We start from the raw sequence: 40707 nt of genomic DNA, 5'->3' as shown, positions 1-40707 counted from the left end.
CCTAGAAAACCTAGAAAACCTAGAAAACCTAGAAAACCTAGAAAACCTAGAAAAACCTCATTCAACCCAAGTGCAAACTCTCAGTGAGAATCAAGCATTACTTGATGAAATCGAACTCACTCCACAAGCATCGCCTATAAGCACAGATTTTATACTCCCTAAACTAGATTTTTTGCAAATGCCTCAAGAAGAGCGTATAGAAATTGATGAAGAAGAAATTGATAGAAAAATCAATGATTTGCTGAGCAAACTTAGAATGTTTAAAATTGAAGGGGATATTGTCCGCACTTATTCTGGTCCTATCGTTACCACTTTTGAATTCCGCCCAAGCCCCAATGTCAAAGTCTCAAGAATCCTCACTCTACAAGATGATTTAGCTATGGTATTGCGTGCAAAAACTATCCGAATCCAAGCCCCCGTCCCGGGCAAAGATGTCGTAGGAATCGAGATTCCAAACAACCAAATACAAACCATTTATTTACGCGAAATATTAGAAAATGAGCTTTTTCAAAATTCCTCTTCCCCGCTTACACTTGCACTTGGGAAAGACATTGTAGGCAATCCTTTTGTTACAGACCTCAAAAAACTCCCTCATTTGCTTATCGCAGGAACAACAGGAAGCGGAAAAAGCGTCGGGATTAATGCCATGATTCTTTCATTGCTTTATAAAAATTCGCCCGATACATTAAAGCTTATTATGATTGACCCAAAAATGCTAGAATTCAGCATTTATAACGATATTCCTCATCTTCTCACGCCCGTTATCACACAGCCCAAACAAGCCATTATAGCCCTAGATAGCACTGTCAAAGAAATGGAGAGACGCTACACGCTTATGAGTGAAGCAAGAATCAAAAACATTGAAGGTTACAACAAAAAAGCAGAAATCGAAGGGTTTGAACCATTTCCTTATATTGTTGTTGTAATTGACGAATTAGCAGATTTAATGATGAGTGGAGGCAAGGAAGCAGAACTCTCTATTGCCCGTTTAGCACAAATGGCAAGAGCGAGCGGAATCCACCTAATAGTTGCCACACAACGCCCAAGTGTTGATGTCGTAACAGGAACCATTAAAGCCAATTTGCCCTCACGCATTAGCTACAAGGTTGGACAAAAAATTGATTCTAAGGTTATTTTGGATATTTTTGGTGCAGAATCTTTACTCGGCAGAGGGGATATGCTATTTACACCACCTGGTGGAGGTATTGTAAGACTCCATGCACCTTGGAGCACTGAAGAAGAGATTGAAAGAATTGTAGAATTTATCAAATCTCAACGCCCCGCACAATATGACGAAAATTTTATGCCAAACAAAGATGAAAATCTCAATTTGCGTTATGAAGGCGAGATAGATGAACTTTATGAAGAAGCAAAACGCATTATGTTAGCAGATGGAAAAACCTCCATTAGCTATATTCAAAGGCGTTTAGGAATCGGATACAATAAAGCCGCAAATATCGTAGAGCAAATGACTGCAAGAGGCTTTTTAAGCGAACAAAACTCCAAAGGTGTGCGAGAAATCATAGGGGAATAATTTTGCTAAATTTGCATATTTAAGCAAAAATTTGATAGAATCCAACATCAACTATTTTTATTTTGGAGTAGATAGAAAAATGAACCCGAGTTTAAAGGTCAATAAAATCAACAATGCTAATGCTAATGCACAAGCAACAATTTCACTTGAAGAATTGGATAAAAAAATCGACAAGGTAACAAAAAACGCTGGAAAAAACTTAAAAATTGATGGTTTTAGAAAAGGTAAAATTCCAACAGCAGTTATCAAAGCACGCTATGGAAAACAACTAGAATCAGACGCACAAAGAGAATGTGTTCAAGATCTCTTACAAGATATTTTAAAGGAACTTCAAGTAGAGCCAAATGCTCTAATTGGAGACCCAAAAATTACGAAGTTTGACAAAAAAGACAATGGAATTGAGATTGAAATAGAATTGAGTTTGACTCCCACAATCCCTCTTGATAAGGTAGAAAGCTGCATTCCAGAAGTAAAAATACCTGAAGTAAGTGAGGAAGAAATCAACAAAAGATTAGAAGAAATTGCAGATGCTAGAGCTCCTCTTGTGGGCATTGAAGATGGAAGAAGGAAGCTAAAAGATGGCGAATATGCCAAAATTAATTTTGAAGGCTTTATTGATGGAGAACCTTTTGAGGGCGGAAAAGCAGAAAATTATCTCTTAAAAATCGGCAGTAAATCTTTCATTGAAGGCTTTGAAGAGCAACTTATTGGCATGAAAAAAGGCGAAGAAAAAGAGATTAATGTAACTTTCCCAGAAAACTATCATGCAAAAAATCTCGCAGGAAAACCCGCTATTTTCAAAGTAAAATTACAAGAAATCCAAACAAAAGGTAAAATTGAGATTGATGACAATTTTGCAAAGACTTTGCTACCAGAAGAAAAAGAAGCTAATGTAGCCCTACTCAAAGAAAAAATCAAAGAACAACTTGCCGCAGAGAAAAAACAAGAACTTTACAATAATGAACTCAAAGGTACTTTGATTGAGAATCTCCATAATACAATTGATTTTGACCTTCCAACCCTAATTGTCGAACAAGAAATGGATTTATTATTGAGAAATGAATTTAGCAAACTTCCAAAAGAAGAACAAGAAAAACTTGCTAAAGACAGCCAAGCCCTCAAAGCAAAACGCGAAGAACAAAGAGAAAATGCACAAAAAAGTGTAAAAGTTACTTTCATTATTGATGCGATTGCAAAGCGAGATAATATTGATATTCACAATAATGAGATTCTAAACACTATCTACTATGAAGCAATGGCAATGCGTCAAGACCCAAAAGCTGTACTTGAATACTACCAAAATAACAATCTAATTCCAGCTATCAAAATGGCAATGCTTGAAGATAGAATATTAACAAATTTACTCAACAAGAAAGCACAATGAGCTATTATGTACCTATCGTCATAGAAAAAACAGGGCGTGGCGAAAGAAGCTATGATATTTATTCTAGACTTCTAAAAGACAGAATCATTATGCTAAGCGGGCAAATTGACGATGGTATCGCCTCTTCAATTGTCGCACAATTACTTTTTTTGGAAGCAGAAGATCCACAAAAAGATATCTATCTCTATATCAATTCGCCCGGTGGAGTTGTTACAAGCGGGCTTAGCATTTATGATACGATGAACTATATCAAACCAGACATTTGCACAATTTGTATCGGACAAGCAGCTAGTATGGGTGCATTTCTACTAAGCTGCGGCACAAAAGGCAAAAGATACTCTTTGCCAAATTCAAGAATTATGATTCATCAACCATTAGGTGGAGCACAGGGACAAGCTACTGATATTGAGATTCAAGCCAAAGAAATCTTGCGTTTAAAAGCAACTTTAAATGAAATATTAGCAGCAAACACCAATCAATCACTAGAAAAAATCTCTAAAGATACTGATAGAGACTTTTTTATGAGTGCGCAAGAAGCCAAAAAATATGGCTTAATTGATAATGTTTTGACAAAAAGCTTAAAATAAGGTTTGGAAATGAAAGATGATTTTGGAGCATTTGCTGAATTACCAAACTTTGAAACCGATGGGATAGAGAAAGAAAAATTACCCAACATTGAAAATATCCCTTCTTTCGCTTCTAGCCCACAACCGCTCGAAAATCAACCATTACAAGAAAACACAACACCCAAAAGCGATTCATTAGAAACCTATGGCGAGCAAATCATACAAACTATGCTTGCCAATAAGATTTTTCCTAGCCCCTATAATTACAAAATTTATTTTGAAAAACTATTAGAAGACAAGCCTCAAGATTTTAAAAATAACGCTATGCGTTTTCTTGAGATTGAATCTACCCCCTCTGAAAAACAAATTTCTCTTGAAAATAAAATCATTAAAGCACAAAGCTGTATGGTAAATACCCTTCAATTAATTAGTGCTGTTTTTAGCAATTTTCAGCTTTTGCAAAATATTCTCAAAAAACACGCTAGAGAAATTGAATCTGTCAATAATGTCAATATGCTACAAAATGTCATAACCATTTTTGAAAAAGAATTAGGGAAAGTGGGCGATCTCTCAAGAAAACAACTACAAGAAATCAAAAGCTCTTATAATAAAACCACTCAAGCCATCGAAAGCATCAATAACGAAATCATTTGTGATAGTAGGTATGGCATTTACAACAAGCATTTTTTGAATGCCAAGCTCCAAAGCGAGTGCGAAGAGATTACTATTGATAAGCACAAATCCTCTCTTATTATGATAAAAGTCGCCAAAAACTTAGCCAAAAAAGTCACCTCTGAAAAAAACGCTACTCTTATCAACAAAACAATCACAAAAATCCTTACAAAAAATTGTAACAAAAGCGATACTTTGGCTTATTGTGGAGAAGGTATTTTTGGGATTTTAATAAGCCATGGGGACAAAAAATTCGCCCAGCGTTTTGCAAACCGCCTTTCTGAAAAAATTTCTACTACCAATGTATTTTTGGGGGAAGAGGAATTATCCCTTAATATATGTAGCGGAATCTGCGAAATTCAAACCAACCAAAATCCAAAAACTATCCTCAAAAATGCTTTAGACGCACTCAAAAAAGCCTCTAATAACAATCTTTCTTTTGCAACCTATGGAGAAAATTGATGCTAGAAGTTATCACCTATCCAAATCCACTATTGCGGCAAATTTCAAAACCAATAGAAAATTTTGATGAATCCCTACATCAGCTTTTAGATGCCATGTATGAAACAATGCTAAACAAAAATGGAGTTGGTATCTCTGCAATTCAAGTGGCAAAACCAATCCGTGCTTTACTTATTTGCCTACCCGATGAAGAGGGCAATCAACACAAAGAAAACTTGCTAGAAATCATTAATCCAGAAATTATAGAAAAAAATGGAGAGATTCTCTTCAATGAAGGCTGTCTCAGCGTCCCTGAATTTTATGAGGAAGTCAAACGCTACTCTTCTTTAAAAATCCATTACCAAAATCGCTATGGCGAGAATCTACAATTAGAAGCCAATGATTATTTAGCAGTTGCCTTGCAACATGAAATCGACCATTTAAATGGCATTCTTTTTATCGACAAGCTTTCTATTATCAAACGCAAGAAATTTGAAAAAGAGCTAAAACAAAAAAGAAAAAGTTAAAAATGGCTTTTCATCTCTTATATTGTGCAGCGCAAGAAGGTTTGGAAGCCAAAGAAGTGGAAGTAGAGGTTAGCTTCACCAAAACACTTCCTTCTTTTCAAATAACAGGATTAGCAGGTAATGCAATCCAAGAATCTCGCCAAAGAGTCCAATCCTCTTTGCTAGCAAATGATTTTAAATTTCCTCCGCTAAAAATTAGCGTCAATCTCTCTCCATCAGATTTACCCAAACAAGGAAGCTTTTATGATTTACCCATTGCACTTTTAATCGCACTTTATGGATATTGCGATTTTAGTGAATTAAACAACCAAACCACACAAAAATACTTTGCTTTTGGGGAACTCGGGCTTGATGGGAGAGTAAAAGACACTCCATCTATCTATCCCTTGCTTTTTTCACTTCTAAGCTATAGCCAAAATGCAGATTCTATTTTCATACTCCCCAAAAGTGCCCAAAAATTCTACTCAAAACTTCCCAACCTCAAAGCCTACTATGTGGAAACACTCAAAGAAGCTATTGAAACACTCAAAAATCCACCGCCTATTGAAATCCTTGAAAGTAATTTACCATTTATGCACAAAAACATAGCGGGAAAAAAATACTATTTTGAAACAAATTTCGCCCTAGATTTCAAAGATATCAAAGGGCAAGAAAGAGCCAAAAGGGCGGCACTCATAGCAGCTTGCGGATTCCATAATATCCTCTTTGAAGGAAGTGCAGGGAGTGGAAAAAGTATGATTTCTTCAAGAATCCCCTATATTTTGCCCCCTTTGAATTTATCTGAAATCCTACAATTAGCCTCAAGCACTCTCAAAATTTCTGCTTTAAGACCTTTTAGGAATCCTCATAATAGTGCCACAAAAGCTGCTATTTTGGGAAGTGCGGTAGGACAAAACATTAAATATGGAGAAATTAGTCTTGCGAATTTGGGGATTTTATTTTTTGATGAGTTGCCACATTTCCCAAAAACAATCTTAGAATCTATGCGTGAGCCACTAGAAAACCACAATTTCACTATCTCCAGACTCCAAACAAAAGTTACTTGTCCTGCAGATTTTATGTTTATTGGTGCGATGAATCCCTGCCCTTGTGGGAATCTCTTAAGCACTTCCAAAGAATGTCGTTGCAACCAAAAAGAAATCAATGCTTACAAAAACAAGATTTCTGAACCCTTTTGGGATAGACTAGATTTATTTGTGCAAATGCAAGAAGGGAGTCAATCCACACACAAAATCACCTCAGAAGAAATGCAACAAAGCATCTTAAAAGCATTTGAATTTCAAAAAAACCGCTCTCAAAAAGTGTTTAATTCAAGGTTGCAAGGCGAAGATTTGGAGCGGTTTTGCACACTCCAAAAAGAAGAAAAACAAATTTTAGATACAGCCATTACGCGTTTTGGAATCTCCGCTAGAGGCGTTGATAAAATCTTGCGAGTTGCAAGAAGCATTGCCGATTTAGAATTAAGTGAGCAAATCCAGAAAAAACACCTAATGGAGGCTTTAAGTTACAGAAAAATTTAAACTGCTACAAAAATACACATACTGACAAATTTGCCCTCACTCTCTTCAATAAATTAAATATTTTTTAACTTTTTTGATACAATTTAGATTATTTCAACTTTTAGGAGAACTTATGTTAAAACTTTTAGCAACATTATTTTTGGCAATATCATTCCTTTTTGGTGCTGTGGATTTAAACAAAGCAAGCAAAGAAGAGTTAATGAGTATCAAAGGCATAGGAGAGGCAAAAGCACAAGCCATCATTGATTATAGAGAAAAAACTCCCCTAAAATCTATTGATGATTTAAAAAACATCAAAGGTTTTGGACCCAAAATTATCGAGAAAATCCGTCCCAATGTAGTAGTAGAAAATCAAGAAATTCAACCCAAGCAATAAACCTCGAAAAGATATTTTTCAAAGTAATTACTAAGTTTGAAAAGAATATAATCAAATCCTTATATTTTACTTAAAAAGTGAGGTTAAATATGGCATTAAAAGTATATTACGATAAAGATTGTGATTTGGGGCTTATCCAAAAGAAAAAGGTAGCTATCATCGGCTTTGGAAGTCAGGGGCACGCACATGCGGAGAATCTAAGAGATTCTGGCGTGGAGGTGGTCATCGGTCTATATAAAGGCGGCAAAAGCTGGGGCAAAGCAGAGGCAAAAAACTTCAAAGTCTTAGAAGTCAGCGAGGCGACAAAATGGGCGGATGTGGTGATGATTCTAATCCCTGATGAGTTGCAAGCTGATGTGTTTGAGAGAGATATTAAAGCACATTTGAGCGAGGATAAAATCATCGCCTTTGGGCATGGCTTTAATATCCACTTTGGGCAAATCAAAGTTCCAAAAGGCGTGGGCGTGATTATGGTCGCACCAAAAGCCCCCGGACACACTGTGCGAAGCGAGTTTGTGAGAGGCGGTGGGATTCCAGATTTAATCGCGGTGGAGCAAGACACAAGCAAGGGCGATGCAAAGGCAATCGCCCTAAGCTATGCCGCAGCAATCGGCGGTGGGCGAAGCGGAATCATCGAGACAACTTTCAAAGATGAGACAGAGACGGATTTATTTGGTGAGCAAGCAGTGCTTTGCGGTGGGGTGAGTAGCCTTGTAAAAGCTGGATTTGAGACGCTAGTAGAGGCAGGATACCCTGAAGAGATGGCGTATTTTGAGTGTTTGCACGAGCTAAAGCTCATCGTTGATTTGATGTATGAGGGAGGCTTGGCGACTATGCGCTATTCTATCTCAAATACCGCAGAATACGGCGATATGGTAAGCGGTCCGCGTGTGATAAATGAGCAATCTAAAAAGGCGATGAAAGAGATTCTCTCTGACATTCAAGAGGGGCGATTTGCAAAAGATTTTATCTTGGAGCGAAAAGCAGGCTATGCACGAATGAATGCCGAACGCAAGAATCTAGCAAATCATAAAATCGAGCAAGTGGGTGAGCGATTGCGTGCGATGATGCCTTGGATTGGTGCTGGCAAGCTTGTAGATAAGGATAAGAATTAATCCTAATCTTCCAAACAGTGTGGATTTATCAAATAATGAATCTACACTACACATAAAAATAGATAAAATACCAAGAAACAATAGCATTAAACATTATGCGCACCAAACTATAACTTTTAGCAACTTAACCTTAGGAAAAGATGTCCAAAAAATCAAAAAATTTAATGAAATTTAAAAAAACAAAATAGTCTAGCAAATGCTAACATTCATCAATTTTTATTCAAATAACCCCTGCTTTCAAAGTTTTTTTGCAAATTAAAATTTATTTTTGTTCTTGATAAATTTTCTTTTCAATCTTGATATAAAACTCCGCAATTTCCCCATACGCCTTGCCCCATGCCTCTAGTACTTCATCACTAGCTCCTAGCACCTCTTTAATCGCCACAAGCAAACACTCTCCCACTAGCGGATAATGCTCAGGTTTGACACTTAGGCGCACATGTGTTTTGCCAATAGATTCTATTGAGGGGCGGATTTTCTCAAGATTATCGATGTTTTTTGCTGCGTTTAAGACTGCCATTGCAAGAGCCTTTGGCTGTGAGCCATCTTTTTGCTTTTGCATATCAAACATACCCTTTACCTGTGGATAACGCGTAAAAAGCTCACGATAAAAAACCTTTGTGATATCCTCACCTTGACTTTTAAGTGCAGGAATTGTGCTTTTTACTAATTCTTTTGTTTGTATATCTAGCATAATAAATCCTTTTGACTTCAAAATATAAAGTGTGCATTTTAGACAAAAATGCATCTAAAAAAATTGACATTTGTTAATCTTTAAATATTTTTATCCATAAATTTTGTTGCAAAACCCACAAAAAACCACTTTGAAAGATTTAAGGTTTTTGGTGTAAAATTGTAAAATTTATTTTTATCTTTAAATCTAGGGCAATTATGATTAAAAAAACACCCCTTATTTTCACCCAGCATATATTTATCTTTCTTTTTTTGCTATTTTTGCCCTTTGTGGCTTTTGGCAGGGAAATAACAACTGCATGGGCGTTAAATGCAGGAAATATCAACCCACACCTTTATTCGCCCAACCAAATGTATGCTCAAATTATGCTCTATCAGCCCCTTATTAGATTTGATGGACAAAAGTTTGTAGGGGAAATTGCAGAATCTTGGGAAATTTCAAAAGATAATAAAACTTATACTTTTTTTATCAAAGAAAATTTGCTTTTTTCTGATGGAAGCCCCTTTGATGCTTATGCTATTGAAGCAAATTTCAAAGCCATTTTAGAAAACAAAACGCGTCATTCTTGGCTTGGAATCACCCAAAAAATTATAAGCGCCAAAGCTTTGGATTCCAAAACTTTTGAACTCAAGCTCACAAGCCCTTATATTGCCACACTCAATGAGTTAAGTCTGCCACGCCCTTTTAGATTTATCGCACCTAGTGCAATGCTAAATGCCTCAACCAAAAATGGCATAAAAGCCCCCATTGGCAGTGGAGCTTGGATTTTAAAAGAAAGTAGGCTTGGCGCTTATGATATTTTTGTGCCAAATCCATATTACCACGGCAACAAACTGCAAATCTCTAAACTTACAATAAAAATCCTACCTGATGCAAATTCCAGAATCTTAGCCTTTGAAAGTGGGGCTTTGGATATTTTAGTGGGGAAAGATTCGATTTCAAGAGAAAACTTCCTGCGTCTAAGCAAAAATGCCAAATACCAAACCATACAATCACAACCACAAGGGACTTTTCATATCATCATCAACGCCTCCAAAGATAGAAAAACAGCAGATATTCATTTACGCAAAGCCATTTTGGCTGCTATTGATAAACAAAGCATTTTAGAAAAAATACTACTCAAAATTGATAAGCCAGCTAATTCCCTCTTTAACCCCTCTTTGGAATTTTGTAACACAACAATGCAAAATGCAACTTTCAATCCACAAAAAGCCAAAGAAAATCTCACCCAAAGCACTTACAATCAAGAATCTTTGCAGTTTGTCTATGTCGCAAATAATCCCATACAAAAAGCCATCGCTGAAGCTATCCAAAATAACTTAGCAAAAAGCGGAATCAAAATAGAGCTTATTGCAAGTGAGCCTATTGGCTTTTTTCAAAAACAAAAAAACGGGGATTTTGATTTGATTTTCAATGAAACTTGGGGGAATCCTTTTGACCCTCATTCTTTCATAGCCTCTATGCTTATCCCTTCACATGCAGATTTTGCAGCACAAAAGGATTTAAATTCCCGCCAAAAAATAGAATCCACAATCCACAAAATCCTCAATCAAACCGATGAAAAAATACTCAAACGCGACTACCAAACCCTACTTAACTTGCTTGATGAAAGTGCCATTTACCTACCTCTTAGCCATAATGTAGTGCTTGGAATCTACAACAAAACCAAAATCAAATCTTACCAAATAGGTGCAATGGAAACTGAATTTTTATTTGAAACAATGGAAGTCAAATAATGTGGCTTTTCATTCTTAAAAGGCTTTTTTTGCTAATCCCTATTTTATTGGTTGTTTCTTTTATTGTCTTTGGAATCTTGCGATTAAGCCCTATTGACCCAGCCTTTGCATATCTCACACAATCTCAAATTCCACCCACACAAGAAGCCCTAGAAGCCACTAGAATCGAGCTTGGATTGAATCTGCCCTTTTTGGAGCAATACTTCATTTGGCTAAAAAATCTTTTTATTTTGGATTTTGGAAATTCTTATGTTACCAAACGACCAGTGTTAGAAGATATTTTATATTATCTACCAACTACACTTAATCTTGCTTTTATTTCTATGCTTGTAGTAATGTTTTTTGGGATTATCCTAGGAATACTTGGTGCTATCAAAAAAGATTCGTGGATTGATAGGGGATTAGGGATTTTTGCTTTCTTTTGTGTTTCTATGCCTAGTTTTTGGTTTGGATTTTTGCTAATTTACATTTTCACTCTAGGTTTTGGGATACTCTCACCCTATGAAGATTTTTCCCCCAAAAGCTACATTTTGCCAGTTATCACATTAAGTCTTATGTCTATTGCTATTAATATGCGACTTGTGAGGGTAAGCTACCTTGAACACCAAAATCAAAGAAATATTTTGTATGCTTATGCAAGAAAACTTCCACAAAATGTTATCCAAAAGCATATCCTAAAAAACTCTTTATTGCCCATTATCACTTCTTTTGGAATGCATTTTGGAGAGATTCTAGGCGGTGCTGTGGTGGTGGAAATACTCTTTGGATTGCCGGGATTTGGAAGGTATGCAGTAAGTGCGATTTATAGTCATGATTACCCCGTGATTCAAGCTTTTATGCTCATTATGGTAGTTGTTTTTGTGCTTCTTAATCTCATTGTGGATATTCTAATGGCTTATCTCAACCCAAAGATCCGCTACAAAGAGAATTAAAATGCGTTTAAAGATTTCTCTATTTTTGGCAATCACACTTATTTTAATTGCCATTTTAGCTCCTATTATTTTCCCTTATGATCCTACTTTGGGGAATTTAGAAGACAAATTTCTCCCCCCCTCACTAGAGCATTGGTTGGGCACAGACCATTTAGGAAGAGATATTTTAAGTCGCTTAGGATATGGTGCTAGAATCTCTATTTTTAGCGTTTTTATTATTTCTTTGCTGATTGCAATAAGTTCCTTTTTTGTAGGGATTGTCGCAGGGTATAAAGGTGGGATTTTGGATAATATTTTAATGCGAATTTGCGATGTTTTCCTGACTTTTCCAACCTTCATTTTAGCGTTATTTTTCATTGCTATTTTTGGCGTTGGGATTACTAATGTGATTTTGGCAATTTTTCTCACTCACTGGGCTTGGTATGCAAGAATGGTTAGAAGCATTGTTTTGGAAGTAAAAACCCAAAAATACATTCAAGCAGCCAAAATGCTTGGGGGAAGCGATTTTAAGATTATGATAAAACATATCCTGCCAGCTGTTTTTGTGCAGATGATTATTCTAATCACCCTTGATTTTGGACATATGCTTTTGCATATCTCTGGCTTATCATTTTTGGGGCTTGGAGTGCAAGCACCTATGCCTGAATGGGGAGTGATGATTCAAGATTTTGCCCCCTATATTATGGAATATCCGCTTTTAATGCTCTACCCGGGGATTTGCATTTTTATCTCTGTTGCTATTTTTAATACCCTAGGGGAATCTTTAAGAGATAAATATTCTTTGGAATCTCTCAAGGAACAAAAATGATAAAAATCAAAAATTTTAGCCTTTTTATCGATGGAAAAAAGATTCTAAACAACCTCAATCTCACCCTAAAAACCAAACAAAAAATCGCTCTTTTAGGACAAAGTGGAAGCGGCAAAAGTCTCCTTGCTAGAGCAATTTTAGGGCTTTTACCCCAAAATGCCACTACAAGCGGCGAGATTCAAAGCAATCAAAAATTTGGAGTGATTTTACAAAATCCTGCAAGTTGTTTTGATGGCATTTTTACCCTCAAAGAACATTTCCTAGAAACGCTCAAAGCACACCATTTAGAATCCCTTTCAAGTGATAAATGGGGCTTAGAAGAAGTGGGCTTAAAAAAAGAGATTTTAGATTCTTATCCTTTTGAACTAAGTGGCGGAATGCTCCAAAGAGCAATGATAGCCCTTAGCATCTGCATCAAGCCTGATTTTATTATCGCTGATGAAATGACTAGCGATTTGGACTGCCTTGGGGTTTGGCAAATTTCAAACCTACTTTTAAATTTACAAAACAAAATGGGCTTTGGAATGCTCTTTATCACTCACGATTTATTTTTAGCCCACAAAATGGCAGAAGAAATCATCATTCTCCACCAGGGAGAAATTATCGAACAAGGCAATAGAGATGAAATTTTCAAAACTCCAAAACACACTAAAACCAAAGAATTGTTATTTGAAAATGAGAGATTGCTAAACACACCATGGGGGGATTTTCGTGGAAACTTTGCTTAAAGTTAGAGACATTACACAAAGCTACAAAAAAGGCAATTTTTTCTCTCAAGCAAAAGAGCATTATGTATTAAAAAATATCCATTTTTCACTCACGCCTAATAGAAATCTAGGAATCTTAGGGCAAAATGGTGCGGGCAAATCTAGCCTTGTGCGAATCTTGCTTGGGCTAGAGAGACCAAAAAGTGGCAAGGTTACTATTTTGGATCATGAGTATTTTCAAGGCAAAGATAAACTAATCCGCCAAAACATACAAGGCATCTTTCAAGATTCTCAAAGCGCACTCAATCCAAGATTAAGCGCTAGGGAATGTATCTTAGAGGGATTAGCAAATTACAATCTCATCACAGATAAAAAGCTCCAAAGTCAAAAATTAGCAAACTTTGTCGGATTAGACCCTCAATCTTTGGACAAAAAAAGTGCATACTTTAGCGGCGGAGAACAACAAAGAATCGCTATTGCAAGAGCCATTGCACTCAAACCAAAAATCCTCATTTTAGATGAAGCGCTCTCCAATCTTGATGTGCATTTGCAAGCCAAAATGATAGACAATCTCAAAGAAATCCAACGCCACTTTGGTATTACCTTCATCGTCATTTCACACGATTTAAGGATTATTTTGCAACTATGCCAAGAAATTATTTTATTGCAAAAAGGGGAAATCATCTTCCAAACCACACAAGAAGAAGGCATAAAAAACGCTATCTTGCGAGATAAAAGCGGTATTTTCAAAGAGTTTTTCCAAGCAAGCTTACAAAATAGTTTTTATGCAAGTTGAAATATGCTATAATAAAGGCTATTTTTGATAAAAGGAATTAAATATGGGATTTTCAAGCTGGAGCCACTGGCTTATTGTTTTATTAATTATTGTTTTGCTCTTTGGGGCTAAAAAAATTCCAGAATTAGCTAAAGGTTTGGGTTCAGGAATCAAAAATTTCAAAAAAGCCATTAAAGAAGATGAAGAAGAAACCACTCTAAATGCCACAGAATCCCAACAAGATAAAATCCAAAAGGATTCTACTACCAAAGAAACTACAACAACCCCTAATGAAACTACAAAAGTTTAACAATGTATCATAAAATTAAAAAAATTGTTGATGAAACACTTGGAATCACAAGTGTTTTGGAACAACCTAGAGACAAGAAGTTTGGGCATTTTGCTCTGCCAACATTTAGCTTTGCAAAAACCCTCAAAAAAAGCCCACAAGAAATTGCACAAAACTTTGCAAAATCTCTTGAATCCTTAGAAGAAATTTCTAGCATAAACATCATTAATGGCTATGTGAATTTCTTTTTGAGTGATAAATTTTTAGAAACATGTACCAAAGATTTTTTAAAACCTTATGCCCCAAAAAAAGAAACCATTCTTTTAGAATATGTCAGTGCCAATCCAACCGGTCCCTTGCATATAGGGCATGCTAGGGGTGCGATTTTTGGAGATAGTTTAAGCAGAATCGGGAAATACCTTGGTTATTCTATCGCCACAGAATACTACATAAACGATGCTGGTGTGCAGATTGAAAATCTAGGGAAATCTATCTATTTTGCTGGGAGGCATTTATTTTTGGGGGAATCTTATGAATTGCCAGAAGGTTGCTACAAAGGCGAATATATCTTAGAATTAGCCAAAGATGCAAAAGAATCTTTTGGAATGGAGATTTTTGAAAATGCGGATTCCATTGCAAAACTTAGCCTTTTTGGCAAAGATAAAATGCTTGATGAAATCAAATCAAATCTCGCTGAAATAGGAATCTTTTTTGATCACTTTGTGAGTGAGAAAGAACTTTATGCACAATGGGATAGCACTTTAGAGCTTCTTAGGGCTAATAATGGAATTTATGAGCAAGAAGGTAAAATTTGGCTAAAATCCACAGAATTTGGCGATGAAAAAGATAGAGTAATCGTTAGAGAAAATGGGGAGCCAACCTATCTTGCGGGTGACATTATCTACCACAAAAACAAAATGGAACGCAACTTCAATCAATATATCAATATTTGGGGAGCAGATCACCACGGATACATTGCGCGCGTCAAAGCAGCCATAGAATTTTTGGGCTATGAGAGTAGCAAACTTGAGATTCTGCTTTCACAAATGGTTGCCTTATTAAAAGGCGGTGAAGCTTATAAAATGAGCAAAAGAGCAGGAAACTTCATCTTGATGAAAGATGTGGTAGAAGATGTGGGTGCGGACGCCTTGCGTCTAATATTTTTGAGCAAAAAAGCAGATACACACTTAGAATTTGATGTGGAAGATTTGAAAAAACAAGATTCATCAAATCCTGTGTATTATATTAATTACGCACATGCAAGAATTCATACGCTTTTTGAAAAATCCCAAAATTCTTTGGACAATTTCACAAAAGATTTTACAAATCTTAGCGAATCTTTGCGTGATTTGTTGGTTTTGGCACTCAATCTCTCAAAAGTATTAGAAGATTCATTTGCACAAAGAAACCCCCAAAAAGTCGTAGAATATCTACGCACTCTAGCAGGAGAATTTCATCATTTTTACAATGAAGAAAAAATCCTCAACACTCCAAATGAAAAGCAAATTTTAAGCGTTTTAAGCATCGTAGCAAAATCCCTCAATGCTGGATTAGCTTTGCTTGGAATACAAGCCAAAAAAAGTATGTAAAGGAAAACAATGAAATTATCTATTATCTTTCCCGGACAAGGTAGCCAAAGTATCGGAATGGGAAAAAACCTCTTTGACAACAGCAAAGAAATTCAAGAGCTTTTTGAAAAAGCAAGTGATATTTTAAAAGAAGATATGCAAAAACTTTGTTTTGAAGAAAACGACAAACTCAATCTCACACGCTATACACAACCTGCAATCTTACTTGTAAGTTACAGCGTTTTTCATCTCATTAAACCCAAAATCTTTGAAAATATCCATATGAGTTTGGGGCATTCTTTGGGAGAATTTAGCGCACTTTGTGCAAGTGGTGCTTTAAGCTTTGAAGAAGCATTAAAACTCGTTAGCAAACGCGGGGAGCTTATGGAAGAATCTTGCAAAAAGCAACAAGCTGGAATGATGGTTGTTTTGGGCTTAGAAGATTCTATTTTAGAAGAATTGTGCGAGAAAAAACGCAATGTAGGCTTAAAAGTTTGGTGTGCTAATTACAATGGTGATGGACAAATGGTTTTAGCAGGCAGTAGAGAAGATTTATCTGCACTAGAGGTGGAACTAAAAGGACTTGGTGCCAAAAGGGCTTTAATGTTGCCAATGTCTGTGGCAAGCCATTGTCCGATTTTGGATAATATGTGCGATGAGTTTAGCACTCTTTTACAAGAAACCTTGCAAGATTCTTTTGCATTCCCCATTATCTCAAATGTAACAGCACGCCCTTATAATACAAAATCACAAGCTTTAGAGCTACTCTCTAAGCAGTTAATTTCTCCTGTGCTTTATAAGCAATCTATCCGAGAAAATGACGCTTCCATTGACTCTTTTATAGAATGTGGAGGCAATGTCTTAAAAGGCTTAAACAAACGCCTCACCTCAAAAGAAACTCTATCACTACAAACTTATGAAGAAATCCAAAACTTCTTACAAAAGGATTAAAATGACTATTGGAATCTTAGGTGCTATGCAAGAGGAAATCTCGCCTCTTTTGGAATATTATAAAACTTATGAAACGATTGCATTTGGCGGAAATACCTTTTATAAAGTTTCTTTGCCCAATAAAACACTCATTATTGCTTGCAGTCGCATAGGCAAGGTGCATTCAAGCCTAAGTGCTGCGACTATGATTTTGCATTTTGGCTGTGAAAAAATGATTTTCAATGGCGTGGCTGGCGGGATAAATCCAAATTATAAAATCGGCGATTTGGTGATTGGAGAAAAGCTCTGCCAACATGATGTAGATATTACTATTTTTGGGCATCCTTTTGGTTATTTTTCTGAAGGAAAAATCTTTACACCCACTGATACAAGCCTCAATAACTTAGCCCTAGAAGTTGCCAAAGAATTTGCAATCCCACTCCATCAAGGCATTATTGCAACAGGGGATCAGTTTATCAGCAGCAAAGAAAAAAAAGAATGGATCAAAAACGAATTTAAAGCCGATGCTATCGAAATGGAAGGGGCAAGCGTGGCAGTTGTATGTGACAATCTCAATATCCCAATTTGTGTGATTCGAGCTATTTCAGACAATGCTAGCGATGAGGCACTTATTAGCTATGAAGAATTTTTAGAACATTCTGCAAAGCAAAGTGCTAATTTAGTGATTAAAATGGTAGAAAAACTTAGATAAAGGGATTTTATGCGATTAATTCTAGTGCGTCATGCAAAAGCAGAAGATAGAGAAAAATGGGTTGGCGAAGATGATTTAAAACGCCCACTCACCAAAAAAGGCAAAAAACAGGCTAAAAAAATAGCCAAATATATCCACAAACAATATCCAAAAGTCGATGCTATCGTCTCATCTTTGGCATTACGCGCTTGTGATACCGCAAAATACATTGCAAAACTTCAAGATCAAAGCACCTTTTTTCTAAGCCCTAGCCTCAATCCAGAAACAGGTTTGGAAGGGTATTTGAAACATAAAGATGAGATTGAGGAAGATTGGCAAACACTTGTTGTTGTCGGACATGAACCTACAATTAGTGAATTTGTGCAATTAATCTGTGGTTTTAAAACTTCAAATATCAAAATCCACAAAGGTTGCATTATTGAGCTAGAGAGAGAAAACCAAGATGAATGGTTTTTGGTAGGATTGAGAAATTTTTAGGGGGCAAGAATGTTTGTAGGTTATCTACCAGATATTGCAAAAAAATTCAAAAAGAATGAAATTTTGGCAAAAGTCTTTGGCTATCTTTATGACGCATTAGATGAGGATAGCGAGGTCTTTAGGCGAATCTCCAAAATGCAGGCGGGGGAGACTTTTGAAGTTTATTTTGATGGTGGCATCAAAGCTATCGAGCAAGCCTACTATACAAAATCGCCCAAAGAAGCATTTTATGAAAGCCATCAAGAAATGGTAGATTTTCAAATGGTTATCAATGGCAAGGAAATCTTTTTTGTCGCCCCAAACAGCCTTTGTGAAATAAAAACCCCCTTGGATTCTACAAAAGATTTGATTGAATATCACCCTAGCCCATATTGCTCTAGCATACTGCTTTTTGGAGGCAATTTGGCTGTCTTTGAAAGCATTGATGTCCATGCGGGAGGAATTGCCACAAATACAAGCGAATTAGTTCAAAAAGTGGTGGTAAAGATTCCAAAAGATTTGGTTAAATTAAATTTCTAAATTCTTAAGATTCTTAGAATCTCAATATCTCTCTAAAAATAAAATCACTTTGGGATTGTAATAAATGGGATTTAGAATCTACTTTGCATTATGCTTTTGCTTCCTTGATCATTTGATTAATGAAACTATCTATTTCTTTAGAAGTTTTAGAAGTTAAAGTGCTAGAATATCCATTGCCATAACTATATGCTTCTATTGCTTGTTTGTTTTTCAAGTCTTGATTTTCCTTTTCTAATTTTTCTTTTTGATTGAGTATATCAAAAATGCTTTGGGTAGTATCAAAGTTAGAGGTAAGAGAGGCAAGGAAATCATTAGATGTGGATTGTGAAGCAATAGAGATTTTAGAGCCATTGAGGTAAGCATTAAATAGAGTGCTATTACCCTCCCAAGAAATAGTGAAATCCCCTAATTGAAAATGGTTTTCCAAATCTCCCCTTTGATTATAAAGGTATCTTTGGGATATTTGTAGATTTTCTGAAATTTTATCTTTGTTTTCTTGTGGAATTAATTTATAAAAATCCGCTAATGCAAAAAATTCCTCGAGACAATGGGCTACTTGATAATTATCTGAAATATAATCACTTAAAAAACCCTGCTTTTCATTGATTGTATTAATTTCTTCTAAAGTCATCGTGCTAAGCCCTTCAGTTTTTGTAAAAAGTTTATGATAAAACTCATTGCTTGTGGCATATTCTAGGTTATCTTGTCCTTGTTTTAACAGATTTAATAATTTTTGTTTGCTATCAATCCTTGACTTATCCATTTCAAAAAAAGTTTTTGCAAATGATAACAACGCTTGAAACTCTTTACTATCCTCTCCCTTGCTTATATAAGTATTATTCAAAATATTGTTCATTTCTTGAGATAAAATATTTTTAGACTCTTCAAATGTTTGTTCTGTTGGGAGAGAGACATTATCTAGTAAATATTGTTTTAACATTATAGAATTTTCAAATTCTGTATCGCTGTCCCCATTAATTGCTACTATATCATAAAATATAGCATCTTGATATTGAAGATAATAGGGATGATGCAGTGGGTAGTCAGCTAACAAATCATTTATTTTTTGTTGGATTGCTTCATTGCTTGGGTTTGTGGATTTCGTATTTGATTCTTGTATCTCTTTATAACTTGTAGAATTAGCGGAGTTTGGACTGCTATAAATATTTAAATAATTAGAATAAGAATTATTAATTTGCATGGCTTATCCTATGGCTTTAGAATCTTTTAATATCTCTCTAAAAATAAAATCGCTTTTGGATTCTAATAAATGGGATTTAGAATCTACTTTGGATTTTGATTCTAAAGGATTGATTGTATTTGCCCTGTGAGATTCTATTGCTCGTTTGTTTTTCAAGTCTTGATTTTCCTTTTCTAGTTTTTCTTTTTGATTGAGTATATCAAAAATACTTTGGGTAGTATCAAAGTTAGAGGCAAGGAAATCATTAGATGTGGATTGTGAATCTGCGTAATCAATTTTGTAAGTATGTAGAGCCATTGAACGACCGCCAAAAACAGAATCATAATATCCTATATCATTTGTAAATCCTGAATTATCCCAAGATACTTTGATTCCGTTAATTTCCATAGAATTAGATTGCAAATAAAATCCCATAACTTTGGCAATGGAATCGGTAATTTTTTCTTGCTCTATGGGGGATAACATATCTGAAAGTGAAGCAAAGAAGCTATAGCCTGTTGATTCCATTTTATAATGTCTATAACTTGACATAACATGTTTTATATTTATTGTATCATCTAAATCTTGATTGTTTAAAGCATTTTTAAAACTTTGTAAATATCCCATAAAATCCTTATCTAAACTATCTTGTTCTATTCTAGCTCCATAAGCATATAAAATACTAGAAACCTTTTTATCATATTTTAGCTCTGGATAGTCTCTTGATATTTCTATATCATCAACATTCATTGTTCTATTTAAGCCACCTTCAGAATAAAAGATAAAATCTCCCTTTAGTGTATCCTCTACTATTTCAGGATTAGCCTTATAGAATTTTAGCATTAGATTATCCATTTGCTCATTTAGGAAATCTTGTGCTTCTTGCATTTCTTGTTGAGTAATTTTTATATTTGCACCACTTTGGAGCTTAGAATTAATTGTATCGATAAAATTCATATCATGCATATCTATGGTTGTGTGGAAACTATAGGGAAGAGGTTCAAATTCACTCTTTATAGTTTTACTCCAAGTATCATGAAAATAACTAATATTCTTTTGAACTTTACTTAATATTTCCTCATCACTTTGAGTTTCTATCTGTGTATTTGATTCTTGTATCTCTTTATAACTTGTAGAATTAGCGGAGTTTGGACTGCTATAAATATTTAAATAATTAGAATAAGAATTATTAATTTGCATGGCTTATCCTATGGCTTTAGAATCTTTTAATATCTCTCTAAAAATAAAATCACTTTGGGATTCTAATAAATGGGATTTAGAATCTACTTTGGATTTTGATTCTAAATGATTGATTGTATTTGTGCTGTGAGATTCTATTGCTTGTTTGTTTTTCAAGTCTTGATTTTCCTTTTCTAGTTTTTCTTTTTGATTGAGTATATCAAAAATACTTTGGGTAGCAGTATAAGAAATCTGTAGCAAATAATAATCTGCATTATTTTCAACCAAATCTTCGATACTTGTAACTTCTGCGACAAAAAATTGATTAAAATTATCCATTGTTGCATTATAAGAAAATTTTTTATTATCAATTTCTATGGAATTTCCATTGAGATAGTAAGAATGCACGATAGCTAATTTATCTTGAATTTCTTTTAATTGTTCTTTGGGAATATAATCTTGTGCCACATTAAAAAATGTTGTCCCTATTGCATTTAATTCTGTATCGACATATCTTTTAATCTGCTCTAATAAATTTTCACCGCCATTATCAAGAGAATTATTAGGTATGTAAGGATAAGCCTTCAAAAGATTCAAAAGCTCATAACCTCCACTAGAGAATTTTTTATCTTCTCCCAACTCTATTGCTTTTTCTATTTCAATGGAATCTTCTATTGTTTGCTTATTGTTTCGATAAATTTCAGAAATAATACTATTCATTTCGCGTTTTAAAAATTCTTTTGCTTCCTGCATTTGCGATTTTGTAGGTGGATTTATTTCTTTGGATTTTTGTATTAATTCATTTTCAAATTCAAAATAACTAGGAGAATCAAGCACGATTCCTCTTTTCTCTATCGGCGATACATAATCTACAATAGCTTGCAACGCCTCTTTATTAGTCATTGTTTCTTGTGCTGTTAAAAAATTTGTTGTTTGATTTTTTGTTTGATTGAAAACATTTGCATAGAGATTTGAATTGTGAAGAGAATTAGATATGCTAGCCATTTGCCTACCTTTTCTAAAAATTATAAAAAAATTAAGAAAAAGTAAGCAAAAGGTGTTCCAATAAAGGCATTTAAGCCTTTGTTGCGCTATTAAAACAAAATCACTCCCCTACAAACTCACTCCCAATCCCAGCACTCGTAAAAAGCTCCAATAAAAGCGAGTGTGGAATCCTCCCATCAATGATATGGGCTTTCTCCACTCCATTGCTAATACAATCCAAACACGCTTCTACCTTAGGTATCATTCCTCCGCTAATCACGCCTTTTTCAATCAAACGATTTGTTTCTTGCAATGTAAGGCTTTGAATAATCTTTTTGTCCTCATTTAAAACCCCTTGAGTATCTGTCAAGAATATTGCCTTTTTTGCCTTTGTGGCTATAGCTATGGCACTTGCAGCACTATCAGCATTGATATTAAAGCCCGAATGACCTGATTCTTCTCCACAAGCAATAGGGGCAATGACAGGCACAAGATTTTGCGCCAAAAGATTATCAATCACTTCTCCTTTGGTTGCAATAATCTCTCCTGTGTAACCATACTTCCCATTATCTTTTGGTTTTGCCAAAAAAAGTGAGGCATCTTTGCCGCTAATCCCCAAAGCATTTACACCATGATAATTCAAAAATGCTGTAATCTCTTTATTAATCTCCCCACTTAGCACCATTTCTACGACTTTCAACGCCTCTAAACTTGTTACTCTAAGCCCATCAACAAATTCACTCTCAATCTCCAAAGCTCCTAACAACTCATTAATCCGCTTCCCCCCACCATGCACAATGATAGGCTTAATTCCGAGCATATAAAGCAAAACAATATCCATTGCAAATTGCTCTTTTAGCTCTGGATTTATCTGTGCAGCACCACCATATTTAATGACAATTTTAGAACCTCTAAAAAGTTTAATATAAGGAAGTGCGTCCAACAAAATTGAGACAATTTTAGAATGATTGTGCATTTTTCCCCTCTTTTGTAGTAAAATGTTTGTGAAATTATAACCCAAAAAAGGAATCCAAATGCAAAATAAAATCGTTTTTTTAGATGCTTCAAGCTTGGGAGAGAATAATCTCAAAGATAAATTACAACAACTAGGCACATACACAGAATACCAAACCACAAGTCCCGATGAAACTTTAAGTCGCTGCAAAGAAGCAAATATCGTGCTAACTAATAAAGTCATCTTAGATAAAGAGATTCTTAACGCACTCAAAGATACTCTAAAACTTGTGTGTATCACCGCCACTGGAATGAATAATGTTGATTTGCAAACTGCAAAGAATCTTGGCATTGAAGTCAAAAATGTCGCTGGTTACTCTACAAAAAGCGTCGCTCAACATACTTTAATGATGGCTTTAGCTTTGAGTGCAAAACTCCCCTTTTATGATTCTTATTGCAAAAGTGGAGAATATACAAAAAGCCCTATTTTTACGAATCTCTCCACACCTTTAGAATTGCTCAATGGCAAAAAATGGGGAATCATCGGGCTTGGAACTATCGGTTTGGAAGTCGCTAGACTTGCAAATGCCTTTGGTGCGGAAGTCAATTATTATTCCACAAGTGGAAAAAATCAAAATCCAAACTATACTTCTTTGCCTCTTGATGCTCTTTTGCAAACAAGCTCTATAATCTCAATCCACGCTCCACTCAATGAAGCAACGCAAGACTTAATCAACAAAAACAATCTTTGCAAAATCAAAGAAGGTGGAATCTTGATTAATGTTGGTAGAGGCGGGATTGTCAATGAAAAAGACTTAGCAGAAGAAATGCAAAAACGCGAAATTTATGCAGGATTTGATGTTTTCACCAAAGAACCTATGATAGAAAACCACCCCTTTTTGAATCCAAAAATTGCTAATCAGCTTATTCTCACACCACACAATGCTTGGGGCTATGAAGATAGCAAGGAAATTTTGATTCAAGGTGTGCTAAAAAATATTCAAGAATTTTTAGCAAAATAAAGATATGGCAAATTAGCCAAAAAATAACGCCAAACCTCCCAAATTAACAAAAGTGAGGCTTACACAAGCCCCATTTTTTCTTTGGCGTCCTTGTAGGTTTTTTGGGCTATTTCTCTTGCAGTTTCTGCACCCTCCTCTAAAATTTTATGCAAATAGCTCGAATCTGCGATGAGTTTCTCATAAGATTCTCGGATTGGCTTTAGATTTTCAATCACAATCTCCGCTACTTTTGCTTTCAATTCTCCATAGCCTTTACCCGCAAAAAAGCTCTCAATTTGCTCTTTAGTTTCTTTGCTAAAGCATTGATAAATACTCAAAAGATTATAAACCCCAGCCCTATTTTCATCAAAAGCAATCAAGCCTTCAGAATCTGTCGTTGCTTTTTTGAATTTTCTTAGAATCTCATCGGGGCTATCTAACAAGGCTATAAGGTGATTTGGCTTATCTCCAGAGCTTTTGCTCATTTTTTTGGTAGGATCATCAAGCCCCATAATCCTAGCACCTTCTTTTTGGATAAGAGGCTTAGGCACGACAAAGGTTTCCCCAAAATCACGATTAAACCTCATCGCTGTATCCCTTGCTAATTCAATATGTTGCTTTTGGTCTTCCCCCACAGGCACATACTCGCTTTTATAGAGCAAAATATCCGCACTCATCAAATTTGGATAATTAAAAAGTCCTGCAAAAATGCTTTTGGGATTCTTTTGACTTTTGTCTTTAAATTGTGTCATACGACTCAAATCTCCCATAGGCGTAATACAAGTCAAAAGCCAAGCTAGCGAAGTGTGTTCTTGAATCTCAGATTGAATAAAAAGCGTAGATTTCTTAGGATCAATCCCACAAGCAAGCAACATAGCACAAAGCTCAAAAGTCTTTTCTTTTAGTATTTTGGGATTTTGAGGGATTGTAATTGCATGAGAATTGACTACACAAAAAATATTTTCATATTCATTTTGTCTCTCTACCCAATTTTTTACTGCTCCAAGATAATTTCCCAAATGAATATTCCCCGTTGGCTGAATGCCCGAAAAAACGCGTGGTTGCTTATTAGAAATATCTTGTGATTCTTGCATAGTTTCTTCCCTTGTCAAATAAAATTGATTTTTGGGATTATAACAAAACTTTTACCAAAATTTTTTGTTAGAATTTTAAACCATATTCAAAAAAAAGGAATCAAATGACTGCCACACTTACAAAACGAATTATCCCTTGTCTTGATATCAAAGATGGACGCGTGGTTAAAGGCGTCAATTTCCTTGGATTGCAAGATGCTGGAGATCCCATAGAGGTGGCAAAACGCTACAATGATGAGGGTGCAGATGAAATTACCTTTTTGGATATTACCGCAACAAGCGATGGGCGTAAAACCACAATAGAAATGGTAAAATCCGTCGCTAAAGAGATTTTTATTCCTCTAACTGTTGGGGGCGGGATAAAAAGCCTAGAGGATATTTACAATCTTTTAAATGTGGGCTGTGACAAAATTAGCTTGAATTCCTCTGCCATTGCCAATCCGGATTTAATCACACAGGGCGCTAAACGATTTGGCTCACAATGTATTGTAGTGGCTATTGATGCTAAGATGACTGAAAACAAAAAAGGTTGGGAAGTCTATACCCATGGGGGTAGAAAAAATACAGGGATTGACTTAGAGCAATGGGCAAAAGAAGCGTATGAAAGGGGTGCTGGAGAGATTTTGCTTACAAGTATGGATTGCGATGGCACCAAAAATGGCTATGATTTGCCACAACTTCAAAAAATCTCAAATCTTGTGGATATTCCACTCATCGCAAGCGGTGGTGCTGGGAGCAAAGAGCATATTTTGGAGGCTTTGTTAAATGGTGCAGACGCCGCCCTTGCTGCTTCAATCTTCCATTATCAAGAAATCCAAATTGCTAGCCTAAAGCACTTTCTTAGAGAAAGAGGCATTGCAGTGCGAATCTAGGCTATAAATCTAACTTGCAAATGAGATTCTACAAGTCTAGTCCGATGAATTTTCAAAAATCAAACAGCACAGCTCCAAACTCAATGCGCCCTATGAAATCAAGCCTCATAAACTTCACAAATCTAAGCCATGCAATTCTAAATGCCATAGGCGTAAGCCCCCTAAATCCAACCCCCAAAAGCCCTCAAAAACCATGCAAGCTCTAGAAACACTCGGCTTGCTTGGGCTTTTTGGAATCTGCTTCCTCTCAAGCAGCCTCTATCCCTTAGGTTCTGAGGCTTTTGTTGCCTTTTTTGCGACTTTAGATTATTCTTTGATTCTTGTGTGGAGCGTCGCTACATTAGGCAATACACTAGGCTCTCTTAGCACCTATGCCGTGGGAAGAATCGGAGAGAATTTTATTTTGGGGAGATATTTTTCAAAAGCCAAAGAAATTACAAAAAGAAGCAAACAAGAGGAAAATGCAAAAAGGCTTACAAAATACCAAAAATACCTCAATTTTGTTAGTAAATATGGATTTATCGGGGCTTTTTTGAGTTTCTTGCCCTTTTTGGGAGATGTTTTTGCACTTGCTTTGGGGGCTGTAAAATACCCTTTTTGGAAAGCTACTTTTTTCATCGCCCTTGGCAAAGGACTGCGGTATTATCTCCTCATTAAAACCATGCAATTATTGAACTAATTTGCTATGCAACAAACATTGCTATTCATGCCTTAATGCGTCAATAGGATTCAACCTTGAAGCTCTCCTAGCAGGAAGATACCCAAACAAAATCCCAATAAATGCAGAAAAAATAAATGCAATCAATGCCACACTATAATCAAAATCAAAAGGAATCTGCATCAAATGGCTAATCCCAAGAGAGCCAAAAAACGCCAAAATAATCCCAATAAGCCCTCCAAGCGAACTCAAAGTTACTGCTTCAATCAAAAATTGCAACAATACCTCACTTTCCAAAGCCCCAATAGCAAGACGCGTGCCAATTTCCTTAGTCCTCTCTGTAACAGAAACAAGCATAATATTCATAATCCCAATTCCACCCACAATCAAGCTTACCCCAGCAATTGCCCCCAAAAAAAGCGTAAGGTTGGCAGTGGTGCTTTTCATCATTTCAATAATTTGCTTTGTATCCATAATCTCAAAATCATCTTTTTGACCCTCGCGAATATTGCGTATCCCCCTTAATGCCTCTGTAATTTCCCCTACTGCCATAGTCGAATCCACTTCATCTTTTAGCGAAATCATAAGTCGGCTAATATTATAAAGCGAATCAGACTTTGAAATACTGCGTTGATAAGTTTTAAGCGGCAACAAAATCACATCATCTTGATCATTTCCCATTGCACCTTGTCCCTTACTCTCCAAAATCCCAACACAATCACAGACAATACTTCCAAGCTTAATACGCATACCCAAAGGATTCACATTGCTTGTATTAAAGAGATTCTTACGCACACTCTCACCAATAACACAAACATTGCTCCCTGCTCTATATTCTTCTTTGGTGAAATTTCTCCCTTGCGTTACTTCCCAATTAGTTGCGATAAAATAATCCGCATTGATACCTTGTGCTTGAGTTTGGGTATTGCCTTGACGAAATTGAGCCAAAACACTTGTAGAAGAGAGCGGTGCAATTGCTCGCACCAAATGCCCAATTTGCAATTCCAAATCCTCAACATCTTGTAGCATAAATTGCTTTCTTCCTCCCTTTCCGGGAGTTTGATCGCGTGCTGGGAAAACCAACAAAATATTGCTTCCAAGACTACTCATTCTCTCTGTGATTACTTGTGTGGTGCCATTACCAAGAGTTATCATAATAATCACCGCCCCAACACCGATAATCACGCCAAGCATTGTAAGAATCGCACGCAAAAAATTCCTACGAATCTGCCTAAAAGCCAAGAAAAAAGCATTTAAGATCATTTTATTACCTTTGAATCTGACCGCACTTTGCCATCTAAAAAGACAATTTCTCTTGTGGCATACTTTGCCATATCTGGTTCGTGGGTTACCATCAAAATAGTGATTTTAGATTCCAAATTCAAACGAGATAAAATCTCCATAATTTCAATGCTTCTTTTGGTATCAAGATTCCCTGTTGGTTCATCTGCAAGCAAAAAAAGCGGTTTAGAGGCAATAGCCCTAGCAATAGCCACCCTCTGCTGCTGCCCACCACTTAGCTCATTGCTACTATGGTTATACCACTTATCTAATCCCACCATTTCTAATGCCTCCATAGATAGCCTAAGACGCTCCTTTTTGGGGACTTGCCTATAAAGCAATGGCAATTCAACATTTTCTAGCGCTGTTGTCCGCGGGAGCAAATTAAATCCTTGAAATATAAAGCCGATATAATGCCGCCTTAAAAGCGCTTTTTGTTTGAGATTCAAATCACAAACATTCACTCCACAAAAATCATAAATCCCCTTTGTTGGACTATCAAGACAACCAAGAATATTTGCCATTGTAGATTTACCGCTCCCACTAGGTCCCATTAATGCGACAAATTCCCCTTGAGAGATTTCAAGATTCACGCCCCTTAATGCCTCAAAAACATTTGGGGGCTTCCCATAGCTTTTATGAATATCAATTAATTTGATAAATCCCATTATTTCCCTTGTTTTTGACCTGTAATGACAAGCATTTCTGGCTTGATAACATCGCTAAAAATCTGCGTATTTTGCCCATCACTCATCCCCACTTCTACTTCTACTTTTTTTGGGCTTCCATTTTCCAAAATCCATACCGCTCCATTACTAACTTCTTGTTGGATATTAGTTTTTTTATCGCGTTTTGGACGCATCTGCGCAAAAGGATTAAAAGAATTTGATTTCTTTTTATTGTCTGTTTGGATACTTGGGGTAAAATAAAGCGCACTTGATGGGACAAGAAGAGTATTTTTGGCACTAGATACTTCAATATCAGCTGTCGCACTCATTCCCGGACGCAAAAGCAAATCTTTGTTATCTACATAAATCCTTGCCTCATAGCTCACAATTTCACTTGAAGTGGTAGTCGTGGAACTAGAAGAAGAGCTAGAAGAACTAGAGGCGTTAGAAGAGCCATAATTTACTCTATCTACTGCTGCTTTAAAAATTTTTGTAGGATAGGAATCTACGCTAAACTCCACTTTCTGCCCCACCTTCACCTTGCCGATATCTGCCTCTGAAATGCTTGCATTTAGCTCCATTTCCTCCAAACTCTCTGCAACAATAAAAAATTCCGGCGCTTGAAAGCTTGCTGCTACACTCTGCCCAACTTCGATAGAACGCTGCAATACCACTCCATCAATTGGGCTTGTGATTTTTGAATTTTTTAAATCAACTTCAGTAGAACGAATCGAAGTTTCAATTTCTTTAATACTAGCCTTTCTTATTTCTACATTACTCAAAGCGTCATTATAAGCAGTTTTTGCTGTTTCTAGCTCTAAAATAGATGGGGTTTTGCCATTGGTTTTTTGATAAAGATCTTGGTATTGTTTGTATTGCCATTCTTTTTCATCTAAACTTACCTCTGCACTTTTTAATTGAGCCTTTGCGCTTTCTAATTGAGCTTGGTAACGATAAAGGTCTTGCTCAATACTTTCTGGATCTATCCTTGCTAAAATCTGCCCCTTTTTCACTTCATCATTCACATCAACTAACACCTCAAGCACTATCCCAGAAATTACTGTTCCAATTGAAACTTCATTAGTTGGCGAGAGAGTTCCATTAGCACTAATTGTGCTTGAAATATCCCCCATAAATGCCTTTTGTGCCTCATAGGTAATATCAGGCTTTCTATTATTCCACCAATAAATTCCACCCACTATAACAACAAAAATCGCACACACCATTCCCCACAATAAAAACATTTTTTTATAATTTCTTTTGGGATTGATAGTATTTAAAATATTTTGTGTATCTGTCATTTTGCTTCCTTTGAAAGATAGAAATTTCCACCAAAAGCCTTAAACAAAACTATTATGGCTTGTAATTGAGAATTTTTAGAGGTATTGAGATTCTTTTGGGAATTGTTAAGTGAGGCTTTGTTAGTAAGATGTTCTAACTCATCAATCAACCCAATTGAACGCCTATTAGCCGAAAATTCATAATAACTTTTTGCATTTTCCAATCTTTGCTGATTGTTTTGAGTTTGCAATTCTGTGCTTTTGGTATTAAAAATAGCATTTTCAATTTCACCTAATGCGGTATTGAGATTCTTTTGCAAAGTCAAGTAAGTCTCTTGCAAAATAGCATCTTGTAAAAAATAGTTTTGCGTTAGCTGCGTGCGATTTAAAATCGGAGCTGCCAAACTTGCTGCCAAACTCCATGCAAGATTCCCAGCATTTCCCTCTGATGAACCCAACACATCACTCAAATCCGCACTCAAAGAAAGAATCGGAAAAAGGCTAGCTTTGGCATTAGCCTTAGTATAAACTTGTGCATAAAGACTCTGGATAGATGCCTTGATATCCGGGCGAAAAAGCAAAACATCTGCTGGAGTAGTCTGAAGCGAAAAATTATTTGGGATAACAAAATGATAATTCCCCACTAAATTAAAAGGCAGATTCTTAATATCTAGCAAAACCAAAAGTGCATTTTTAGTTTCTTCTTGCAAAGTTTTTAGCTGCTCTAATGTATTTTGTTCATCAGTTAGCATATCTTGAGCATCAAAAAGCTCCGTGCTATCAAGCAATCCATTCTCGACTTTAAGACGCGTTAATTCCAAAATATCCTGATAATACAAAATATTTTCTTTGGTTAGCACGATATTTAAAGAAGTCTCCCTAAGTGTAAAATAAAGATTTGCCAAATCCCCCAAAAGCGTAATTTGCGCATTAGATAAATCTTCTAAAGATTGATAATAAAAAGATTCTTGAGCATTTTTAGCCGCATTTAAACGACCAAACAAATCCACTTCCCACGAAAGTGTTGCACCAATTTGCGTATTTTGGCTAGAAGATTCTACAATAGAGCTTCCATTAAGACTAGAAGAATTCCCCCTAGAATGACTATCTGTGGCACTAAGATTTGCACTCACTTGAGGAAATAACTCACCCCACGCACTTTTTAACTGGCTACGTGCTTGAAGGATTCTAGCTTTGGCAATCTGTAAATCCATATTTTGCTTAATGGCAATTTCCACTAACTCATTGAACACCTCATCATCAAAAAGAATCTTGATTTGCTCTTGTGGAGGCAAAATCTCTTGAGTGCGATTTTGTTTAGAAATTTGCTCTAAAATACTTTGATTAGCAAATTCTTGTGGAATTTTTTGCGTAATTTCTGCATCAGTTGGGAGCTTTGTAGAACAACCCACAAAAACAATAAAAACAACTATTCCCAAAATTATCCGAAACAAATTAATACCTTATTTTTTAATTGATTAAAATCATAGCACAGAAAAATAAAGGGAATGTGAAATTTTAAGATTTTTCCAGCTTCTTTGTGGATTTTTTTTCTTTAGGATACAGCGAAGTATGCCACAAAGAAAATCCAATCAACGCAATTCCAGCACCAATGTGTAAGCGTCTAGCTGCTTTATTTTTTAAAAACATTGTGCTTCCTGCTGTTAAAAATAGGCTTGTAGCCATTCCAATCTTTGCAATTTCTCTTTTAGTTTCTAGCTTCGTTTTTTTCATATTTCTTCTTTGTGTATTTTTGATATTTTTTATAACTTTGATGAATCGTTTTTGCCATCAAAGCTCCACTTACAGCAGTCGCTGCCCATAAGATGAAATACATTTTATTCCTTTTTTACTTTGATTTTTTGAATCGCATTAAACAAAAGTGCAATGGTTGTGCCATTATGTGCAAAAGCTGTTTGAATCGCAGAAAGTTTGCCAAAAGTCGCCAATCCCAAAATCAAACTATTAATTCCCACTGTGATTTTAAAATTCCTTTGCACTTTATTAAGACATGCAATAGCAAGCTCCCTTGCTTCAGCTACCGCTTCAATATCATCACGCAACAAAACAACATCGGCACTTGCTTTAGCAATATCCGCCCCTTTGTGCATTCCTATGCCCGTATCAGCCTTAATGAGTGCGGGTGCATCATTAATGCCATCGCCCACAAAAGCAACCTTCTTGCCCTCTTGCATAATTTGCTCTAAAATCTCTGCTTTTTGCGTGGGCAAAAGCTCGGCATAATAGCGATTTATCCCAAGCTCTTTTGCAATTTGTGCGGCTTTTTGTTTGGTATCGCCTGTTAGCATAATAATTTCTTTTACTCCACTTTGCCTCAATCTCTCCAAAGCTCTCTTAGAATTTTCTCTCAAAATGTCTTTGAGCAAAATTACACCCAACAGCTTAGAATCATAACCAATAAAAAGCAGGGTTTCGCCTCTTTTTAAGATTTTTTGTATTTCATTTTGATGCTGGATGAAAGAAATCCCCTCATCATCTTCCAAAAAATGCCGACTTCCAATCACAACGCTCTTGCCATTAATTTCGCTTTTTACCCCATGTGCAACAATAAAAGTAACTTCATCGTGATGAAAATGCACAAATTCCTTTTCCTTTGCGGCTTTTACTACTGCTTGTGCAACAGGATGAAAATAATGCTCTTCGATACTTGCAGCAAGATTCAAAATCAAATCTTCATTCCACTCTTTTGAAAAAGAATAAACTTCCAAAACCTCCAAATCCCCTTTGGTTAGAGTGCCTGTTTTGTCAAAAATAAACACTTCGCTCATTTGCAAAGATTCTAGGCTTTTTGCACCCTTTATAATAATCCCTTCTTTCCCCGCACTTGAAATAGCAGATTTAAAAGCCACGGGCGTAGTTAGCTTCAACGCACAAGAATAATCTGCCTGCAAAACACTTGCAGCACGCATTAAATCTCGCGTAAAAAGATAAGAAAAAATAGACAATCCCAAAGTAATAGGGACTAAAGAATCTGCCATCTTAGAAGCACTTAATTCTTTTGCGGATTTTTGCACCAAAGTTTCTTCAATATAATTTTTAATTCGTGCCATTGCGGTATCACCGCCCACACTTTCTGCCCACACCCTAATATTACCTTCTTGGACAATTGTGCCAGATAAAACTCTATCTCCTCTACCTTTGTAAGTTGGAGTAGCCTCCCCTGTCATAGAAATTTGATTAACTAACGCTTCCCCTTTGATGATATGCCCATCAATCAAAATCGTTTCCCCCGCTCCTATAACGACAATATCCCCAATCTTTAATTCTTCACTTGACACTTGTTTAAGAGAAATTCCATTTTTGTCCCTAACTTCAATCCACGCATTTCCGCCAGTTGGCTTAGAAAGCTCTTTGATTAAATCATCACTCTTATACATTGTAATTTCTTCGATATATTCACCAAGTGCCAACATAAAGTTTGTAGAATTAGCCGTTTTAAAATCTCTCAAATAGAGGGAAATTGCCACTGCCATTGCTTCTAGGGTACGTGAATTAATGCCATTTTGCCAAGTTTCTTTGATTCCACTTACAAGCAAAGGAAAACAAGCAATAAGAGAAAATCCCATTTTAAGGGGCAAACTATTCAAAAAAGGGGAAACTAATAGTGCTGTTGTAGCCCTCACCACTTCAGCTGAGCTTGGAATCTCATCTCTTAGTGCTAAATAGCTATCTTCATTTTTTTGGATATTGCACTGCTTAATATGCTTCAATAAAATTTGATAGATTGTTTCTTGAATCCGCTCTAAATCCCCATTATATTGAACAATAATATTATTCAATATTGTATTAATACGCACATTTAAAATCCCTGGAAGGCTATCTAATTCGATACGCAAAGGCATAGGATTAACCCTAAAATCCTTCAAGCAAGAATATTTAAATCTTGCACGATTCTTTGTAGAATGGATAAGTTTCAGCGTTAGAGCGTATTTAAATTGAGTGTGCATTTTATTCTTGTGAATTTACCTCTGCTTTGGCATCTTCATAACGCTCTTTTAATTCCTCTATACCTGCTTCAAAAAGTCCGCTCACTTTTGCAAATCCTTTGAAAATAGCTCTTTGTGCATTTTCATTAGTCAAAATAAAAGTCGCCACTGCACCAATTAATGCACCTTTGATAAAATCTTTTTGTGTGTTTTGATCCCCAAAAACATTCAAAATACCATTGTTTTGCTTATCTGCATTTTGCTGCGTGTTTGTAGAATTATTTTGTATATAGGGATTATTTGGATTTGGTTGATTTGTCATTTACTCTCCTTGTTGTGAAATTTTGTGAATTTTGCTTAAAAGCTTGTTGGATTCCATATACACCAGCCACCCCTAATGCTACATAGGACATTGCCTCTAGGGCATTTGACAAAGGCTTTTTAGCAGGATTTCCAAGTGCATTAGTTGCTGCAATACCACTTGCTGCAATAATTCCTCCCTCAAGCGTTGCTTTTAATGTGGTATTAATCGCTTCGCTTTTGCTCACTTCACCTTTTTTATATTTGGAATATTCATAAACTCCGCTTACCATAGCTCCGATAATTGAACCACTTATCGTATGCCCAACGACAGAACGCGGGATTCCTGTATTTATTATCATCAATAATCCTTCAACTTATTTACTCTACTTTTTGTGATTTTTTTGTAAGTCTTTTTCTAACAACCCGCTTCACTTCTACATTATTATTTGGAGTTTTCTCATTGTCTTTTTTAGGTTTTGCACAATCTTCCCCATCTAGCTTAGCAAAACTTTTTGCAAAATCAACTCCCTTTTGAAGCATATCTTTTTTGGTAAATAACAATGCTACTCCAGACCCGATTACTAAACCTGCGATAAATGGTAATGCCATAATTTACTCCTTATTTTGATTTAAAAATTCATTGAGAATAATCGCCCCAAACGCTCCCAAAATCATTCCGCCCATAAGGGAATAATTAAGCTTATTAAGGAAAGCCTCCAACTGTCCTTGTGTAAGCTCTCCATTTTGGAGTTGTGCTACAATTTCTCCTGTCTCACTCAAAAGTGCTCTGCCATTATTGATTTTATCCAGCAAACCAGTATTTGCATTCAAAGCATTAAAGAGTGAAGGAATGTGATTGTTAAAAGAAGCAGCTTGCAAACGATAAAAAGTATCAAGCACCAAAGAATCTTGCTCCCCCTCAATCAAAGAATTATAAAGTGCGATATTTTGATTTTCATTCTCTATTGCCGCTTCTAAAGCCCCTGATAAAGTATTAGGTATCACAATATCTTCATAAGGATTCTGCGGAATTGGCACATTGAGATTTTGCAAATGCAAACTTAAAGCGTTGATATGGTTTGCCTCTGATTGAAACAAATTCGCAAAAGGCATTCCATAAAGCTGCATAGCCTTGTTATAAAAACTATATGCCTTGTATTCATCATCTAATGCGATTAATATTTTCTCTTGTGTTGTCATCAAATCTCTTTTATCATCCAATTAATTTTGTTGGCAATTTCCTCAAGCCTCTCACCCTTTATGCAAGATTCCCAATAAATAGGCTCAAACAAATTAGTATCATATTGTATAGTAAGTGAGCCAATAATCTTATTAAACTTGATAGATTTTATAGCGGGGCTAGCTTCTATTGCTTCTAAAATATTAAAGGGGTTAATCGTATCATTTTCTTGCAAGAATTTTTTTAATTTTGCACTTGCACGCAATCGGATTCTACCATCAATATGATGAATAATAGAAAAATATTCTGCAAACATTTCTAAGTCTTGAGGCGTGATAGAATAATTTTGTATCAAACTTTTCTCCCCCAACGACATTATCTCCCCTAAATTTTCAAGATATTTAAGCTCAAAAATTAGGAATTATAATACAACACCATTAATATAAACTTAAATATTAATGCTATTAAATAAATTATGGGATATTCTCATAGTTTAATAATGCCTATTAACAACGATTTTGATTGCTAACTATCATATAATAATGATAACTATAAATATCCTTTCTGCATTCATCGATTCAACATTATAGACTTTTATTAAAACTTAACTTAGAAATAACAAAAAAAATGCTAAGATTCCAAAAAATTTTAACAAGGGAACATTAATGCAACGACCACAAATAGACACAAAAGCTGTAGCAAAGTTTTTTGAAGAATGCAAAGCAAATGAAGTTGAATTCATAGATTTTAGATTCACAGATATCAAAGGCATATGGCACCATCTTTCTTTTAGTGCAAGTGCAATTGATGAAAGCAGTTTTGAAGGAATCCCTTTTGATGCGAGCTCTATCCATGGTTGGCAACCTGTAGATAAATCGGATATGATTTTGATTCCTGATCCTGTGCGATATTTTATCGACCCATTTACCGCTGATACAACAATGGTAGTTTTCTGCGATGTGTGGGATATTTACAAAAATGAACCTTATGAGAAATGCCCTCGCAGTATCGTAAAAAGAGCGATGAAATACCTAAAAGAGAGCGGGATTGGAGATGTTGCATATTATGGACCAGAAAATGAATTTTTTGTCTTTGATTCTATCAAAATCAAAGATTCTGTGAATTGCCAGTATTACGAAATCGACACAGAAGAAGGCGAATGGAATCGGGACAAAGAATTTGATGGAGTAAATATGGGGCATCGACCCGGGACAAAGGGGGGATACTTCCCAGTAGCTCCAGTGGATTCTATGGTAGATATCCGTGCAGAAATGGTTAAAGTGCTTAATCAAGTAGGTTTAGAAACTTTTGTAGTGCATCATGAAGTAGCACAAGGGCAAGGTGAAATTGGTGTGAAATTTGGCGATATGCTCGAAGCAGCCGACAATGTCCAAAAGCTTAAATATGTCGTCAAAATGGTTGCACACCTTAATGGCAAAACTGCCACTTTTATGCCAAAACCGCTTTATAACGACAATGGCAGCGGAATGCACACGCACATTAGCATTTGGAAAGAAGGGAAAAACCTCTTTGCAGGGGACGCATACGAAGGTTTAAGCGAAATGGCATTACACTTCCTGGGCGGAGTGCTAAAACACGCGCGCGGACTAGCAGCTTTTACAAATGCAAGCACAAACTCTTATAAAAGACTAATTCCGGGCTTTGAGGCACCAAGTATCCTTACATATTCTGCACAAAATCGTAGTGCTAGTATCCGAATCCCCTATAATAGCGGAGAAAAAGCTAAGAGAATGGAATTTAGATTCCCTGATAGCTCTAGCAATCCTTATCTTGCATTTTCTGCATTACTCATGGCTGGACTTGATGGAATTACACAAAAATGCGATCCGGGCAAACCTATGGAAGTCAATCTCTTTGAATTAACTCTTGATGAAATCCGCGAAAAAGGCATCAAACAACTCCCACACACTTTACGCCACGCTGTGGAAGAAATGCTTGTAGATAGAGCTTATCTCAAAGAGGGGGCAGTATTTTCTGAAGAATTTATTCAAACTTACAAAAAATTCAAATTTGAAACAGAAATTTGGCCTTGGGAAGGACGCCCACACCCATTTGAATTTTTAACAACTTATAGTTGCTAGGATTCGGCTTCCTAGCTTTCAAGCTTATTCTCCAACAAGGTTTTCAATGTGGTTTTTATTTTCTCCAAGTGAAAAAAAGCACCTCCATCACCCCAAAGAAACTCTCAATACAGCTAGATTCTATGATAACTTTTTGGCACAAAATCTACAAGAAGTTTTAGAAAAATACGCCTCTTATCTACAAACAAGCAATGATTATGCTATCCAAAAACTTTTTGGGACTAAGCACATTCCCCTAGAAGAACTTGCTCTAGCACAAAATATTCTCAATTCCCCTATTGTGGATTCTATTTTGCGTTATAGTGGAGTAGCCTATAAAGCACTAGATTTTCTTGCTTTAAACACAAAAGAACAAAATTATCTCAAACAGCGAGTGCTGATTTTTTCGAATCTTTTTGGGATTCTTAGGGCAGAAGATAAAATTCCCTATTATGATTTAAAACAAGGTGAAGGATTTTTGGATTTTGATACCAAAAATTTTTACAAACAAAACCGAGCAAATTTCCTAAATTTCCTCAACAAAGAAAAAGAAATTTTGGATTTACGCGCAGGTTTTTATCAAAAATGTTTAGAGTTGCCACAAGACTTTATCATCTATGAACCCATTTTCCTCAAAAATTCAAAAGTTGTTAGCCACTATGCCAAACACTATCGAGGGATTCTACTTAAAGAATGTGCCAAAAGCCAACTACAAAGCCTAAATGACTTAAAAAACCTAGAAATACAAGGCTTAAAATTACTCAATATTGACACAAAGACAATCAAAAATATCCAAAAAAACTTTTTAACTTATGAAGTAAAAAATGATTGATTTTGTGTATAATTTGGATTTTAACAAACATAAGGAAAGAGAATGAAATTTCGCGGAAAAAATGTTTTAATCACAGGTGCAAGCAAAGGAATTGGTGCAGAAATTGCAAAAGAACTCGCTCAAATGGGCTTAAAAGTGTGGATTAATTATCGCTCCAAACCCGAACTTGCAGATAATCTCAAAAAAGAAATAGAAAATAATGGAGGACAAGCCGCTGTTATTTGCTTTGATGCGACTAATGAAAAAGATTTTATCGCCGGGATAGAAGCAATTCTTAGTAGCGATGGAGAATTAAGCTATCTTGTCAATAATGCAGGCATTACCAACGATAAACTTTCTATGCGCATGCAGGTAGAAGATTTTAATGGGGTTTTAGAGGCTAATCTCACTTCTTGTTTTATTGGTTGCAGAGAAGCATTAAAAATTATGAGAAAACAAGGTTATGGCAGCGTAGTTAATATCGCCTCTATCATAGGAGAAATCGGCAATATTGGGCAATGCAATTATGCAGCTAGCAAAGGCGGTATGATAGCTATGACAAAATCCTTTGCCAAAGAAGGTGGAAGCAAAGCAATCCGCTTTAATTGCATTACTCCGGGATTCATTCAAAGCGATATGACAGAAAACCTAAAAGAAGAAATCAAAGCTTCTTATGCTGCAAATATTCCACTGGGTAGATTTGGAAATGGCAAAGAGGTTGCAGGAGCAGTTGCATTTTTACTTTCAGACCACGCAAACTATATCACTGGCGAGGTTTTAAAAGTAAATGGCGGATTATATATGTAAAATTTAATTTTTTTAAGAAAAACTTAGATACAATAACAATTTATGAATTTTTGTAAGGAGATTTAAATGGCAATTTTTGATGATGTAAAGGCAGTTGTAGTAGAGCAGCTCAATGTAAATGAAGGTGAAATAAAGCCTGAATCAAGATTTGTAGAAGATTTAGGTGCAGATTCTTTGGATGTTGTAGAGCTTGTTATGGCATTAGAAGAAAAATTTGATATTAATGTGCCTGATGAAGATGCAGAAAAAATTTCAACCGTTGGCGATATTGTAGCTTATATCGAAAAAGCAAAAAACTAAAAACATAAAGTATGCCTTTTTGGCATACACAAAATTATATATGCGAGGATAGAAAATGCGAAGAGTAGTAGTTACAGGAATAGGAATGATTAATTCTTTGGGATTAAATAGAGAAGATTCTTTTAGAGCTATTATCGAAGGAAAATGTGGAATTAAAACAATCTCCTCTTTTGACGCTTCGGAATTTCCCGTAAAAATTGCTGCAGAAATTACGGATTTTGATCCAAATAGCGTAATGGATGCTAAAGAAGTCAAAAAAGCAGACCGATTTATTCAGCTTGGCATTAAAGCCTCCAAAGAAGCTATGGAAGATAGTGGGCTAGTAGATTCACAAAAGAATTTACTTGTAGATGGTGAAAGATTTGGAATCAGCTCCGCTTCTGGTATTGGCGGATTAGGAAATATCGAAAAAAACTCTGTAATTAATTTTGAAAAAGGTCCTAGACGCATTTCTCCATTTTTTATTCCTTCTGCATTAGTTAATATGCTTGGTGGATTTATCTCGATTGATTTTTCACTAAAAGGACCAAATCTAGCAAGCGTTACAGCGTGTGCGGCAGGGACTCATGGCATTATTGAAGCTGCTAAAACCATTATGTTAAATAGCGCGGATAGAATGCTTGTAGTGGCCGCGGAATCTGCGATATGTGGAGTTGGAATTGGTGGATTTGCAGCGATGAAAGCACTTTGTGATAGGAATGATGAACCACAGCTCGCTTCAAGACCTTTTGATGCACAAAGAAGTGGTTTTGTTATGGGAGAAGGGGCTGCGGCTCTTGTATTGGAAGATTATGAAATCGCAAAAGCTAGGGGTGCTAAGATTTATGCAGAATTAGTTGGATTTGGTGAAAGCGGAGACGCAAATCACATTACTACACCAGCTCCCGAAGGAGAAGGTGCTTATAGAGCAATGAAAGCGGCACTTACTATGGCAAATACTCAAGTTGATTATATCAATGCACACGGGACTAGCACCAAATACAACGATTACTATGAAACATTGGCATTAAAAAAAGTATTCAATGGTTCTGTCCCTCCTGTAAGCTCAACAAAAGGACAAATTGGGCATTGTCTTGGTGCTGCTGGAGGACTAGAGGCAGTTATTTCTATCATGGCAATGCAAAAAGGAATATTGCCCCCAACAATCAATCAAACGCAAAAAGACCCCGATTGCGATTTAGATTATATTCCAAATGTTGCTAGAGAAGCAAAAATTGACACAATCATGAGCAATTCCTTTGGTTTTGGTGGGACCAATGGGGTAGTGATTTTCAAAAGAGTGTAAATAAAGTGGCAACCTATTTAGATTTCGAACTCAAAATCAAAACACTTCAAGAAAATATCGCGACTGCCCAACTCAAGGGCGATACACACGCCATAGAGATTCTTCAAAAAGATTTAGAAAAAGAAGTAGAAAGAGTTTATTCAAATCTCTCAGATTACCAAAAGCTACAATTAGCTAGACACCCTGATAGACCCTATGCGATGGATTATATAGGAATTTTATTAAAAGATTCAATAGAAATTCATGGCGATAGACATTTTAGCGATGATAATGCCATTGTTTGTTTTTTGGGGAAAATTGACCATCAAAAAGTAATGGTAATTGGCGAAGAAAAAGGTAGAGGGACCAAAAACAAACTGCAAAGAAATTTTGGTATGCCAAACCCAGAAGGCTATCGCAAAGCCTTGCGTGTTGCAAAAATGGCTGAAAAATTTGAAATTCCGCTTTTAATGTTTGTAGATACGCCCGGTGCATATCCCGGAGTTGGTGCAGAAGAAAGAGGGCAAAGCGAAGCCATTGCAAAGAATCTTCAAGAATTTAGCCAACTTAAAATCCCCACA

At 35.9% G+C, this 40707-nt stretch carries 46 protein-coding genes (1 of these 46 only partly in view); 28 read left to right on the top strand and 18 right to left on the bottom strand.

Annotation, left to right across the window (positions count from 1 at the left end; all coding sequences use genetic code 11):
* The 8 genes from JJQ98_RS03730 to ilvC form a co-directional block, all read left to right on the top strand.
* A partial coding sequence (locus JJQ98_RS03730) for a DNA translocase FtsK (protein WP_247596673.1) occupies positions 1 to 1534 on the top strand: 1534 nt, incomplete at its 5' end.
* Between the two features lie 79 nt (positions 1535 to 1613).
* Entirely contained in the window at positions 1614 to 2918 is a 1305-nt protein-coding gene (tig, locus tag JJQ98_RS03725) for a trigger factor (protein WP_151104931.1), read from the top strand.
* Positions 2915 to 3505, top strand: coding sequence for an ATP-dependent Clp endopeptidase proteolytic subunit ClpP (gene clpP, locus JJQ98_RS03720; protein ID WP_005021895.1), 591 nt, complete (start codon positions 2915 to 2917; stop codon positions 3503 to 3505). Before tig ends, clpP begins: the two co-directional genes overlap by 4 nt.
* 9 nt (positions 3506 to 3514) lie before the next feature.
* Positions 3515 to 4618 (top strand): GGDEF domain-containing protein, encoded by a 1104-nt coding sequence (locus JJQ98_RS03715; RefSeq protein WP_005021894.1) that lies wholly within the window; start codon positions 3515 to 3517, stop codon positions 4616 to 4618.
* Positions 4618 to 5124: a peptide deformylase gene (gene def, locus JJQ98_RS03710; protein WP_040499866.1), complete on the top strand. Its 507-nt coding sequence runs from the start codon at positions 4618 to 4620 to the stop codon at positions 5122 to 5124. The genes JJQ98_RS03715 and def overlap by 1 nt, the downstream gene beginning before the upstream one ends.
* Positions 5125 to 5126: 2 nt before the next feature.
* The gene (locus tag JJQ98_RS03705) at positions 5127 to 6644 is read left to right on the top strand and encodes a YifB family Mg chelatase-like AAA ATPase (RefSeq protein WP_151104870.1); all 1518 of its coding nucleotides are present in this window, start codon (positions 5127 to 5129) and stop codon (positions 6642 to 6644) included.
* A gap of 112 nt (positions 6645 to 6756) precedes the next feature.
* The gene (locus JJQ98_RS03700; protein ID WP_054195325.1) at positions 6757 to 7020 is read left to right on the top strand and encodes a ComEA family DNA-binding protein; all 264 of its coding nucleotides are present in this window, start codon (positions 6757 to 6759) and stop codon (positions 7018 to 7020) included.
* Positions 7021 to 7109: 89 nt separating this feature from the next.
* Positions 7110 to 8135, top strand: coding sequence for a ketol-acid reductoisomerase (ilvC, locus tag JJQ98_RS03695; RefSeq protein WP_151104869.1), 1026 nt, complete (start codon positions 7110 to 7112; stop codon positions 8133 to 8135).
* Between the two features lie 262 nt (positions 8136 to 8397).
* Here ilvC and JJQ98_RS03690 read toward each other — a convergent pair whose 3' ends face one another.
* A complete protein-coding gene (locus JJQ98_RS03690; protein WP_151104868.1) occupies positions 8398 to 8829 on the bottom strand; it encodes a globin domain-containing protein in 432 nt (143 codons plus the stop codon).
* A gap of 197 nt (positions 8830 to 9026) precedes the next feature.
* On the opposite strand from JJQ98_RS03690, the gene nikA reads away from it, so the two are divergent.
* Genes nikA through JJQ98_RS03635 form a run of 11 tightly spaced genes read left to right on the top strand, consistent with a single transcriptional unit; the run spans position 9027 to position 18282 of the window.
* Positions 9027 to 10565, top strand: coding sequence for a nickel ABC transporter substrate-binding protein (gene nikA, locus JJQ98_RS03685; protein WP_210670776.1), 1539 nt, complete (start codon positions 9027 to 9029; stop codon positions 10563 to 10565).
* A complete protein-coding gene (locus JJQ98_RS03680; protein ID WP_054198065.1) occupies positions 10565 to 11497 on the top strand; it encodes an ABC transporter permease subunit in 933 nt (310 codons plus the stop codon). Before nikA ends, JJQ98_RS03680 begins: the two co-directional genes overlap by 1 nt.
* Position 11498: 1 nt before the next feature.
* A complete protein-coding gene (gene nikC / locus JJQ98_RS03675; protein ID WP_060661438.1) occupies positions 11499 to 12305 on the top strand; it encodes a nickel ABC transporter permease subunit NikC in 807 nt (268 codons plus the stop codon).
* The gene (locus tag JJQ98_RS03670) at positions 12302 to 13033 is read left to right on the top strand and encodes an ATP-binding cassette domain-containing protein (RefSeq protein ID WP_151104867.1); all 732 of its coding nucleotides are present in this window, start codon (positions 12302 to 12304) and stop codon (positions 13031 to 13033) included. The genes nikC and JJQ98_RS03670 overlap by 4 nt, the downstream gene beginning before the upstream one ends.
* Positions 13017 to 13808, top strand: coding sequence for an ABC transporter ATP-binding protein (locus JJQ98_RS03665; protein WP_065829608.1), 792 nt, complete (start codon positions 13017 to 13019; stop codon positions 13806 to 13808). Before JJQ98_RS03670 ends, JJQ98_RS03665 begins: the two co-directional genes overlap by 17 nt.
* Before the next feature lie 43 nt (positions 13809 to 13851).
* A complete protein-coding gene (gene tatA, locus JJQ98_RS03660; RefSeq protein ID WP_054198061.1) occupies positions 13852 to 14097 on the top strand; it encodes a twin-arginine translocase TatA/TatE family subunit in 246 nt (81 codons plus the stop codon).
* A gap of 2 nt (positions 14098 to 14099) precedes the next feature.
* Positions 14100 to 15665, top strand: a complete 1566-nt coding sequence (argS, locus tag JJQ98_RS03655) for an arginine--tRNA ligase (protein WP_104719532.1) — start codon at positions 14100 to 14102, stop codon at positions 15663 to 15665.
* Positions 15666 to 15674: 9 nt separating this feature from the next.
* Positions 15675 to 16595 carry an ACP S-malonyltransferase gene (gene fabD, locus JJQ98_RS03650; protein ID WP_005021880.1) on the top strand — a complete coding sequence of 307 codons (921 nt, stop codon included), beginning with the start codon at positions 15675 to 15677 and terminating at the stop codon, positions 16593 to 16595.
* Position 16596: 1 nt separating this feature from the next.
* Entirely contained in the window at positions 16597 to 17286 is a 690-nt protein-coding gene (locus JJQ98_RS03645; RefSeq protein WP_005021879.1) for a 5'-methylthioadenosine/adenosylhomocysteine nucleosidase, read from the top strand.
* Positions 17287 to 17295: 9 nt separating this feature from the next.
* Positions 17296 to 17763 (top strand): phosphohistidine phosphatase SixA, encoded by a 468-nt coding sequence (gene sixA / locus JJQ98_RS03640; protein ID WP_065826844.1) that lies wholly within the window; start codon positions 17296 to 17298, stop codon positions 17761 to 17763.
* A gap of 9 nt (positions 17764 to 17772) precedes the next feature.
* Positions 17773 to 18282, top strand: a complete 510-nt coding sequence (locus JJQ98_RS03635) for a YhcH/YjgK/YiaL family protein (protein ID WP_005021877.1) — start codon at positions 17773 to 17775, stop codon at positions 18280 to 18282.
* A gap of 88 nt (positions 18283 to 18370) precedes the next feature.
* Here JJQ98_RS03635 and JJQ98_RS03630 read toward each other — a convergent pair whose 3' ends face one another.
* The 4 genes from JJQ98_RS03630 to argB form a co-directional block, all read right to left on the bottom strand.
* Positions 18371 to 19483, bottom strand: coding sequence for a hypothetical protein (locus tag JJQ98_RS03630; RefSeq protein WP_054198056.1), 1113 nt, complete (start codon positions 19481 to 19483; stop codon positions 18371 to 18373).
* Between the two features lie 3 nt (positions 19484 to 19486).
* Positions 19487 to 20662, bottom strand: a complete 1176-nt coding sequence (locus JJQ98_RS03625; RefSeq protein WP_151104866.1) for a hypothetical protein — start codon at positions 20660 to 20662, stop codon at positions 19487 to 19489.
* A gap of 3 nt (positions 20663 to 20665) precedes the next feature.
* Positions 20666 to 21646: a hypothetical protein gene (locus tag JJQ98_RS03620; RefSeq protein ID WP_054198055.1), complete on the bottom strand. Its 981-nt coding sequence runs from the start codon at positions 21644 to 21646 to the stop codon at positions 20666 to 20668.
* 100 nt (positions 21647 to 21746) lie between these two features.
* Entirely contained in the window at positions 21747 to 22601 is an 855-nt protein-coding gene (gene argB / locus JJQ98_RS03615; protein ID WP_151104865.1) for an acetylglutamate kinase, read from the bottom strand.
* Positions 22602 to 22659: 58 nt separating this feature from the next.
* Here argB and JJQ98_RS03610 point away from each other — a divergent pair, with 58 nt between their 5' ends.
* Entirely contained in the window at positions 22660 to 23601 is a 942-nt protein-coding gene (locus tag JJQ98_RS03610) for a D-2-hydroxyacid dehydrogenase (protein WP_151104864.1), read from the top strand.
* 59 nt (positions 23602 to 23660) lie between these two features.
* Here the strand turns inward: JJQ98_RS03610 and trpS are convergent, their stop codons facing one another.
* Entirely contained in the window at positions 23661 to 24674 is a 1014-nt protein-coding gene (gene trpS / locus JJQ98_RS03605; protein WP_005021871.1) for a tryptophan--tRNA ligase, read from the bottom strand.
* Positions 24675 to 24778: 104 nt separating this feature from the next.
* On the opposite strand from trpS, the gene hisF reads away from it, so the two are divergent.
* Complete coding sequence (hisF, locus tag JJQ98_RS03600; protein WP_005021869.1) at positions 24779 to 25546, top strand: imidazole glycerol phosphate synthase subunit HisF; 768 nt, start codon at positions 24779 to 24781, stop codon at positions 25544 to 25546.
* Positions 25547 to 25739: 193 nt separating this feature from the next.
* Positions 25740 to 26225 (top strand): YqaA family protein, encoded by a 486-nt coding sequence (locus JJQ98_RS03595; protein WP_151104863.1) that lies wholly within the window; start codon positions 25740 to 25742, stop codon positions 26223 to 26225.
* 21 nt (positions 26226 to 26246) lie between these two features.
* Here the strand turns inward: JJQ98_RS03595 and JJQ98_RS03590 are convergent, their stop codons facing one another.
* From JJQ98_RS03590 to JJQ98_RS03540, 12 genes are all read right to left on the bottom strand, one after another.
* Complete coding sequence (locus JJQ98_RS03590) at positions 26247 to 27467, bottom strand: ABC transporter permease (RefSeq protein ID WP_151104862.1); 1221 nt, start codon at positions 27465 to 27467, stop codon at positions 26247 to 26249.
* On the bottom strand, positions 27464 to 28153 hold the full coding sequence (locus JJQ98_RS03585) for an ABC transporter ATP-binding protein (RefSeq protein WP_005021866.1): 690 nt from the start codon (positions 28151 to 28153) through the stop codon (positions 27464 to 27466). The genes JJQ98_RS03590 and JJQ98_RS03585 overlap by 4 nt, the downstream gene beginning before the upstream one ends.
* Positions 28153 to 29454, bottom strand: coding sequence for an efflux RND transporter periplasmic adaptor subunit (locus JJQ98_RS03580; RefSeq protein WP_151104861.1), 1302 nt, complete (start codon positions 29452 to 29454; stop codon positions 28153 to 28155). Before JJQ98_RS03580 ends, JJQ98_RS03585 begins: the two co-directional genes overlap by 1 nt.
* A complete protein-coding gene (locus JJQ98_RS03575) occupies positions 29451 to 30887 on the bottom strand; it encodes a TolC family protein (RefSeq protein WP_054195308.1) in 1437 nt (478 codons plus the stop codon). The genes JJQ98_RS03580 and JJQ98_RS03575 overlap by 4 nt, the downstream gene beginning before the upstream one ends.
* 64 nt (positions 30888 to 30951) lie before the next feature.
* Complete coding sequence (locus JJQ98_RS03570; RefSeq protein WP_005021861.1) at positions 30952 to 31167, bottom strand: hypothetical protein; 216 nt, start codon at positions 31165 to 31167, stop codon at positions 30952 to 30954.
* Positions 31142 to 31270, bottom strand: coding sequence for a hypothetical protein (locus tag JJQ98_RS08895; RefSeq protein WP_005021859.1), 129 nt, complete (start codon positions 31268 to 31270; stop codon positions 31142 to 31144). Before JJQ98_RS08895 ends, JJQ98_RS03570 begins: the two co-directional genes overlap by 26 nt.
* Before the next feature lies 1 nt (position 31271).
* The gene (locus JJQ98_RS03565) at positions 31272 to 33401 is read right to left on the bottom strand and encodes a heavy metal translocating P-type ATPase (RefSeq protein ID WP_151104860.1); all 2130 of its coding nucleotides are present in this window, start codon (positions 33399 to 33401) and stop codon (positions 31272 to 31274) included.
* 1 nt (position 33402) lies between these two features.
* Complete coding sequence (locus tag JJQ98_RS08800) at positions 33403 to 33702, bottom strand: hypothetical protein (protein WP_005021855.1); 300 nt, start codon at positions 33700 to 33702, stop codon at positions 33403 to 33405.
* Positions 33677 to 34042, bottom strand: a complete 366-nt coding sequence (locus tag JJQ98_RS03555; RefSeq protein ID WP_005021852.1) for a magnetosome protein MamC family protein — start codon at positions 34040 to 34042, stop codon at positions 33677 to 33679. Before JJQ98_RS03555 ends, JJQ98_RS08800 begins: the two co-directional genes overlap by 26 nt.
* 19 nt (positions 34043 to 34061) lie before the next feature.
* Positions 34062 to 34292: a hypothetical protein gene (locus JJQ98_RS03550; protein WP_005021849.1), complete on the bottom strand. Its 231-nt coding sequence runs from the start codon at positions 34290 to 34292 to the stop codon at positions 34062 to 34064.
* A gap of 3 nt (positions 34293 to 34295) precedes the next feature.
* Entirely contained in the window at positions 34296 to 34883 is a 588-nt protein-coding gene (locus JJQ98_RS03545; protein WP_054198047.1) for a ferritin-like domain-containing protein, read from the bottom strand.
* Positions 34883 to 35239 (bottom strand): HMA2 domain-containing protein, encoded by a 357-nt coding sequence (locus tag JJQ98_RS03540; RefSeq protein WP_247596672.1) that lies wholly within the window; start codon positions 35237 to 35239, stop codon positions 34883 to 34885. Before JJQ98_RS03540 ends, JJQ98_RS03545 begins: the two co-directional genes overlap by 1 nt.
* Before the next feature lie 289 nt (positions 35240 to 35528).
* Between JJQ98_RS03540 and glnA the strand changes: the two genes are divergently transcribed.
* The 6 genes from glnA to accA form a co-directional block, all read left to right on the top strand.
* Positions 35529 to 36965: a type I glutamate--ammonia ligase gene (gene glnA / locus JJQ98_RS03535; RefSeq protein ID WP_005021841.1), complete on the top strand. Its 1437-nt coding sequence runs from the start codon at positions 35529 to 35531 to the stop codon at positions 36963 to 36965.
* A 46-nt stretch (positions 36966 to 37011) separates the two neighbouring features.
* On the top strand, positions 37012 to 37776 hold the full coding sequence (locus JJQ98_RS03530; RefSeq protein ID WP_005021839.1) for a YaaA family protein: 765 nt from the start codon (positions 37012 to 37014) through the stop codon (positions 37774 to 37776).
* A 42-nt stretch (positions 37777 to 37818) separates the two neighbouring features.
* The gene (fabG, locus tag JJQ98_RS03525) at positions 37819 to 38562 is read left to right on the top strand and encodes a 3-oxoacyl-ACP reductase FabG (RefSeq protein WP_005021838.1); all 744 of its coding nucleotides are present in this window, start codon (positions 37819 to 37821) and stop codon (positions 38560 to 38562) included.
* A 66-nt stretch (positions 38563 to 38628) separates the two neighbouring features.
* Positions 38629 to 38862, top strand: a complete 234-nt coding sequence (gene acpP, locus JJQ98_RS03520) for an acyl carrier protein (protein WP_005021837.1) — start codon at positions 38629 to 38631, stop codon at positions 38860 to 38862.
* 55 nt (positions 38863 to 38917) lie between these two features.
* Entirely contained in the window at positions 38918 to 40147 is a 1230-nt protein-coding gene (locus JJQ98_RS03515) for a beta-ketoacyl-ACP synthase II (protein ID WP_065826853.1), read from the top strand.
* A gap of 5 nt (positions 40148 to 40152) precedes the next feature.
* On the top strand, positions 40153 to 40707 hold the 5' portion of the coding sequence (gene accA / locus JJQ98_RS03510) for an acetyl-CoA carboxylase carboxyl transferase subunit alpha (RefSeq protein WP_005021834.1). It continues 372 nt past the right edge of the window; only the first 555 of its 927 coding nucleotides appear in the window; it begins with the start codon at positions 40153 to 40155; its stop codon lies beyond the right edge, outside the window.

Origin of the sequence: Helicobacter pullorum NCTC 12824 (genome assembly GCF_017979475.1) — a bacterium.
GTDB classification, from domain to species: Bacteria; Campylobacterota; Campylobacteria; order Campylobacterales; family Helicobacteraceae; genus Helicobacter_D; species Helicobacter_D pullorum.
This window is presented reverse-complemented; position numbering and strand designations above follow the sequence as displayed.

Bases quoted from the DNA above. Each gene is read 5' to 3' on its own strand.
- JJQ98_RS03625 (WP_151104866.1), bottom strand. From the start codon at position 20,662: ATGCAAATTAATAATTCTTATTCTAATTATTTAAATATTTATAGCAGT.
- JJQ98_RS03555 (WP_005021852.1), bottom strand. From the start codon at position 34,042: ATGATAATAAATACAGGAATCCCGCGTTCTGTCGTTGGGCATACGATA.
- sixA (WP_065826844.1), top strand. From the start codon at position 17,296: ATGCGATTAATTCTAGTGCGTCATGCAAAAGCAGAAGATAGAGAAAAA.
- JJQ98_RS03700 (WP_054195325.1), top strand. From the start codon at position 6,757: ATGTTAAAACTTTTAGCAACATTATTTTTGGCAATATCATTCCTTTTT.
- JJQ98_RS03515 (WP_065826853.1), top strand. From the start codon at position 38,918: ATGCGAAGAGTAGTAGTTACAGGAATAGGAATGATTAATTCTTTGGGA.
- argB (WP_151104865.1), bottom strand. From the start codon at position 22,601: ATGCACAATCATTCTAAAATTGTCTCAATTTTGTTGGACGCACTTCCT.
- JJQ98_RS03610 (WP_151104864.1), top strand. From the start codon at position 22,660: ATGCAAAATAAAATCGTTTTTTTAGATGCTTCAAGCTTGGGAGAGAAT.
- ilvC (WP_151104869.1), top strand. From the start codon at position 7,110: ATGGCATTAAAAGTATATTACGATAAAGATTGTGATTTGGGGCTTATC.
- glnA (WP_005021841.1), top strand. From the start codon at position 35,529: ATGCAACGACCACAAATAGACACAAAAGCTGTAGCAAAGTTTTTTGAA.
- JJQ98_RS03670 (WP_151104867.1), top strand. From the start codon at position 12,302: ATGATAAAAATCAAAAATTTTAGCCTTTTTATCGATGGAAAAAAGATT.
- JJQ98_RS03545 (WP_054198047.1), bottom strand. From the start codon at position 34,883: ATGACAACACAAGAGAAAATATTAATCGCATTAGATGATGAATACAAG.
- JJQ98_RS03705 (WP_151104870.1), top strand. From the start codon at position 5,127: ATGGCTTTTCATCTCTTATATTGTGCAGCGCAAGAAGGTTTGGAAGCC.
- JJQ98_RS03590 (WP_151104862.1), bottom strand. From the start codon at position 27,467: ATGATCTTAAATGCTTTTTTCTTGGCTTTTAGGCAGATTCGTAGGAAT.
- JJQ98_RS08895 (WP_005021859.1), bottom strand. From the start codon at position 31,270: ATGTATTTCATCTTATGGGCAGCGACTGCTGTAAGTGGAGCTTTGATG.
- JJQ98_RS03580 (WP_151104861.1), bottom strand. From the start codon at position 29,454: ATGACAGATACACAAAATATTTTAAATACTATCAATCCCAAAAGAAAT.
- JJQ98_RS03635 (WP_005021877.1), top strand. From the start codon at position 17,773: ATGTTTGTAGGTTATCTACCAGATATTGCAAAAAAATTCAAAAAGAAT.
- fabG (WP_005021838.1), top strand. From the start codon at position 37,819: ATGAAATTTCGCGGAAAAAATGTTTTAATCACAGGTGCAAGCAAAGGA.
- def (WP_040499866.1), top strand. From the start codon at position 4,618: ATGCTAGAAGTTATCACCTATCCAAATCCACTATTGCGGCAAATTTCA.
- JJQ98_RS03565 (WP_151104860.1), bottom strand. From the start codon at position 33,401: ATGCACACTCAATTTAAATACGCTCTAACGCTGAAACTTATCCATTCT.
- clpP (WP_005021895.1), top strand. From the start codon at position 2,915: ATGAGCTATTATGTACCTATCGTCATAGAAAAAACAGGGCGTGGCGAA.
- JJQ98_RS08800 (WP_005021855.1), bottom strand. From the start codon at position 33,702: ATGACAAATCAACCAAATCCAAATAATCCCTATATACAAAATAATTCT.
- JJQ98_RS03645 (WP_005021879.1), top strand. From the start codon at position 16,597: ATGACTATTGGAATCTTAGGTGCTATGCAAGAGGAAATCTCGCCTCTT.
- fabD (WP_005021880.1), top strand. From the start codon at position 15,675: ATGAAATTATCTATTATCTTTCCCGGACAAGGTAGCCAAAGTATCGGA.
- JJQ98_RS03690 (WP_151104868.1), bottom strand. From the start codon at position 8,829: ATGCTAGATATACAAACAAAAGAATTAGTAAAAAGCACAATTCCTGCA.
- JJQ98_RS03595 (WP_151104863.1), top strand. From the start codon at position 25,740: ATGCAAGCTCTAGAAACACTCGGCTTGCTTGGGCTTTTTGGAATCTGC.
- JJQ98_RS03570 (WP_005021861.1), bottom strand. From the start codon at position 31,167: ATGAAAAAAACGAAGCTAGAAACTAAAAGAGAAATTGCAAAGATTGGA.
- JJQ98_RS03680 (WP_054198065.1), top strand. From the start codon at position 10,565: ATGTGGCTTTTCATTCTTAAAAGGCTTTTTTTGCTAATCCCTATTTTA.
- JJQ98_RS03530 (WP_005021839.1), top strand. From the start codon at position 37,012: ATGTGGTTTTTATTTTCTCCAAGTGAAAAAAAGCACCTCCATCACCCC.
- JJQ98_RS03715 (WP_005021894.1), top strand. From the start codon at position 3,515: ATGAAAGATGATTTTGGAGCATTTGCTGAATTACCAAACTTTGAAACC.
- trpS (WP_005021871.1), bottom strand. From the start codon at position 24,674: ATGCAAGAATCACAAGATATTTCTAATAAGCAACCACGCGTTTTTTCG.
- hisF (WP_005021869.1), top strand. From the start codon at position 24,779: ATGACTGCCACACTTACAAAACGAATTATCCCTTGTCTTGATATCAAA.
- JJQ98_RS03620 (WP_054198055.1), bottom strand. From the start codon at position 21,646: ATGGCTAGCATATCTAATTCTCTTCACAATTCAAATCTCTATGCAAAT.
- JJQ98_RS03540 (WP_247596672.1), bottom strand. From the start codon at position 35,239: ATGTCGTTGGGGGAGAAAAGTTTGATACAAAATTATTCTATCACGCCT.
- argS (WP_104719532.1), top strand. From the start codon at position 14,100: ATGTATCATAAAATTAAAAAAATTGTTGATGAAACACTTGGAATCACA.
- acpP (WP_005021837.1), top strand. From the start codon at position 38,629: ATGGCAATTTTTGATGATGTAAAGGCAGTTGTAGTAGAGCAGCTCAAT.
- nikA (WP_210670776.1), top strand. From the start codon at position 9,027: ATGATTAAAAAAACACCCCTTATTTTCACCCAGCATATATTTATCTTT.
- tatA (WP_054198061.1), top strand. From the start codon at position 13,852: ATGGGATTTTCAAGCTGGAGCCACTGGCTTATTGTTTTATTAATTATT.
- JJQ98_RS03585 (WP_005021866.1), bottom strand. From the start codon at position 28,153: ATGGGATTTATCAAATTAATTGATATTCATAAAAGCTATGGGAAGCCC.
- JJQ98_RS03630 (WP_054198056.1), bottom strand. From the start codon at position 19,483: ATGCAAATTAATAATTCTTATTCTAATTATTTAAATATTTATAGCAGT.
- tig (WP_151104931.1), top strand. From the start codon at position 1,614: ATGAACCCGAGTTTAAAGGTCAATAAAATCAACAATGCTAATGCTAAT.
- JJQ98_RS03550 (WP_005021849.1), bottom strand. From the start codon at position 34,292: ATGGCATTACCATTTATCGCAGGTTTAGTAATCGGGTCTGGAGTAGCA.
- nikC (WP_060661438.1), top strand. From the start codon at position 11,499: ATGCGTTTAAAGATTTCTCTATTTTTGGCAATCACACTTATTTTAATT.